53 protein-coding genes and 2 pseudogenes (2 of these 55 cut by a window edge) are annotated in these 56,291 nt (G+C 60.2%); 23 read left to right on the top strand and 32 right to left on the bottom strand.

What is annotated here, in order from left to right; all coding sequences use genetic code 11:
* Positions 1-141, bottom strand: the beginning of a protein-coding gene (locus tag AACW30_RS28370) for an MFS transporter (protein WP_119741382.1). It extends 1,062 nt beyond the left edge of the window; the window shows 141 of its 1,203 coding nt (coding positions 1-141); its start codon is at positions 139-141; its stop codon lies off the left edge, out of view.
* Positions 142-318: 177 nt separating this feature from the next.
* Here AACW30_RS28370 and AACW30_RS28365 point away from each other — a divergent pair, with 177 nt between their 5' ends.
* Positions 319-2,448, top strand: coding sequence for a mechanosensitive ion channel family protein (locus tag AACW30_RS28365; protein ID WP_200623963.1), 2,130 nt, complete (start codon positions 319-321; stop codon positions 2,446-2,448).
* A gap of 113 nt (positions 2,449-2,561) precedes the next feature.
* Here the strand turns inward: AACW30_RS28365 and AACW30_RS28360 are convergent, their stop codons facing one another.
* Complete coding sequence (locus AACW30_RS28360) at positions 2,562-6,809, bottom strand: DEAD/DEAH box helicase (RefSeq protein WP_200623962.1); 4,248 nt, start codon at positions 6,807-6,809, stop codon at positions 2,562-2,564.
* Between the two features lie 166 nt (positions 6,810-6,975).
* Between AACW30_RS28360 and AACW30_RS28355 the strand changes: the two genes are divergently transcribed.
* Positions 6,976-7,860 carry a sugar nucleotide-binding protein gene (locus tag AACW30_RS28355; protein ID WP_119741388.1) on the top strand — a complete coding sequence of 295 codons (885 nt, stop codon included), beginning with the start codon at positions 6,976-6,978 and terminating at the stop codon, positions 7,858-7,860.
* A 212-nt stretch (positions 7,861-8,072) separates the two neighbouring features.
* On the opposite strand, the gene AACW30_RS28350 is transcribed toward AACW30_RS28355, so the two are convergent.
* From AACW30_RS28350 to AACW30_RS28330, 5 genes are all read right to left on the bottom strand, one after another.
* Complete coding sequence (locus AACW30_RS28350) at positions 8,073-8,771, bottom strand: OmpW/AlkL family protein (protein WP_200623961.1); 699 nt, start codon at positions 8,769-8,771, stop codon at positions 8,073-8,075.
* 95 nt (positions 8,772-8,866) lie between these two features.
* Positions 8,867-9,388: a DUF3299 domain-containing protein gene (locus tag AACW30_RS28345; RefSeq protein WP_200623960.1), complete on the bottom strand. Its 522-nt coding sequence runs from the start codon at positions 9,386-9,388 to the stop codon at positions 8,867-8,869.
* Between the two features lie 11 nt (positions 9,389-9,399).
* Positions 9,400-10,665: an ABC transporter permease gene (locus tag AACW30_RS28340; RefSeq protein ID WP_106580233.1), complete on the bottom strand. Its 1,266-nt coding sequence runs from the start codon at positions 10,663-10,665 to the stop codon at positions 9,400-9,402.
* 1 nt (position 10,666) lies between these two features.
* A complete protein-coding gene (locus AACW30_RS28335) occupies positions 10,667-11,377 on the bottom strand; it encodes an ABC transporter ATP-binding protein (RefSeq protein ID WP_200623959.1) in 711 nt (236 codons plus the stop codon).
* 148 nt (positions 11,378-11,525) lie between these two features.
* Positions 11,526-12,143, bottom strand: coding sequence for a DUF2796 domain-containing protein (locus AACW30_RS28330; RefSeq protein ID WP_200623958.1), 618 nt, complete (start codon positions 12,141-12,143; stop codon positions 11,526-11,528).
* Positions 12,144-12,273: 130 nt separating this feature from the next.
* Here AACW30_RS28330 and AACW30_RS28325 point away from each other — a divergent pair, with 130 nt between their 5' ends.
* Positions 12,274-12,615, top strand: a complete 342-nt coding sequence (locus AACW30_RS28325; RefSeq protein ID WP_200623957.1) for a hypothetical protein — start codon at positions 12,274-12,276, stop codon at positions 12,613-12,615.
* Here AACW30_RS28325 and trxA read toward each other — a convergent pair.
* The 3 genes from trxA to AACW30_RS28310 form a co-directional block, all read right to left on the bottom strand.
* Positions 12,612-13,484 carry a thioredoxin gene (gene trxA / locus AACW30_RS28320; RefSeq protein WP_169367699.1) on the bottom strand — a complete coding sequence of 291 codons (873 nt, stop codon included), beginning with the start codon at positions 13,482-13,484 and terminating at the stop codon, positions 12,612-12,614. The genes AACW30_RS28325 and trxA overlap by 4 nt on opposite strands.
* 127 nt (positions 13,485-13,611) lie before the next feature.
* Positions 13,612-14,268 carry a class I SAM-dependent methyltransferase gene (locus AACW30_RS28315; RefSeq protein ID WP_200623956.1) on the bottom strand — a complete coding sequence of 219 codons (657 nt, stop codon included), beginning with the start codon at positions 14,266-14,268 and terminating at the stop codon, positions 13,612-13,614.
* Positions 14,265-14,720 (bottom strand): YbaY family lipoprotein, encoded by a 456-nt coding sequence (locus AACW30_RS28310; protein ID WP_106580239.1) that lies wholly within the window; start codon positions 14,718-14,720, stop codon positions 14,265-14,267. Before AACW30_RS28310 ends, AACW30_RS28315 begins: the two co-directional genes overlap by 4 nt.
* Before the next feature lie 139 nt (positions 14,721-14,859).
* On the opposite strand from AACW30_RS28310, the gene nrdR reads away from it, so the two are divergent.
* From nrdR to AACW30_RS28250, 12 genes are all read left to right on the top strand, one after another.
* Positions 14,860-15,330 (top strand): transcriptional regulator NrdR, encoded by a 471-nt coding sequence (nrdR, locus tag AACW30_RS28305; protein WP_164487963.1) that lies wholly within the window; start codon positions 14,860-14,862, stop codon positions 15,328-15,330.
* On the top strand, positions 15,327-16,463 hold the full coding sequence (gene ribD, locus AACW30_RS28300; RefSeq protein WP_106580240.1) for a bifunctional diaminohydroxyphosphoribosylaminopyrimidine deaminase/5-amino-6-(5-phosphoribosylamino)uracil reductase RibD: 1,137 nt from the start codon (positions 15,327-15,329) through the stop codon (positions 16,461-16,463). The genes nrdR and ribD overlap by 4 nt, the downstream gene beginning before the upstream one ends.
* 48 nt (positions 16,464-16,511) lie before the next feature.
* Positions 16,512-17,174: a riboflavin synthase gene (locus AACW30_RS28295; protein WP_119741399.1), complete on the top strand. Its 663-nt coding sequence runs from the start codon at positions 16,512-16,514 to the stop codon at positions 17,172-17,174.
* 15 nt (positions 17,175-17,189) lie between these two features.
* Positions 17,190-18,281 (top strand): bifunctional 3,4-dihydroxy-2-butanone-4-phosphate synthase/GTP cyclohydrolase II, encoded by a 1,092-nt coding sequence (gene ribBA / locus AACW30_RS28290; RefSeq protein WP_119741401.1) that lies wholly within the window; start codon positions 17,190-17,192, stop codon positions 18,279-18,281.
* Positions 18,282-18,369: 88 nt separating this feature from the next.
* Positions 18,370-18,846 carry a 6,7-dimethyl-8-ribityllumazine synthase gene (ribH, locus tag AACW30_RS28285; RefSeq protein WP_003194576.1) on the top strand — a complete coding sequence of 159 codons (477 nt, stop codon included), beginning with the start codon at positions 18,370-18,372 and terminating at the stop codon, positions 18,844-18,846.
* A complete protein-coding gene (nusB, locus tag AACW30_RS28280; protein ID WP_017135996.1) occupies positions 18,843-19,343 on the top strand; it encodes a transcription antitermination factor NusB in 501 nt (166 codons plus the stop codon). Before ribH ends, nusB begins: the two co-directional genes overlap by 4 nt.
* Before the next feature lie 18 nt (positions 19,344-19,361).
* Positions 19,362-20,327, top strand: coding sequence for a thiamine-phosphate kinase (thiL, locus tag AACW30_RS28275; protein ID WP_200623955.1), 966 nt, complete (start codon positions 19,362-19,364; stop codon positions 20,325-20,327).
* A 55-nt stretch (positions 20,328-20,382) separates the two neighbouring features.
* Positions 20,383-21,108 carry a substrate-binding periplasmic protein gene (locus AACW30_RS28270; RefSeq protein WP_200623954.1) on the top strand — a complete coding sequence of 242 codons (726 nt, stop codon included), beginning with the start codon at positions 20,383-20,385 and terminating at the stop codon, positions 21,106-21,108.
* Between the two features lie 129 nt (positions 21,109-21,237).
* The gene (ribA, locus tag AACW30_RS28265; protein WP_106580245.1) at positions 21,238-21,855 is read left to right on the top strand and encodes a GTP cyclohydrolase II; all 618 of its coding nucleotides are present in this window, start codon (positions 21,238-21,240) and stop codon (positions 21,853-21,855) included.
* Entirely contained in the window at positions 21,852-22,271 is a 420-nt protein-coding gene (locus AACW30_RS28260; protein ID WP_106580246.1) for a nuclear FMR1 interacting 1 family protein, read from the top strand. The genes ribA and AACW30_RS28260 overlap by 4 nt, the downstream gene beginning before the upstream one ends.
* Positions 22,268-23,068, top strand: a complete 801-nt coding sequence (locus tag AACW30_RS28255; protein ID WP_200623953.1) for a cobalamin-binding protein — start codon at positions 22,268-22,270, stop codon at positions 23,066-23,068. Before AACW30_RS28260 ends, AACW30_RS28255 begins: the two co-directional genes overlap by 4 nt.
* 125 nt (positions 23,069-23,193) lie before the next feature.
* Complete coding sequence (locus tag AACW30_RS28250) at positions 23,194-23,553, top strand: transcriptional regulator (RefSeq protein WP_106580248.1); 360 nt, start codon at positions 23,194-23,196, stop codon at positions 23,551-23,553.
* A 106-nt stretch (positions 23,554-23,659) separates the two neighbouring features.
* On the opposite strand, the gene AACW30_RS28245 is transcribed toward AACW30_RS28250, so the two are convergent.
* The 12 genes and pseudogenes from AACW30_RS28245 to AACW30_RS28195 all read right to left on the bottom strand — a co-directional run bounded on the left by AACW30_RS28245 (position 23,660) and on the right by AACW30_RS28195 (position 40,729).
* Positions 23,660-25,561 (bottom strand): TonB-dependent receptor domain-containing protein, encoded by a 1,902-nt coding sequence (locus AACW30_RS28245; RefSeq protein ID WP_200623952.1) that lies wholly within the window; start codon positions 25,559-25,561, stop codon positions 23,660-23,662.
* Between the two features lie 139 nt (positions 25,562-25,700).
* Positions 25,701-27,599, bottom strand: coding sequence for a 1-deoxy-D-xylulose-5-phosphate synthase (gene dxs / locus AACW30_RS28240; RefSeq protein WP_200623951.1), 1,899 nt, complete (start codon positions 27,597-27,599; stop codon positions 25,701-25,703).
* 110 nt (positions 27,600-27,709) lie between these two features.
* Positions 27,710-28,597, bottom strand: coding sequence for a (2E,6E)-farnesyl diphosphate synthase (ispA, locus tag AACW30_RS28235; RefSeq protein ID WP_106580251.1), 888 nt, complete (start codon positions 28,595-28,597; stop codon positions 27,710-27,712).
* Complete coding sequence (locus tag AACW30_RS28230) at positions 28,594-28,836, bottom strand: exodeoxyribonuclease VII small subunit (RefSeq protein ID WP_003176346.1); 243 nt, start codon at positions 28,834-28,836, stop codon at positions 28,594-28,596. Before AACW30_RS28230 ends, ispA begins: the two co-directional genes overlap by 4 nt.
* Positions 28,837-28,921: 85 nt before the next feature.
* Positions 28,922-29,301, bottom strand: a pseudogene (locus AACW30_RS28225) (DUF4172 domain-containing protein); the annotation flags it as partial.
* An 889-nt stretch (positions 29,302-30,190) separates the two neighbouring features.
* Complete coding sequence (locus AACW30_RS28220; RefSeq protein WP_200623950.1) at positions 30,191-30,586, bottom strand: hypothetical protein; 396 nt, start codon at positions 30,584-30,586, stop codon at positions 30,191-30,193.
* A 4-nt stretch (positions 30,587-30,590) separates the two neighbouring features.
* Positions 30,591-30,923: pseudogene (locus AACW30_RS28215) on the bottom strand (RHS repeat domain-containing protein); the annotation flags it as partial.
* 235 nt (positions 30,924-31,158) lie between these two features.
* Positions 31,159-31,569, bottom strand: coding sequence for a DUF6896 domain-containing protein (locus tag AACW30_RS31665; RefSeq protein ID WP_106580255.1), 411 nt, complete (start codon positions 31,567-31,569; stop codon positions 31,159-31,161).
* Positions 31,566-36,185 (bottom strand): RHS repeat-associated core domain-containing protein, encoded by a 4,620-nt coding sequence (locus AACW30_RS28210; protein WP_234452540.1) that lies wholly within the window; start codon positions 36,183-36,185, stop codon positions 31,566-31,568. The genes AACW30_RS31665 and AACW30_RS28210 overlap by 4 nt, the downstream gene beginning before the upstream one ends.
* A 136-nt stretch (positions 36,186-36,321) precedes the next feature.
* Positions 36,322-36,702, bottom strand: a complete 381-nt coding sequence (locus tag AACW30_RS28205; protein WP_124418550.1) for a MerR family transcriptional regulator — start codon at positions 36,700-36,702, stop codon at positions 36,322-36,324.
* On the bottom strand, positions 36,641-37,285 hold the full coding sequence (locus AACW30_RS28200) for an NAD(P)H-dependent oxidoreductase (protein ID WP_200623949.1): 645 nt from the start codon (positions 37,283-37,285) through the stop codon (positions 36,641-36,643). The genes AACW30_RS28205 and AACW30_RS28200 overlap by 62 nt, the downstream gene beginning before the upstream one ends.
* Before the next feature lie 276 nt (positions 37,286-37,561).
* Positions 37,562-40,729: a hypothetical protein gene (locus tag AACW30_RS28195; RefSeq protein ID WP_200623948.1), complete on the bottom strand. Its 3,168-nt coding sequence runs from the start codon at positions 40,727-40,729 to the stop codon at positions 37,562-37,564.
* A gap of 606 nt (positions 40,730-41,335) precedes the next feature.
* Here AACW30_RS28195 and AACW30_RS28190 point away from each other — a divergent pair.
* The 7 genes from AACW30_RS28190 to AACW30_RS28160 all read left to right on the top strand — a co-directional run bounded on the left by AACW30_RS28190 (position 41,336) and on the right by AACW30_RS28160 (position 46,432).
* Entirely contained in the window at positions 41,336-41,917 is a 582-nt protein-coding gene (locus tag AACW30_RS28190) for a YjfI family protein (RefSeq protein WP_119741422.1), read from the top strand.
* Positions 41,918-41,934: 17 nt separating this feature from the next.
* On the top strand, positions 41,935-42,633 hold the full coding sequence (locus AACW30_RS28185; protein ID WP_106580262.1) for a PspA/IM30 family protein: 699 nt from the start codon (positions 41,935-41,937) through the stop codon (positions 42,631-42,633).
* Between the two features lie 57 nt (positions 42,634-42,690).
* On the top strand, positions 42,691-43,251 hold the full coding sequence (locus tag AACW30_RS28180; protein ID WP_169367692.1) for a rhomboid family intramembrane serine protease: 561 nt from the start codon (positions 42,691-42,693) through the stop codon (positions 43,249-43,251).
* 160 nt (positions 43,252-43,411) lie between these two features.
* Positions 43,412-44,086, top strand: a complete 675-nt coding sequence (locus AACW30_RS28175; RefSeq protein WP_169367691.1) for a DUF2491 family protein — start codon at positions 43,412-43,414, stop codon at positions 44,084-44,086.
* Positions 44,087-44,101: 15 nt separating this feature from the next.
* Positions 44,102-44,530, top strand: coding sequence for a DUF350 domain-containing protein (locus AACW30_RS28170; RefSeq protein ID WP_200623947.1), 429 nt, complete (start codon positions 44,102-44,104; stop codon positions 44,528-44,530).
* Positions 44,531-44,548: 18 nt separating this feature from the next.
* Positions 44,549-45,262, top strand: coding sequence for a DUF1190 domain-containing protein (locus AACW30_RS28165; RefSeq protein ID WP_119741429.1), 714 nt, complete (start codon positions 44,549-44,551; stop codon positions 45,260-45,262).
* Positions 45,263-45,274: 12 nt separating this feature from the next.
* Positions 45,275-46,432 (top strand): glutathionylspermidine synthase family protein, encoded by a 1,158-nt coding sequence (locus AACW30_RS28160; RefSeq protein WP_200623946.1) that lies wholly within the window; start codon positions 45,275-45,277, stop codon positions 46,430-46,432.
* A 181-nt stretch (positions 46,433-46,613) separates the two neighbouring features.
* On the opposite strand, the gene ycaC is transcribed toward AACW30_RS28160, so the two are convergent.
* Positions 46,614-47,246 (bottom strand): isochorismate family cysteine hydrolase YcaC, encoded by a 633-nt coding sequence (gene ycaC / locus AACW30_RS28155; protein WP_064454308.1) that lies wholly within the window; start codon positions 47,244-47,246, stop codon positions 46,614-46,616.
* A 450-nt stretch (positions 47,247-47,696) separates the two neighbouring features.
* On the opposite strand from ycaC, the gene AACW30_RS28150 reads away from it, so the two are divergent.
* Positions 47,697-47,933, top strand: a complete 237-nt coding sequence (locus AACW30_RS28150; RefSeq protein WP_200623945.1) for a DUF6124 family protein — start codon at positions 47,697-47,699, stop codon at positions 47,931-47,933.
* A gap of 46 nt (positions 47,934-47,979) precedes the next feature.
* Here AACW30_RS28150 and AACW30_RS28145 read toward each other — a convergent pair whose 3' ends face one another.
* From AACW30_RS28145 to AACW30_RS28105, 9 genes are all read right to left on the bottom strand, one after another.
* Entirely contained in the window at positions 47,980-49,851 is a 1,872-nt protein-coding gene (locus tag AACW30_RS28145; protein WP_124418543.1) for a DUF2075 domain-containing protein, read from the bottom strand.
* 24 nt (positions 49,852-49,875) lie between these two features.
* Positions 49,876-50,259, bottom strand: coding sequence for a nucleotide pyrophosphohydrolase (locus tag AACW30_RS28140; protein WP_200623944.1), 384 nt, complete (start codon positions 50,257-50,259; stop codon positions 49,876-49,878).
* Between the two features lie 415 nt (positions 50,260-50,674).
* The gene (locus AACW30_RS28135) at positions 50,675-51,445 is read right to left on the bottom strand and encodes a LexA family transcriptional regulator (RefSeq protein ID WP_119741448.1); all 771 of its coding nucleotides are present in this window, start codon (positions 51,443-51,445) and stop codon (positions 50,675-50,677) included.
* Positions 51,446-51,659: 214 nt separating this feature from the next.
* A complete protein-coding gene (gene ppa / locus AACW30_RS28130) occupies positions 51,660-52,187 on the bottom strand; it encodes an inorganic diphosphatase (RefSeq protein ID WP_003176323.1) in 528 nt (175 codons plus the stop codon).
* 93 nt (positions 52,188-52,280) lie between these two features.
* Positions 52,281-53,111, bottom strand: a complete 831-nt coding sequence (locus AACW30_RS28125; protein WP_119741450.1) for a M90 family metallopeptidase — start codon at positions 53,109-53,111, stop codon at positions 52,281-52,283.
* Between the two features lie 6 nt (positions 53,112-53,117).
* Positions 53,118-53,774: a DedA family protein gene (locus AACW30_RS28120; RefSeq protein WP_106579396.1), complete on the bottom strand. Its 657-nt coding sequence runs from the start codon at positions 53,772-53,774 to the stop codon at positions 53,118-53,120.
* 401 nt (positions 53,775-54,175) lie between these two features.
* The gene (locus AACW30_RS28115) at positions 54,176-54,634 is read right to left on the bottom strand and encodes a GNAT family N-acetyltransferase (protein WP_017136027.1); all 459 of its coding nucleotides are present in this window, start codon (positions 54,632-54,634) and stop codon (positions 54,176-54,178) included.
* Positions 54,635-54,730: 96 nt separating this feature from the next.
* The gene (gene eutC, locus AACW30_RS28110; RefSeq protein WP_106579395.1) at positions 54,731-55,561 is read right to left on the bottom strand and encodes an ethanolamine ammonia-lyase subunit EutC; all 831 of its coding nucleotides are present in this window, start codon (positions 55,559-55,561) and stop codon (positions 54,731-54,733) included.
* A protein-coding gene (locus tag AACW30_RS28105) for an ethanolamine ammonia-lyase subunit EutB (RefSeq protein WP_124418537.1) crosses the window boundary here: on the bottom strand, positions 55,558-56,291 show its 3' portion. Its footprint extends 661 nt past the window's final position; the window shows 734 of its 1,395 coding nt (coding positions 662-1,395); its start codon lies off the right edge, out of view; the stop codon is at positions 55,558-55,560. Before AACW30_RS28105 ends, eutC begins: the two co-directional genes overlap by 4 nt.

The following is a 56,291-nucleotide window of genomic DNA, read 5'->3' as shown; positions in this document are numbered from 1 at the left end:
GTACAGGCTGACCAGCAAGCCGGCGGACGGCAGGTCGACGCCCAGGTCGGCGCCGATGGTGGGTAACAGGCCAACGATGACGAATTCGGTCGTCCCGATGGCAAAAGCGCTGAGGGTCAGCGCGAGCAGGGCAATGGGCATGGCTGCAACTCCGATGGGTGTGATTCAGGAGCGCAGTGTCGGGATTTTGCTTGTGCGGAAAAAGACAGTGATCGGCATTTGATATTTGACCGGGAGGCAAAGATGCCCAATGGCGGGGAACGATCAAGGCTCAAACCCGTCAGTTCCTTACAGACCCTGCTGATGGAGCCCGGTGTTTTGCTGAATTTAAAGACTGCATTACTGCTTGGTGCGCTGCTGTTGTGTGGCAATGGCGCATTGCAAGCTGCTACGCCGGCGGCCGCCGCAGCGCCTGCCGCGCCTGCCGCAGCGGCGGCGCCCGCTAAGCCGGAGTTGCTGGTCGAGGGCGGCCTGCTGGGCGCCATCAGTTCCAGCATTGACGATGTACAAGACAAGCTCGACCTTAACCAGAACCTCATCGACGCCTGGCGCTTGCGTGCCGATCGCGCGGCGGACGAAGTGGGGCGCCTGGTCGACCAGACGGCCGAACGGTCGCCGTGGAGCGTGGCCGGCGACTTCCTGTTGCTGTCCGGCGTCTGGGTTGGCGCCTTTGTGGTGTTGACCCTGCTGGGGCGCTTTGTTGTGCAGCGCTTGAGTCGTCGGCCGTTCGTCGAACGGCGCGAACGCTTGCTGGCAGTCTTGGGGTACGTGGTGCCCTACACAATCCCCGCGCTCATCTGTCTGCCGCTGACCCTCTACGTCAGCCACTTCCTGGCCTCGTCGGTAGGCCGCGCGCTGGCGCTGTGTTTTGCCTACGCCACCAGCAGCGGCATCTTTTCTACGTCGATGTTGTTGTGCGTGATCGTCATGTTCAATCTGGGCCACAAGCGTCCGGCGGTGCAGATCATTCGCGACTACTGCCCCAAGCCGCTGTTCCTGATCGGCTTCCTGGCCGCCCTCAGCGACGCGCTGACCAGTCCGCAGATCGCCCGACAGTTGGGTGGCAATATCACCAGCAGCATTGCGGTTTTCACCGGCCTGTTCGCGGCGGTGATTTTCGGTGTATTGGTGGTGCGCCTGCGCCGGCCGGTGGCGCATTTGATCCGCAATCGGCCACTGGCCCAGCGCCTCAAACACCCTGCGCTGCAGCAATCGCTGCGGGTGTTTTCCGGGCTGTGGTACTGGCCCATTCTGTTGATGGTGCTGGTCTCGGCGATCAACCTGATCGGCGCGGGCGACGATAACCAGAAGGCGCTGCGCTGCGCGCTGTTCACCACGATTTTGCTGATCGGCACGGTGTTTCTCAGCACCGTGCTGCAACACCTGTTCAAGTCCCGCAGCCAGGTGGCGATCCAGCGCAGCAGCGCCTACAAGGAGCGCTTCCTCAGCCTGTTGCACGCGATCTTGCGCATCGCCATGGCCATCGCGTTTATCGAAATCCTGGGGCGTATCTGGGGCGTCTCGCTGTTCGAATTTGCCCAGCGCAACTCGGTGGGCCGCGCGATCAGCGACTCCCTGAGCAGCATCGGCCTGATCCTGCTGGTGACCTGGCTGTTCTGGGTGGTGCTCGACACCGCGATTCAGGAAGCGCTGAAACCACCGGTCAATAAGCGCTCCAGCCGTCAGCCGAGTACGCGGGTCAAAACCATTCTGCCGCTGCTGCGTAACGCGGTGAAAATCATCCTAGTGGTGATCTGCGCGATCACCACCATGGCCAACCTTGGCATCAATGTCGCGCCGCTGCTGGCCGGTGCCGGTGTGGTCGGTTTGGCCATCGGTTTTGGCTCGCAGCAATTGGTGCAGGACGTGATCACTGGCCTGTTCATCATCATCGAGGACACGCTGTCCATCGGCGATTGGGTCGTGCTCGACTCTGGCCACGCCGGTACCGTAGAGGGCCTGACCATCCGGACGTTGCGCCTGCGCGACGGCAAGGGTTTTGTGCACTCGGTGCCGTTCGGGCAGATCAAGGCGGTCACCAACCAGTCGCGGCAATTTGCCTATGCGTTCTTCTCGGTGCAGTTCACCTACGACACCGATGTGGACAAGGCCGTGGACCTGATCCGCGAGGCCGGGCAATCGATTCGCGACGATGTGTTCCTCAAGTACAACCTGCAAGGGCCGCTGGAGGTGTTTGGCGTCGACAAGATGGACCTCAACGGCGTGGTGCTGACCGCGCAATTCCGCACGGTGTCAGGCGGGCAGTACGCGGTGAGCCGCGCGTTCAACCAGCGCTTGAAAAAGCTTGTGGATAACTGTGATGAGGTGCACTTCGCGCAAACTTATCCACAGCAGATCTGGCTGCCCAAACGCACGGCGCATGTGGATGAGCCGGATGAGGAAGTGCCGGCGTCGGTGGTGTTGACGGAACAGCCCAGGCCTCAATAATTTGCGTGGCTGTGTGGGCCTCATCGTAGGCAAGCCCGCTCCCACGGTGGGAGTGCGTTCCCATGTGGGAGCCGGGCTTGCCCGCGATGAGGCCGGTGAGGTCAATCCAGGCGTCAATGCCTGATCAACTTCTCCTGCACCGCCAACTGATCCACCTCCAGCAATACCTGTTGCTTGCCAGCGACCCTCACCGCCGCCGGCAACCCATCGCGGTACACAACCCGATTGCCACTCACCGCCGGCACTTTGCTGCCCGGCAGCAGCGTGCCCACCAGGTTCAGCGGATCAGCCCCGCACACCGCAATCAAACTGCCGTCATGCGGCCGGCGGCGGACTTCGCGCAATAACCCGATTGCCTCCGGCAACGCAAACTGCTCGCCCGCCAGCCCACTGACGAACCGCCCGCCGCGGATCTCCCCGCGCGCTTCGAGCCGATGGAAAGTGCGCAGCAATTCGCGCCAGCTCGGCAACCAATCCGCCTCACGCTCCAGCAACCGCCAGAACACCACGCCATAGCGGCGCAGCAAGGTCATCGCCACATGCTCCAGCGTCTCGGCCGAATGTGGCCCGGCGGCGCTCGGTGAACGGCGCAGCAAAGCCCAGCGCCCGGCGTCGTCCATGCCGCCGACAAACGCCCCGCGTCCGCGTCGGCTGCTGCGCGCCTGGCGTTTGCTGGCGGGTGTGGTCAGCGCGCGCAGGCCGGCGAAGCTGTCGGCATTCACCAGCCCTGCGCCCACCAGTTCCTGCAGCGCCGTCTCCAGTTCGCTGCGCAGCAGGTGGGCTTCGTGCACCAGTTCGTCGAAAAACAGCGCGCCATGTTCACGCAGCGCCACGTGGACTTTCTGCGCCTTGGGCGACAGCGTGGTGCTGTCGGTCATCTCGGTCAGCCCGCTCCACAGCGGCACTTGGCTGCGCGGCAGCAACACCACCGGTGTGCTGCGCAGGGCCATCGCGCCGGCCTTGTTGCTCAGCCGCGTCCATACCAGCTTGCCGCTGCGGCACAGGTCGTCGAGCCAGGTGGATGAGTAATCCTTCAGGCGCGCGCTGAGCAAGTCACTGTCCCAGGCCGAGGTGGCGGCGGCGTAGCCCTCAAACTGCGCGACAATCTGCGGCAACATGGCGCTGCCCTGGCCGCGTGTGCCGTCGGACAGGTGCTGCCAATCGAACAGGAAGCGCATGAAATCCTGCAGCGCCACGGGCTCGATTTCGCGGCGCAGGCGCTTGACCGTGTAGCGATGAATGCGCGCGAGCAAATGCCGTTCGCACCACTGTTCTTCGCTGGCGCCAGGGCTGAAACGGCCGCGCAGCACGTAGCCTTCCTGCTCCAGGCGAGCGAGTGCCTGGGTTACGTCTGCCACCGGCAGGGCCAACGGCGCGGCGATCTCGATCAGGCTCAGCGGGCCGAACCCGCCGAGGCGGGCGCGCAGCACTTCCACCAGCGCATCATCAACGGTCCAGGGTTCATCGAAGCCCGGCAGCAACGGCAAGTCGTTGGGATAGATAGCCTGCAAACAGCTCAAGCGTTCCACCGCCACCCACAGGCCATTGCTCAATGCATAGGCGCGCCCGCCCTTGGCCAAGGCCTGCAGCCACTCGGCCCATTGCGGCGTGAGCTCATGAGTGGCAATGCAGGCCAGGCTCATCAGCGCTTCGTGCATTTCGTCCAGGCCATTGGGCGCCGGCCAGGCTTCCTCGCGCACGCCGGCGATGGCCTCGGCATCCAGTGCGCCGAGGTCGTCGGTGCTGTGCGGGTCGCTCCAGCGCCGGTTGAGCACGGCTTGGGTACGGCGTTCTTCCAAGGGTGCGTCGTCGAGAAAGGTGTAGGGGCGCGCGCTGAGAATTTCCGCGGCCATGGGCGAGGGCGCCGGCAGGTCGCGGCTGATCAGCCGCACTTCGCCGCTTTCCATGCGCCGCAGCAGCGCCAGCCAGGCGTTGCTGTCCATGGCGTCGTGCAGGCAGTCGTCGAGGGTCTGCTCCACCAAGGGGTGCTCGGGCACTTCGCGCTCGCCGGTGAGGTTTTCCAGGCAGGCGATCTGGTCGGGAAACACATTGGCGATCAGGTCTTCGCTTTTCATCCGCTGGATCTGCGGCGCCACTTTGCGCCCGCCGGTATAACGCGGCAACGCCAGTGCCACACCGGCGTTCCAGCGCCAGCGCACGCCGAACAGCGGCGCGTCCAGCACGGCCTGGATCAGGACGTGCTCGGCACTGTTGCTGTTCAGATACCGCCACACATCATCCAGCTCGAAACTGTGGCTGGTCGACAGCGACAGCACGATTGCATTTTCACTGGCCGCCGCCTGCAATTCGACATTGAACGTGCGGCAAAAACGCTTGCGCAACGCCAGGCCCCAGGCGCGATTGATACGGCTGCCGAACGGCGTGTGAATGATCAGTTGAGTGCCGCCGGACTCGTCGAAAAACCGCTCCATGATCAACGTGTCCTGGGACGGCAGCGCGCTCAAGGCCAGGCGTGCGCGGGCCAGGTAATCGAGGATCTGCTCGGCGCTGGCGTGGTTCAGGCCAAGGGTGCCGGTGAGCCAGTCGAGGGCCGCTTGCAAGTCGCCGGGCGTGGCGCTGAGCAGCGCGTCGAGCTGGCCTTGAAACCGCGCCACCGCCGCCGACAATTCGTTGCTGCGCCCTGGCGCTTCGCCCAGCCAGAACGGAATGGTCGGCGGCTGGCCATGGGCGTCCTCAACCCGCACCTTGCCGGCTTCGACCCGCAAGATTCTGTAGGAGGTATTACCGAGCTGGAAGATATCCCCGGCGATGCTTTCCACCGCGAAGTCTTCGTTGACGCTGCCGATGTTCAGGCTCTGGGGCTCGAGCAGCACGCTGTAGTCGGCGTTGTCGGGGATGGTGCCGCCGCTGGTCACGGCCGTCAGCTTGGCGCCACGACGCCCGCGCAGGGTGTGGGTCACGGCGTCGCGGTGCAGGTAGGCGCTACGGATGCCCTGGCGGCCGTTATAGCCCTCGGCGAGCATCTGCAACAGCGCCTGGTAATGGCGCACATCCAGCGCGGCGTAGGGCGAGGCGCGGCGAATGAGATCGAGCAATGCGGGTTCCGACCATTCCTGGGCGCTGACCTCGGCGATGATCTGCTGGGCCAGTACATCCAGCGGCGCGACCGGGATCTGCAAGGTGTCCAGCTCACCCCGGCGCACGCAGTCGAGCAGGGCGGCGCACTCGATCAGGTCATCGCGGGTGGTGGCGAACAAGCGCCCCTTGGGCGTGCCGCCGACCTGGTGCCCGGAACGGCCGACGCGTTGCAGAAAACCATTGATGGAGCCGGGTGAGCCGATCTGACACACCAGGTCGACGTCACCGATATCAATCCCCAGCTCCAGGGACGCAGTGGCGATCAGCACTTGCAGCTCGCCGGCCTTGAGCCGTTGTTCGGCGTCCAGGCGCAGCTCTTTGGCCAGGCTGCCGTGGTGCGCGGCCACGGCGGTTTTGCCCAGGCGCTCGCTCAAGTGCCGCGCCAGGCGTTCGGCCAGGCGCCGGGTGTTGACGAAAATCAGCGTGGTGCGGTGTTCGCGCGCCAGGTCGGCGAGGCGGTTGTAGACCAGTTCCCACACATCGTTGGCCATGACCGCCGAGAGCGGCACCGGCGGCACTTCGATATCCAGGTCACGCGGGCGGGCGTGGCCGATATCGACAATTGCGCAGGGGCGGTCGGTGCCGACCAAAAAGCGCGACACCGCCTCGATGGGCTTTTGCGTGGCAGACAGGCCAATGCGGGTCAGCGGTTCGGCGCACAGGCCTTGCAGGCGTTCCAGGCTCAGGGCCATATGGCTGCCGCGCTTGCTGGCGGCGATGGCATGGATTTCGTCGACGATCACCGTGCGCGTGCTGGCGAGCATGTGCCGACCGGAGTCGGATCCCAGCAGCACGTAGAGCGATTCCGGAGTGGTCACCAGGATATGCGGCGGGCGCTTGCGCATCTGCGCACGGTCTTTTTGCGGGGTGTCGCCGGTGCGCACGGCGGTGCGGATCACCAAGGGCGGCAAGCCCATCGCCTGCAGCTGCTCGGTGATGCCGGTGAGCGGGTTTTGCAGGTTGATCTGGATGTCGTTGGACAGTGCCTTGAGCGGCGAGACATACACCACCAGCGTCTCGTCCGGCAGTTGCCCGCCATTCGCCAGGCCCTGGTGCACCAGGTCATCCAACACGGCGAGGAACGCCGTCAGGGTCTTGCCCGAACCGGTGGGCGCGGCGATCAGGGTGGAGCGGCGCTGGCGAATCAGCGGCCACGCCTGGGCCTGGGCGCTGGTGACCGAAGGGAAAGAGCTGCGGAACCAGGCGCTGACAGCGGGGTGAAAGCCGTTCAAGACCGTGTCCGTGGTTTCAGGAAGGTTCATACCCCTTATATGCAACCGGCGGTGCCAAGTTGCAACCCCGCACTTTATCCGTGACGGTTGCGCTACAAACCCGCAAAATGCAACGATTCTGGAATAAACCTACGGCCGGCTTCATCCGCCTGCCGACAATAACCATCGTTCCAAACAGACCGGGCCTGCACACTCTATGCGAATGCGCCTTATGTTACTGGGCGGCGGGAATGCCCTCGGGCAAGCGCTGATTCGCCTCGGTGCAGAGGAAGACATCGGTTTCCTCGCACCCAAACCGCCCCAAGACGGCTGGGATGCCGCGAGCCTGACCCAATTGCTCGACGACACCCGTCCCGATGCGTTGATCAACCTCGCCTACTATTTCGACTGGTTTCAGGCCGAAGCGGTCAGCGAAAGCCGTTTGGCCGCTCAGGAATTCGCCATCGAGCGCCTGGCCGAGCTGTGCCAGCACCACAACATCACCTTGCTGCAACCGTCCAGCTACCGCGTGTTCGATGGCTCCCGCGCCACCGCCTACAGCGAGAAAGACGAGCCGGTGCCCCTGGGCCTGCGCGGCCAGGCGTTGTGGCGCATCGAACAAAGCGTGCGCGCCACCTGCCCGCAACATGTGCTGCTGCGTTTTGGTTGGCTGCTGGATGACAGCGTCGACGGCACGCTCGGGCGCTTTTTGGCGCGGGCCGAGAAACCGGACGAGTTGCTGATGGCCGATGATCGCCGGGGCAACCCGACGCCCGTGGACGATGCCGCGCGGGTGATCATCTCGGTGCTCAAGCAACTTGATTGCGCGGCGCCGCTGTGGGGCACGTATCACTACGCCGGGCACGAGGCGACCACACCGTTGGCGCTGGGCCAGGCGATCCTTACCGAAGCGCGTAATTTCCACCCGCTGGCGATCGAGTCGCCTACCGCCCAGGCTCACGCGGCACGCCCGGATGCGGCAGATGAACCGCAACACGCGGTGCTGGCCTGCAAGAAAATCCTGCACACCTTTGGCATCAAGCCTCGGGCGTGGCGGGCCGGGTTACCGGCGTTGCTGGACCGGTTCTACCGCCACAGCTGACACCACACAAAACCGGAATGTGGGAGCCGGTTTTGTGTGGGAGCTGGCTTGCCTGCGATGCCCGACAGGTTCTATCGCCACAGCTGACACGCTATAAAACCAAACGTGGGAGCGGGCTTGCTCGCGAATGTGCAAGGTCAGTCAATACATCAGTCGACTGACCCTGCACTTTCGCGAGCAAGCCCGCTCCCACATGGGTTATGCCGTGTGACTTAGAACTTGTAGCCGATACCCACCATGTAAACCATCGGGTCGACGTCCACATTGACCTTGGCGCGTGTGCCTTGGCCCAGCGCGTTGTTATCGACGGTGGCCTTGGTGCTGATGTCGATGTAGCGCGCCTGGGCGTTGATCATCCACTTGTCATTGATCATGTAGTCGGCGCCGATCTGTGCGGCCCAGCCCCAGGAGTTTTCGGCCTTGAAGTTGCTGAAACCGGCTTGTTCGGCGCGGCTGCCGACGTGCTCGTCGTAGATCCAGGTGTAGTTGATGCCGGCGCCCACGTACGGCTGAAAGGCGGATTTGCTATCCAGCGGGTAGTACACGACGCTCAAGGTTGGCGGCAAGTGCTTGAGGGTGCCGAGCTTGCCATTGGCGGCGCCGAGGGCGGTGTTCTTGATCTTCACATCGTGCTCGAACGGCGTGGCCGCCAGCAGCTCGATACCGACGTGGTTGGTCAGCATGTAGGCGAAGTTCAAACCCAGTTGGGTGTCGCTGCTCATGGTCGCCTTGCCGCCCAGGTTGGTGCCCGCCAATGGGCCGTGATCAACCTTCACATGGCCGCTGTCAGCTTTCGGATTCACGGTAATTGCACCGGCGCGAATCAGAATGTCGCCCGCTTCGTGAGCGTGGACGGCAGGGGCGGCGAGGGCGAGCGCGAAGAGGGACGCGCCGAGCAGAGACTTGTTCATGGGAGCTCCAAAAGGACGTTAAAAGTTGTACGTCCAATGGTAAAGATCGTTCCGTTCGATCCTTTGACTCAGCTCAATGAAAGGGCGATAAGCCCCTATTCCTGCAGCTCGTAGACATAAATCTTGTCGGCATCCATTTGATAACCGGCGTCGGCCAGTTCGCTGGATGACGGCTTGACCTGCATCGCGCCTTCGATCCAGTACGGCTGATACAACTCATCGAGTTTCACCCCGACTTCGCTTTTCACATGCACGATCTGGTTCGAGGGCGGCGGCGGTACGTGGATGCACGCGCCGAAATACGGCACCAGCAAAAACTCGGTGGTGCGGCCTTCTTCGCTGACTTCCAGCGGCACGATGTAACCCGGCAAACGGATGTGCTTGCCGTCCAGGCTTTGCACCACCGGCGCATTGGGCAAATCCTGCTTGGCGGCCGGCGCCGACTCGACCGACAACGCATCGGCCATGTTCGACAGGTCGTGCAGCGGTTTCATGTTGGGGATTTCCGGCGGCGCGTCCGGTGGGATCATCTCCTGCCATGACAGATCCTTGGGCTGGTCTGCGGCCCAGACGGGCACTGCCACCAACAGCAACATTGCAAACAGGGCGCGACGCATCGAAGCCTTCCTCATAAACGTATGGACAGGCCATCGGCCAGTGATTGTCGATAGGCGCGCCACGCGGGCACGCTGCCCATTAACAGCGCCGCCGCGAGGATGCCGGCGAGCAAGGTCCATTCATATTCGCTCGGCCATGACATCGGCAGGTCCAGGCCGTAATTGGCCTGCAAATACCCGCGCGAGGCGGCGATGCACACGTACAACAAGCCGACGCCAGCGACCACGCCGGACAAGGCCAGGGCGAAGGCTTCAAAGATCAGCAGCGTTGCGATGTGCCACGGCCGCGCGCCCACCGAGCGCAAAATTGCCATTTCACGGCGGCGCTCGTTGAGGCTGGTGAGGATCGCTGTGAGCATGCCGATCAAACCGGTCAGCACCACGAACAGGGAGATCACGAACAGCGCTTTTTCGGCGGTGCCCATCATGCTCCACAACTCTTGCAGGGCCACGCCCGGCAATATCGCCAGCATCGGCTCGCCACGGAATTCATTGATTTCGCGTTGCAGGGCGAAGGTGGAAATCTTGTTGTTCAGGCCGAGCATAAACGCGGTGATGGCCTGTGGCGTGAGGTCCATGTTGCGCGCCTGATCGGCACTGATGCGGCCTTTGCCCTGGGCCGGCACGCCGTTGTGCCAGTCGATGTGAATGGCTTCCATGCCGCCCAGGCTGATGTGCAGCGTGCGGTCCACCGGCGTGCCGGTGCGTTTCAAAATACCGACCACGGTGAACGGTTTGTCATCGTGTTTGACCAGGCTGACCACCGCGACACCGTGGGCCAGCACCAGCTTGTCGCCCAGCGTGTAATGCAGCGCCTCGGCGACTTCGGCACCGAGCACCACTTCAAACGGGTCGGTGGCAAAGGCGCGGCCGCTGGCCAGTTCGAGGTTCTGTTTGCGACCGTATTGGTAATGCTCGAAGTAGGATTGGTTGGTGCCCATCACCCGATAGCCGCGGTGCGAGTCGCCGAGGGAAATCGGGATCGCCCATTTCACCTGCGGGCTGGCGGCGAAGTGCTCGTAGCTGTCCCAACGGATGTTGTTGGTGGCATTGCCGATACGGAACACCGAGTACAGCAGCAAGTTGACCGAGCCCGAACGCGCGCCGACGATCAGGTCGGTGCCGCTGATGGTGCTGGCAAAACTGTTGCGCGCCTCAACCCGCACGCGCTCCACCGCGAGCAACAAACAGACTGACAGCGCGATGGCAAAGGCGGTGAGGATCGCGGTAAAGCGGCGGTTAGCCAGGCTGGCCATGGCTAGACGAAACAAATACATCTCAAACCTCTGCGGGCGTGGCGGCGCGATTGAGTTCGGCCAGCGACAGGTGGTGGTCGAACAGCGGCGCGAGGCTCTGGTCATGGCTGACAAACAGCAGGCTGGCGCCAGCGTCGCGGCATTCGGCGAACAGCAATTGAATGAAAGCCTCGCGGGCGTCGTAGTCCAGCGCCGAGGTGGGTTCGTCGGCGATCACCAGTTCCGGTTGGCCGATCAGCGCGCGGGCGGCGGCGACGCGTTGTTGTTGGCCGATGGACAGTGAGTCGGCGCGGCGTTCCAGCAGGTCTTTGTCCTTCAAGCCCAAATGCGCGAGCAAGGTCGCGGCGGCTTGGTCGACGCTGCCGTGGCGCTGAACCGCGCGTTGCGCGCGCAGCTTGGAAAAGTGGCAAGGCAACTCGACGTTCTCGCGCACCGACAGAAACGGCAGCAGGTTGAACTGCTGGAAGATGTAGCCGGTGTGGTCCACGCGAAAGCGGTCGCGGGCGCCTGCCGAGAGTTCGGTCAGCTCCTGGCCGAGCAGGCGGATGCTGCCACGGCTGGGTTTCTGCACGCCGCCAAGCAGGCCGAGCAACGTGGTTTTGCCGCTGCCGCTCGGGCCTTTGAGAAACAGGGTTTCGCCTGCTTGCAGGCTAAACGCGGGGATGTCCAATAACTGTGGGTGACCGGGCCAGTTGAAGCCCAGGTCAGACAGTTCGATCAGTGCTTGGGTCATGTGAAATCAATATCGCCTGGTTGTGGAGCGTGGCGCCGATCCAATGTGGGAGCTGGCTTGCCTGCGATGGCATCAACGCGGTGCATCTGACTGACCGAGTCGTCTGCATCGCAGGCAAGCCAGCTCCCACAGTGATTGGGTTTTCAAATCAGAATGTCAGGGTAGCTGCCTGCGCCGTGGCTTCCACACCTTGCTGGCCGCTTGGGCCGATCAGTTGTACCTGAATCTTCTGAGTGGCGGGGAAGGTCTTGAACACCTGGGTCAGGTCGAGGTTGCTCAAGGCCGTCGGCGTGGCGCAGGTGAATTGGTAGTGGGCGTGGATTTCGCTGTGGTCATGATGATGTTCGTGGGCGGCTGCGCCTTTGCCGTCGGTGGCATGGTCATCGTCGTCGTCGTCGTCGTCGTCGTCATGGTCGGCTTCCGGCTTGTCGCCGAACAGCGGGCTGTTGAGTTCCTGGGTGCTGATCACGCAACCGGCGGCCTTGGGCACATTGAACAGGGCCAGTGGGTTCTCCAGTGACTTGCGGGCTGCGGCAACCTTGGCTTTGTCGGCGGGCGTGCTGGCCTGGTGTTCAAAACCCACGAGGTTCATGGCCGGGCTGTCAAATTCCAGCTCAAGTGCCTGACCGTCGAGTACCGCATTGAGACGCCCAACGCCATGCTCGTGGGCGCCGAGGCTGCCGTGCTCATGTTCGTGATCATCGTGAGCATGGGCAACTGCCAGTGGCAGCAGGGCAAACGGCAAAGCAAGCAGCAGACGGCGCATGAGAAGGCTCCAGAACATGAAAGTTTTGTTATGTGATCTTATAACAATAGCGCCAGAGTTTGACCGCCCGCTTGGCGTTGCGCAAGCCGCGTGGGAGCATGCCCGTCAGAAAAGTGCAGGAGTAAGGACGATGTTGCGAATTCGTGGAACTGTCGGCGACATGCCGGTGGACTTGACCCTGGAGCTGGACGACGGCGATTGGGCGCGATTGGGCGCCCAGTTGCAGGCCGCGCCCACGCCGAGCGCGCCCGCTGCCGCGCCGGTCAAACACACTGATGATCTGTGGCAGAACGCCCAGGACCTGTTGCGCAAGGCCGGGCAACTCAACGGGCTGGAATTGCTCGATCAGCTGGAAGGCTTGGCCGGTGACGCCGCATCAGGCAAGCGCCTGCTGGTGCGTTTGCGCCATAGCGCCCGCGTGAAAGTGACCAGCGGCGGGGACACGCCGCTGTACAGCTGGATCGGCGATTAGTACAGCGCAGCAAACAATTTGCGGCGGTACGCGGTGACCAGCGGGTGGTCATTGCCGAGCAGTTCAAACACCTGCAGCAAAGTCTTGTGCGGCAAGCCTTCGCTGTAGCTGCGGTTGCGGATAAACAGCTTGAGCAGGCCTTCCAGCGCCGCGTCGTATTGCTGGCGTGCCAGCTGCTGAATCGCCAGCTGATAGGCCGCCTCATCATCCTGCGGGTTTTGCGCCAGGCGGCTTTTCAAGTCGGCGGCGTCCGGCAGCTCGGCGGCCTGGCGCAGGAACGTGATTTGCGCCTTGGCGCCGGCGAGGGCGGCCTTGTGGTCGTCGCTTTTCACGGCGTCGAGCACGGCCTGGGCTTCGCTCAGTTCACCGCGCTCGGCCAGGCAGCGCGCGTACAGGATCAGCGCGCCGGCGTTGGTGTTGTCTTCACCCAGCAGCGTCACCAGCACGGCTTCGGCATCGCTGATGCGGCCTTCGGCAAACAGCGCCTGGGCCTGCTCCAGCGGATCAGCCGCCGCCGGTGGTGGCATCTGCACGTGCGGCTCCAGCATTGCGCGCACCGCCGACTCCGGCTGCGCGCCGGCAAACCCGTCCACCGGTTGGCCGTCCTTGAACAGCACCACGGTGGGCAGGCTCTGAATGCCAAAGCGCGCGACGATATCCTGCTCAGCCTCGCAATCGACCTTGGCCAGCAGCAACTCACCCTGATAACTCTCGGCAATTTTCGCCAACATTGGCATCAGCGCCTTGCACGGCGCGCACCACTCCGCCCAGAAATCCACCAGCACGGGTTTCTCGAAGGAGTTCTGGATCACTGCCTGGTCGAAGTTGGCGGTGGTGACGTCGAAGATGTACGGCGTGGGCTCACTCATGGGGCGTCTCGAATAAAGCGGGAATGGGGCAACTATAAGGTGATGGAGTCCAGATCGCTATCGCGGGCAAGCCCGCTTCCACACTTGATCGCATTCCCTTGTGGGCGCGGGCTTGCCCGCGATGGCCTCAAGCGCGCCGCGAATGGTACAGGCTCACCTTGCGAAACTCCCAAGGCTCGGCCAGGTCTGGCAGGGTCAGCGCATCAAGGACTTCCAGGCGCTGATAAGCCGGGTGCTGGAAGTCGCGCACGCGCGAGTCTGCTACCAGTGCTTCACGGCCGCGCGTCAGGAATTGATCAAGCAGCGGCAGGTTGGCGCGGTCGTAAAGCACGTCGGCCACCAGGATCAGGTCAAAGCGATCGGCTTCGGCGAAAAAGTCGGCTGAATAACGCAGTTCCACGCCGTTGAGTTCGGCATTCGCCCTGCAGGATGCCAACGCCAGCGGGTCTAAATCACACGCGACCACTTCCAGCGCACCCGCCTTGACGGCGGCAATTGCGGCCACGCCAGAGCCTGCGCCAAAATCCAGCACGCGCTTGCCGGCGACCCACTCGGGGTTCGCCGCCAGGTAACGCGCCAGCGCCAGGCCGCTGGCCCAGCAGAAACTCCAGTAGGGCGGTTCATGCAGGATGCGCCGGGTTTCTTCCTGGCTGAAGGCGCGGTCCATATTGTCCGCGTCCAGCAGCCACAACGACAGCTCGGTGCCCGGCAGCGGGCAGGGCACCAGTTGCGCGTCGCCGATCAGCGCGCTCAGGGCGCGTTGCAGGTCCAGCGGTGGTGTCATGGCGCCGGGACGAGCTGCAGCGGGCCCGTGGCCTGGGTAATCGCCTGGGTGATACGCACGGCGGGCAGGTGCAGGATCAACTGGCCGGACTGGCTGGCGCGACCGCGCAATTCAACCCGCGCACCGGCCGGGAACGCTTCCGGGTTAAAGCGCAGGCGGAAGGCCAGGGGCTTGCCGTTACCGGTCAATACGCTGCTGGCGAGCAGTTGTTGCGGGCGGTTGCGCTCGTCAATCACCAGCAGGGCCAGTTCGACTTCGGCGTTGGCCGGCACGCCGTTGAGGGTGCCGTTGATTTCGCGCTGGTAAGCCGGCAGCGGGCCGAGGTCTTCAATGCCGGGCACTTTTTTCTCTTGGGCGGGCGTCGGTTGAGGCACCGAAGGCTTGGGGGCTTCGCTGCTGCAGGCGACCAGAAAACTGAACAGGGTGAGTAAAACAAGTGGTCGTAACTGCATGTACGGCTCCAGAAAGGGCAAAATCCGTGGCTTTAAAATAAAGAAACATATAAGCCTGCCTATATACCGTAAAGGCTATGGCTTGTCTTGCCACAGGGATGCGCTACCATGGCCCTCCCTTTTTTTGTTGCCTGCCACCATGCACTGTCCCTTCTGCGGTGCCAACGACACCAAGGTCATTGACTCGCGTCTGGTCGCCGAGGGCGATCAAGTACGTCGCCGGCGCGAATGCCTGGCCTCTGGCTGCGGTGAACGTTTCACCACCTTCGAAACCGCCGAACTGGTATTGCCACGTCTGATCAAGTCCGACGGCAGTCGCCAGCCTTTTGACGAAGACAAATTGCGCGCCGGTATGCAGCGCGCGCTGGAAAAACGCCCGGTGAGTGTCGAGCGGCTGGAGGCGGCGCTGGTGCACATCAAGCACAAGCTGCGTGCGACCGGCGAGCGCGAGGTCAAGAGCCTGGTGGTTGGAGAGCTGGTGATGGGCGAGCTGCAAAAGCTCGACGAAGTCGCCTATATCCGTTTCGCCTCGGTGTATCGACGCTTCCAGGACCTCAATGAGTTCCGCGAAGAAATCGACCGCCTGGCCCGTGAGCCTGCCAAAAAATGAACCCTCCGTCTGCCGAACAAGCTGTCCTCGACGCCCATTACATGGCCCGCGCCCTCGAATTGGCGCGCAAGGGCGTGTACACCACCCACCCCAACCCGCGTGTGGGCTGCGTGATTGTGCGTGACGGGCAGATTGTCGGCGAAGGCTGGCACGAGCGCACCGGCGAACCGCATGCCGAGCCGAATGCCCTGCGCGCCGCCGGTGCCAAGGCGCGTGGCGCCACGGTGTATGTCACGCTGGAGCCGTGCAGCCACCACGGGCGCACGCCGCCGTGTGCCGATGCACTGGTAACGGCCGGTGTTGCGCGCGTGGTGGCCGGGATGCAGGACCCGAACCCGGAAGTGGCCGGGCGTGGCATGCAGCGCTTGGCGCAAGCCGGTATCCAAACCCGCAGCGGCGTGCTGGAAAGCGAAGCGCGCGCGCTGAACCCGGGCTTTCTCAAGCGCATGGAGCACGGTCTGCCGTTTGTGCGGGTCAAGCTGGCGATGAGCCTGGACGGCCGTACCGCGATGGCCAGTGGCGAAAGCCAATGGATCACCGGCCCGGCCGCCCGCGCCGCCGTACAGCGCCTGCGTGCCGAGGCCAGTGTGGTGCTGACCGGCGCCGACACGGTGCTGGCCGATGGCGCGCGTCTGACTGTACGCGCCGCCGAGTTGGGCCTGGACGATGAAACCACCGCACTTGCCATGTCCCGCCCGCCCTTGCGCGTGCTGATCGACGGGCGCCTGCGGGTGCCGCTCAACGCGCCGTTCTTCAAGGCCGGCCCGGCGTTGGTCATCACCTGCGTGACGGCGGAAAACCAATTCCCCCGTGGCCCCGAATGCCTGGTGGTGCCGGGCGTTGATGGTCAGGTCGACCTGCGCTCGGCCCTGGTGGCCCTGGCCGCCCGTGGCGTCAACGAAGTGCTGGTGGAAGCCGGCCCGAGCCTAGCCGGTGCGTTTGCCCAGCAAGGGCTGGTGGACGAGTACGTGATATTCGTCGCCGGCAAGTTCCTTGGCTCCGCCGCCCGGCCTCTGCTGGACTGGCCGCTTGAGAAACTGGCCGACGCCCCCCAACTCAAGATCACTGACATGCGCGCTGTAGGCGACGACTGGCGAGTCACTGCCATCCCTATGCCAGCAGCGAGCGTATAATTCCCGGCCCGCGCTTGAGCGACAGCCCCTCGTTTTCAGGAGAACGAAATGTTCACCGGCATTATCGAATCCATCGGCAGCATCCGTGCAATGACTCCCAAAGGCGGCGACGTACGCCTGCTGGTTGAAACCGGCAAGCTGGACCTGGGCGACGTCAAGCTGGGCGACAGCATCGCCGTCAGCGGCGTGTGCCTGACCGTCATCGAGCTGCCTGGCAACGGCTTTGCTGCCGATGTCAGCCGGGAAACCCTGGACTGCACCGCGATGAACGACCTCAAGGCCGGCAGTCCGGTCAACCTGGAAAAAGCCCTGACCCCGACCACGCGCCTGGGCGGCCACCTGGTCAGCGGCCATGTTGATGGCGTCGGCGAAGTGGTGTCCCGCAGCGAAAACGCACGGGCCGTGGAATTTCGCATCCGCGCACCCAAAGAGCTGGCCAAGTACATTGCCCACAAAGGCTCGATCACCGTCGATGGCACCAGCCTGACCGTGAACGCCGTCAATGGCGCCGAATTCGAACTGACCATCATTCCCCACACCCTGAGCGAAACCATCATGGCCTCGTACCAGCCAGGTCGCCGGGTGAATCTGGAAGTCGACTTGCTTGCCCGTTACCTGGAGCGCCTGCTGTTGGGCGATAAGGCCGCAGAGCCTACTGCCGGGAACATCACTGAAAGTTTTTTAGCCGCTAACGGCTACCTTAAATCCTGACCAAGGGGGTGCCACGTGGCGCTCAATAGCATCGAAGAACTGGTTGAAGACATCCGCCAAGGCAAGATGGTCATCCTGATGGATGACGAAGACCGCGAGAACGAAGGCGACATCATCATGGCCGCCGAGGCCTGCAAGGCTGAGCACATCAACTTCATGGCCAAGCACGCTCGCGGGCTGATCTGCATGCCCATGAGCCGCGAACGCTGCGAGCTGCTCAAGCTGCCCTTGATGGCGCCGCGCAATGGGTCGGGTTTCGGCACCAAGTTCACCGTATCGATTGAAGCGACCACCGGCGTGACCACCGGTATTTCTGCGGCCGACCGCGCGCGCACCGTGCAAGCCGCCGCCGCCAAAGACGCCAAGGCCGAAGACATCGTCAGCCCCGGCCATATCTTCCCGCTGATGGCCCAGCCGGGCGGCACCCTCGCGCGTGCCGGCCACACCGAAGCCGCCTGCGACCTGGCGCGCATGGCCGGTTTCGAGCCGAGCGGGGTGATCTGCGAAGTGATGAACGACGACGGCACCATGGCCCGTCGCACTGAACTTGAAGCGTTTGCCGCCGAACACGGCATCAAGATCGGCACCATTGCCGACCTGATTCATTACCGCATGATCCACGAACGTACCGTTCAGCGGATTGCCGAGCAGCCGCTGGACAGCGAACTGGGCCAATTCAATTTGGTGACCTACCGTGATTCAGTGGAGGGCGACGTGCACATGGCCCTGACCCTGGGCAAAATCTGTGCTGAAGAACCGACCCTGGTGCGTGTGCACAACATGGACCCGTTGCGTGACCTGTTGATGGTCAAGCAGCCGGGCCGCTGGAGCCTGCGCGCCGCCATGGCTGCGGTCTCCGAGGCAGGCAGCGGTGTGGTGCTGTTGCTCGGTCACCCGTTGGACGGCGATGTATTGCTGGCGCATATCCGCGAAACCGCCGACCACGTGCCGGTGAAAAAACCGACCACCTACAGCATCGTCGGTGCCGGTTCGCAGATCCTGCGTGACTTGGGCGTACGCAAAATGCGCCTGATGAGCGCGCCAATGAAATTTAATGCGATATCCGGTTTCGATCTGGAAGTTGTAGAATACGTGCCCTCCGAATAAAGGCTGGCGATTTTTGCCCCTTGTTCGCGGTTAAATCATCACTGAGGGACGCACTTTTCGCGTCCCGGCTCTTTAAGAGATTTGTCGAATGACCCTGAAGACCATCGAAGGTACCTTCATCGCCCCCAAAGGCCGCTATGCCCTGGTGGTTGGCCGCTTCAACAGCTTCGTGGTTGAAAGCCTGGTAAGCGGTGCCGTTGACGCCCTGGTTCGCCACGGTGTGAGCGAGAGCGACATCACTCTCATCCGTGCCCCTGGCGCCTTCGAAATTCCACTGGTTGCGCAAAAAGTTGCTCAGCAGGGTGAATACGCGGCGATCATCGCCCTGGGCGCGGTCATTCGTGGCGGCACTCCGCACTTCGAATACGTGGCCGGCGAATGCACCAAGGGCCTGGCCCAAGTGTCCATGGAGTTCGGCGTGCCCGTCGCTTTCGGCGTGCTGACCGTAGATTCCATCGAGCAAGCCATCGAGCGTTCCGGCACCAAGGCCGGTAACAAAGGCGCTGAAGCTGCCCTGTCCGCGCTGGAAATGGTCAGCCTGCTGTCGCAGTTGGAGGCCAAGTGATTTCCGACGAGAGCGATCAGTTCAACCCTCAAGACCCGCGCCCTGCGGATGCCGGCAAGCCGTCCAAAAGCGAGAAGCGCCGTAAAGCGCGTCAACTCGCGACCCAGGCGCTGTACCAGCGTTTGATGGCCGGCGCTTCGTTGAACGAAATCGAAGCGCAGTTCCGCGTCGACAACGACTTCACGTTTGCCGACCAGAGCTACTTCCACGACATCCTGCACGGTGTGCATGCCAACCTGACCGAGATCGACACGGCGCTGGCGCCTTGCCTGGACCTGACGATCGAAGAGCTGGACCCGGTTGAACTGTGCGTTATGCGCCTGTCCACCTGGGAACTGCTCAAGCGCGTTGACGTGCCGTACCGCGTGGTGATCAACGAAGGGATCGAGCTGGCCAAAGTCTACGGTTCGACCGACGGCCACAAGTTCGTCAACGGCGTGCTCGACAAGCTGGCCCCGCGCCTGCGTGAAGCCGAAGTGAAGGAACACAAGCGCTAAGTCGCGCTTACCTTCCCAATGGGTGAGTTCGAGCTGATCCGCAACTACTTCGCCGCCGCGCCCTGTGCGCAGGGCGGCGAAGGCATTGCTCTTGGGATCGGCGACGACTGCGCCTTGCTGGCGCTCCCCGCCGGGGAGCAGTTGGCAATCTCCACCGATACCTTGGTGGCCGGCGTGCATTTTGCCGACCCGTGTGACCCGTTCCTGCTCGGCCAGCGCTCGCTGGCCGTGGCAGTGAGCGACTTGGCCGCCATGGGCGCCCATCCCCTTGCCTTTACCCTTGCCCTGACAACGCCGACGGTCGATGCCGATTGGCTGCAACGCTATGCCCAGGGTTTGAACGCCATGGCGCAAAGCTGCGGCGTGGGCCTGGTGGGCGGCGATACCACGCGCGGGCCGCTGAGCCTGACCCTGACCGTGTTTGGCCGTGTGCCGGCCGGGCAGGCGTTGACGCGCAGCGGTGCGCAACCGGGCGATTTGCTGTGTGTAGGCGGTGAGCTGGGCAATGCTGCAGGTGCCTTGCCGCTGGTGCTGGGCCAACGCACGGCCGACGCTGCTATCGCCGAGCCGCTGCTGGCGCACTACTGGTCGCCACAACCGCAACTGGCGTTAGGCCTGGCGCTGCGGGCAAAGGCTACATCGGCCATGGATATCTCCGACGGGCTGTTGGCTGATTGCGGGCATATCGCCAAGGCGTCGGCTGTCAGCCTGGTGATTGAGCGTCAGCACTTGCCGTTGTCCGCGGCCTTGCTGGCGTTTCTGGGTGATGACCAGGCGCGCGTGGCGGCCCTGAGCGGTGGCGACGACTACGTATTGGCGTTCACCTTGCCGCCGGCCGAGCTGGCGCCGTTGCAGGCTGCTGGTTGGCCGATCCACGTGATCGGTCGGGTCGAGGCGGGGCATGGCGTCACCTTGCTCGACGCCACTGGGCAAGACATCACCCCGGCCGTGCGCGGCTATCAGCATTTTCGCGAGACGCCGTAAGGCGGCCACCTACGCTACCCTCTATACGGTTCTCACCGTGTAGGAAGCTGCCACCATGGATGTGCGCCTAGGGTTGCTGGGTATGCTGTGCGCCGTTGCATTGCTGGTGCAAGCGGATCAAGCCCCGGTGCCTGGCAAAATCACGCTGGCCAGTGAGGAATGGAACGACTACACCAACAAAGATGGCAGCGGTCTGGCCTGGGACGTATTGCGCCAAGTCTTCGAACCCGCCGGCATCACGCTGCAAACCCGCAGCGAGCCCTATACCCGCTCGGTCGGCCTGGCCCAGCGCGGCGAGGTGGATGGCTGGGTCGGTTCCTATCGCGATGAAGCCAGCGGCGTGTTGTACCCGTACTGGCATTTCGATTCAGACCACATCTACGCCCTCGGGCTGGCAACGACGCCGACGCCAAGCCTTGCCACGCTGGGCAATTACCGCCTGGCCTGGGTACGCGGCTACAAGTACGAGGAGTACTTGCCCAACCTTCACCACTTCAACCATATCGAACGCCGAGATGGCATCCTGCCGATGCTGCAGCACGCCCGCGCCGACTTCTACATCGACTCCCTCACCGAAGCCAGGTACGTGCTGGGCCAGGCGCACGATCCTTCGCAGTTCAGGCTCACGCCTATCGCCGAGCTGCCGCTTTACATAGGCTTTGCCGACACTGAGCGCGGCCGGGCCTTGATGGCGGTGTATGACCAGCGCATGGCGGCTTTGGTCAAGAGTGGCGAACTGAAGCCGATTTTCGAACACTGGAAACAGCCTTATCCGTTCTGACCTGCATAGAACCGGGACGAAGGCCAATCGAACCTATTGATCTTTATCAGCGATAATTCAGCTTAAGCGTCTGTAGGAACGTGCTGTTACAATGGCGCCCTCTGTGAAATCTGAAATCAGGAGCATACGGTGCCCGTCGTTTTCGTCGCTGCTTCCAAGCTGCCTACCCCTTTTGCCACGTTCACCATGAACGGCTTTCTTGAAGAGGCCACCGGCCGCGAGCACGTAGTGCTCAGCCTGGGTGACATCGCCGACGGCGCGCCGGTGCTTGGCCGCGTGCACTCCGAGTGCCTGACCGGCGATGCATTGTTCAGCCAACGCTGTGACTGCGGTTCGCAACTGGAAGCCGCCATGCGCGCCATCGCCCGCGAAGGCCGTGGCGTGCTGCTGTACCTGCGCCAGGAAGGCCGTGGCATCGGCCTGATGAACAAGATCCGCGCCTACGAGCTGCAAGACGGCGGCGCCGATACCGTCGAGGCCAACGAGCGCCTGGGCTTTGCCGCCGACCAGCGTGACTATGCGATCTGCCTGCCAATGCTGCAGCACCTGGGCGTGAAATCCCTGCGCCTGATGACCAACAACCCGCGCAAGGTCAAAGCCTTGACCGAGATGGGCATCACCGTGGCCGAGCGCGTGCCGCTGCACACCGGGCAAAACCCGCACAACAAGCTCTACCTGGCCACCAAAGCCAGCAAGCTCGACCACATGATGGGCAACGAGCATCAGGGCGAGGTCGACCGCGCGTGACCCGTGGCCAGGTGAAACGGCGACTGTCTTTTAACTGGTGGCAGTACCTGGCCCTGGCATTGCTGCCGCTATTTGTGATCAACCTGGTGTTCGGCCAGGCCCAATCCCTGCTTCCCGTCTTGGCCATGCCGCTGTTTATCGCCGGCGTGGCCTCGATGTTTCTGAGCCTGCGTTATTTTCACGGCTATAAACACGCACTGATCGCCACCGCCAAAGCCCTTGATACGCCCGAAGAACCGGCGGCTTGGATCACCCTCGCGGCACGTCGGCGTACGGCGCTGCTGGTGGCGGCCCTGCCAGCCTGGATCGGCGCGCTGGCGGTGTTTGTCGGCCTGGAAGCGGTGCCGCTGTTTCTGCTGGCATTGTCGACGTTGGTGCTGTTTTACCTCTATCGCATCCCGCGTCAGTTGGGATGATAAGTCGCTGGCTGACGCTTCTGCTGCTGGTATTGAGTGCCCAGGCGATGGCGGTCGAGCGCGTGGTCAGTCTGGCGCCTTCACTCTCTGAGATCGTGGTGGAACTGGGCGCCACCGACCTGCTGGTGGGTGTGCTCGACGGTGGTGAGCGGCCAGCTGCATTGGCGAACGTGCCGTCAGTGGGGCATTACGGCCAATTGAACATGGAGCGTCTGCTCAGCCTCAAGCCCGACCTCATTCTGCTGTGGCCCGGCAGTGTCGGCCCTGCCCAGCGCGAGCAGTTACAGCGCCTGAATATCCCCGTCTACGTCGCTGAACCTCATAGCCTTGAACAGTTGGCGGCCCAGGTCCAAGCCATTGCTCAACAAGTGGGGCGCGAAGACGCCGGTCGACACTTAGCCGCGCAGTTACGTCAGCGCCTGGCCGAACTGCGCCAGCGCTATCAGCGCGCCGAGCCGCTGCGGGTGTTTTACCAGGTATGGAACCAGCCGCTGTACACCGTAGGCGGCGGGCAGATCATCAGCGATGCGCTGAGCGTGTGCGGCGCACGCAATGTGTTCGCTGATTTGAAGCTGCCTGCGCCGCAGGTGAGCATCGAGTCCGTGTTGCAGCGCAATCCCGAAGTGATTCTGGCCGGGGATCAGCCGCAGTTGGAGGCCTGGAAAGCCTGGCCGCAGATCGCCGCCGTGGCGCAGGGACGCTTGCTGTTGGTGCCGGACAAAGGCCTGGAGCGGCCCAGCGGCCAGATGGTCGAGGCGGTGGCCAAGCTCTGCGCGTTGATTGCCCCGCAACGCTAGCGTGCGAGAGGCGTGTTGTCCTACCGATTAATAAGATTCTTCCGTTGAGTGGCTCGGCCAGCAGCGGATTACTCTATGGCCCGCGATGCGTGCCGCATGGCGATATTCCACTACAGGAGGTGGCCATGCGTCGTTTGATCATCGGTGTTTCTACTGCCCTTTTGCTGACCGGCTGCACGACGCTGGAAGGTGTCTCAACGTTGATGAATTTCTGGGCTGATCCGCTGGTAGAGAAGGCTGGCCGAGGCGAAAGGACCTCCAAGCAGGACATTCTCGCTATCCAGCAGCCCAAGCGCATCACCCCGATTCGTAGTGGCAGCTCACAGTGTTTTGATTTTGAACTGGAAAACCAAGGCAAAAAAAAGGACTTCTACGTCGGCTTTACCGAGGCCGGCCGTGTTAACGCCTATGGGTTTATAGACTGCGCCGAGGCCATCAAGGCCGGGTATCTGAGTACGAATGAGCCCATGCGCGAGCGTCGTTGAGGCGCCAAGGGGTGCGGCGCACATGACCCTGCCACTGCAATGCTCGTTCCGGCAGCGAGCCATTGCCTGAAAGGTCAATCGATAGGTCGAGGCGCCGGGGCGTTGGTTACAGCGTCGGGGTCCAGGTCAGCCCGAGCATCCAGGTCTGTCCCGCTTCGCGGTAGTCCTGATTGTTGGAAAAGTCCGACGCGTTATAGCTGTAGCGGGCGCGGGCGTATTGGCGGTCCAGCAGGTTGTCGACCTTTAGTGAAATTTGGATTTCACGGCTCACCGCCCAACTGCTGCGCAACCCCAGCAGTGCGTATCCACCCAGGCGGTTGCGGTTTTTTTCGTCGTCGTAGCTGCTGCTGATGACCTGCCAACTGGTCCCCAGTCCCAACTTGTCAAATTGTCGATCCAGGTCCAGGTTCAACGTGCGGCGTGCACGACGGGCCAGGGTGTGGCCCGTGTCACGGTCGCGCGGGTTGATGAAGGCGGCGCCCAGGTTACTCTGCCAACCAAACAGCTCCTGCTTGAGCGCCGCTTCAAACCCATCGACACGCGCCGACGCCACGTTTTGCGGCTTGCTGGTGCTGTCGAGGATGATCGCGTTGCTTAACTGGGTGCGATACAGCGAGGCTTCCAGGCGCGTGCTGTCACTCAGTTGGCTGCGCCATTGCAGCTCGTAGCTCTTTGACGTTTCGGGCTGCAAGTTGGGGTTGCTGTACTTCGTGTCAGGGTAATAGAGGTCGTTGAAAGTCGGCGCGCGGAAGCCTTCGCTGTAGCTGAGCAGCACGTCATTGTCAGGGTTGATCGGCACGGTGAGGGTACCGCTCCAGCTGTTTTGCCCACCAAATTGCTGGTTCTGGTCGCGGCGTAGGCCCAGTTCTGTGGAGAACCACTCGCCATGGAAGCGATGCTGCACAAAGGCGGCGCGGTTCCAGCGGCTGTTTTCGGTAAAAGTAGTGCTGCCGTGGAAGCGGTCTTCGTACCAGTCGCCGCCCAGAATCAGGCTGTTCTGGGCGTTGAGCGTCAGGTCGTTCTGCCAGTTGATCGAGTCGCGGTAGGTGTTGAACACGCTGAAATCATCACTGAGCTTATCGCGCTTGGTGTCGAGATTCTCGCTGTGGCCCACTTCCAGGCGCGATTGCCAGCGCTCATTGAGTTGGGCGTCGACATAACCGCTGGCGCTGCTCACGGTGTAATCGGTGTAGGGTTTCTGCCCGACCGTTTGCCCGGAAGCGGCGTCGTAGCGGCCAAAGCTGTTGTCGTACGCTGACTTGCCTCGGTTATCCAACAGATTGAAACCAACCTCCAGTTCATCGCTGAACGCATGACTGAGGTTGAGGCTGATGGACTGATTGCGGTAGGCATCATGGTCGCTATCGCTTGGAAACGACTCATGCGTGGCGTTGATCCCCGCCGTGTCATCCAGGCTCGCCCCAAGGTTGAAGCGCGTGTGCTCATCGCCGCCGGAAAGACCGATGCTGCGCTCCCAGGTCTGGTGGCTGCCAAACCCCAGTTTCAAGCGTGGCTGCAGGCCTTGCTCGGCATTACGCCGAGTGAATATCTGGATCACGCCGCCAATCGCATCACTGCCGTAGATCACCGAGCGCGAGCCGCGCAGTACTTCCACACGTTCAATCTGGTCGATGTTCAGGTATTGCAGCCCGCTGTCGCCAGAGGTGGTATTGGCGATGCGCTGGCCGTCGACCAGCACCAGGCTTTGCGCGGATTTGGTGCCACGAATATAGATGCCCGGCAAACTGCCACGGCCGCCGGTGGGTGCCACTTGTACGCCGGGTACGCGGCTGAGCAGGTCCGTCACGCTGGTGGGCTGCAGACGGTCGATGTCGTCGCGGGTGAATACGGTATTGGCGGCGCTGCTGTCGTTGCGCGCCTGGACCTGGCGGTTGGCGCTGATCACCACGTCGGGAAGTTTCAGTGCGTCGTCGCGCTCGAAGCTGTCGGCCAGCAGGTCAGTGGCGGGGAGCAGCAGCAAGGGCAGGGCAAAGCGAAGGCGGTTCATGGGCTGTCCATAGCATTTATCAGCAATACAAAACCAATGTGGGAGCTGGCTTGCCTGCGATGCAGGCACCTCGGTTTGTCAGTAAGACCGAGGTGATGCTATCGCAGGCAAGCCAGCTCCCACATTTTTGAGCCGGTTTCTACAGGCCGAGCAGCGCCATGCGCGCGCGCACCGACGCTTCGATACCCGCCTCGTCCAGCCCACACTCTGCCAGCATCTGCGCCGGCTTGGCGTGTTCGACGTACACATCCGGCAAGCCCAGGTGCAGCACCGACTTGAGGATGTTCTCCCGCGCCAGGAACTCGCTGACCGCCGCACCGGCACCGCCCATGATGGCGTTTTCTTCGACGGTCACCAGCAGCTCATGGCTGCCAGCGACGTCGCGTACGAGGGCTTCGTCCAGCGGTTTGACGAACCGCATGTCGACCACGGTGGCGTCGATCTTCTCAGCGACTTTCAGCGCTTCGGCCAATTGCACGCCGAACACCAGGAACGCGGTTTTGCTGCCCTGGCGTCGCACGATCCCTTTACCGATCTCGATCGGCTCCAGGTCTTTCTCGATCACAGCGTTCGGGCCGTTACCACGCGGGTAACGCACGGCCGCCGGGCCGTTGTACAGGTGGCCAGTGCTGAGCATCTTGCGCAGTTCGTTCTCATCGCTCGGCGTCATCACCAGCATGCCGGGGATGCAGCGCAAGTAGGACAAATCGAAACTGCCGGCGTGGGTCGGGCCGTCTTCGCCAACCAGGCCGGCGCGGTCGATGGCAAACAGCACGTCGAGGTTCTGCACCGCCACGTCGTGAACCAGTTGGTCATAACCGCGCTGCAGGAAGGTGGAGTAGATCGCGACCACCGGCTTGGCGCCTTCACAGGCCATGCCGGCCGCGAACGTCACCGCGTGCTGCTCGGCAATCGCCACGTCGAAATAGCGCAGCGGGAAACGCTCGCTGAACGCCACCAGGTCGGAGCCTTCCTTCATCGCCGGGGTAATACCCACCAGGCGCGAGTCGGCGGCAGCCATGTCGCACAGCCATTCGCCAAACACACCGGAATACTTCGGCCCGCTGGCCTTTTTCGGCGCGGCGGCGGGGGCGTTGAGCGGTTCGAGTTTGGTGATCGCGTGATAGCCGATCGGGTCAACTTCGGCCGGGGCGAAGCCTTTGCCTTTTTTGGTGACGATGTGCAGGAACTGCGGGCCCTTGAGGTCACGCATGTTGCGCAGCGTGGCGATCAGGGTTGGCAGGTCATGGCCGTCGATCGGGCCGATATAGTTCCAGCCCAGTTCTTCGAACAGGGTGCCGGGTACCAGCATGCCCTTGGCGTATTCTTCGGTGCGGCGGGCAATTTCCCACGCGCCGGGCAGACGCGAGAGCACCTTTTTGCTGCCTTCGCGCATGCTGGCATAGGTGCGGCTGGAAAGAATTTTTGCCAGGTAATTCGACAGGCCACCGACATTGCGCGAAATCGACATGTCGTTGTCGTTGAGGATCACCAACATGTTGGCGTTCACTTCTGGCGCGTGGTTCAGGGCTTCGAAAGCCATGCCGGCGGTCAACGCGCCATCACCAATCACTGCGATCGCCTTGCGATCACTGCCTTGCAGGCGGGCGGCAATCGCCATGCCCAGCGCTGCGCTGATAGAGGTGCTGGAGTGGCCGACGCCAAAGGTGTCGTACTCGCTTTCGGCGCGACGCGGGAAGGCGGCCAGGCCGTCCTTCTGGCGCAGGGTGCCCATGCGCTCGCGACGGCCGGTAAGGATTTTATGCGGATACGCCTGGTGGCCCACGTCCCACACCAACCGGTCATCCGGGGTATCGAACACGTAATGCAGGGCGATGGTCAGCTCGATGACACCCAGGCCGGCACCAAAATGCCCACCGGTCTGACCGACCGTGTAGAGCAATTCCAGGCGCAACTCATCGGCCAGGGTTTCCAGCTCGGCTTCACCCAGTCGACGCAGGCCGTCCGGCGTGGCAGCACGGTCGAGCAGTGGCGTGGACGGGCGTTTGCGGGGAATCTCTTGAAACGTCGTGGGCATCAGGCGAATCGTTATAGGTATAGAAGAGGCGGCAGTTTACCTCAAGCGGTGCAAACTGCCCACGCAGAGCGCCGAACTTGGCCGATATGCGGCTGCAATGGCCGCCATTATCAGTGGCGGCGTTCGACGATATACCGCGCCAGGTCGCGCAGAGGCTCGGCCGCTGCGTCGAAAGGTCGCAGGGCATCCAGGGCTTGGTCGCGCAGTTCCAGGGCATACGCCTTGGCCGCTTCAAGGCCAAGCAGGGCCGGATAGGTCGGTTTATCGCGTGCGGCATCCGCGCCTTGGCGTTTGCCCAGGGTCGCGGTGTCACTTTCGACGTCGAGAATGTCGTCCTGCACCTGAAACGCCAGGCCGACAGCCCGGGAATAGGTCTGCAGGGCGGCCAATTGCGCAGCTTCGGCACGGCCACTGGCCAACGCACCCAGGTGCACGGCGGCTTCGATCAGCGCGCCGGTCTTGTGGCGATGCATATGTTCCAGGGCCTGTTGATCCAGCTTGAGGCTGACCGAACCCATGTCGATCGCTTGCCCGCCGACCATACCGGCCGGGCCTGCGGCCAGGGCGAGGGCGGTCACCATGCGCAGGCTGTTTTCTGCGTTCACGCTATTTAAACGTGGGTCCAGCAGGGCGCTGAACGCCAGGCTCTGCAGGCCATCGCCGGCCAAAATGGCGTAGGCTTCATCAAAGGCTTTATGAGTAGTCGGCTGGCCGCGACGCAAATCGTCGTCGTCCATCGCCGGCAAATCGTCATGCACCAGGGAATAGGCGTGAATCAGCTCCACCGCACACGCCGCACCATTGGCCTGCTCGGCCGGCGCGCCCAGCGCTTCACACGCCGCATACGCCAGCAACGGGCGCACACGCTTGCCGCCATTCATCACGCTGTAGCGCATGGCTTCGTAGAGACGCTTCATTTCCGGGCTTGGCGCAACAAACAAGGGCTCGAGCGCCGCGTTGACCCGGGCTTGGCTACTGGCCTGATACGCGTCGATCATTCCGGCTGTTCCGCATCGAAAGGTTCTTCGGCCAACTCCCCGTCCCGTTCCAGCAGCACTTGCACTTTCTGCTCAGCCTGCGCCAACGCGCTCTGGCAGTCGCGCGTCAGGCCGATGCCTTGCTCGAACGCCGTCAACGAGTCTTCCAGCGACAACTCGCCGTTCTCCAGACGCTCGACCAGAGTTTGCAGGTCGGCGAGGGATTGTTCGAAATCGAGTGCAACTTTTTTGCGGGCCATGGCGGCTATTCCGGTAGACGGTAAACCGGCGCGACACTAGCAGACATGGGGATTGTGGGCAAATGAGCGGGTGGCCTCAGTCGCTTCAGCCTTTGATTTGATAGCGGGTACTACGGCCTCCGCCAGGGAAACGGACCAGGCAGTTTTTTCCAGCAGATCAGTAAGATGCCGAGTTGTGGTCGCCTTGGACACCTTCGCCTCTGCCTGGTACTGCGCGGCGTTGATGCCGTGTTCGAAGCCTTTTTCACCGCCGTCGGGCAGGCCGGTGAGTACCTTGATCTGTTCGACAGATAACGAGAGGTCGCGGTGCTGCTGCCAAAACCGGGTCTTGGCCAGAACTCAGTCAATTCGCGCCATCGCCTGCTCCAGGCTGAGCAGCAAGGTTTTCAGGAACCATTCCAGCCAATCGGTGATACCCAGTGTGGCCTTCTGGCTGGATTCCAATGCGTTGCAGTAACCGGCGCGCGCTGATCGCCTACCCGAGTCCTTTTCACCGCCGGTGACTCCGGCATGCACCGACGTTGGCCGGCGCTGACCGATTATGCTGTTTTCAAACTATTCGAGAGAGTCATCGACCGCTTGCTCCAAGCCTCGGCGTGGATATGCTTCAAAATCTAGAGCTTTGCGCTGGACGCTTTTTTATGAATACAAAAAGGCGATGGGGGCTGATCTTACTGTCAGGCTCAGCGAAAGCTAGCGTCAATTCTTTGAACTTTTAATTTAATAAAGTGCTCGTTACATTCGGGGTGTTCGTAGTGTATATCTTCATCGCTCAGAGAAGTGAAAGTAAGAAAAGTCTCATTGAGTAGCTCTCCGTAGAGGAAGTAGCAATAACCATAATTCGCCTTTTCAATCAGTATTTTCCTCGGTTCAACCCGTTCAATCTCGTAGTCGTCGGAAAGGTTTAGGGTGAGTTCTATGTCGTAGGTTTCTCCAATTTCGATAGTGTAGGGGCAGTAGCTGACAAACAGTTTACAGCTGTTCCCTCAATGAGCAATATCACATCATCATTTGCATGCTTGTTGAGTGCTATTACTTTTCCTTTTTTATAGTGGTTTGTTATAGGGTCTGATGACTTTTTCAGTAGAGTAATCATTTGTCGTCCTTCAGAAGTCTTTTAGGCATACGGAGGGGGATACGGGCGGTTTTATTTCTCGCCGGTTCTCATATGAACCCTGCGCTGGCGGGCCGCGCGATAGGAGTGCTGATGTTTGCCTGAGCGAACAGCGATTCGGTGCTGGTGAGGTGTTTAAAAAACTGGGCGGGTGGAGGTTGGTGCGGTTGGATACGTGTTTTCATTAGCCGTTTTGCTCGTTGTCGGGTTTGTTGATGGCCGCGTGAGGGAAGTTTTTTTTCAGGGATAAGCCCAGCTAACGCAATTATGGTCGTCCATATAGATCAAAAATCTAAAGCTCATGTCCGTCACCCAGAATGGGTATCCAGTGGTATCAGATAAAATACGCTCGAGGTGTTGGGGAGAGGCGATTTCCCATGCTCTATAGGACGTGTCGAACACAACGAAAATCAACTGATCACTTTCAATGTGTTTTGATACCTCTTGCCAGAAATCAGGGTTGTACTCCGTGCGGTTAACCCGTGATTGAATTGGATCAAGAGGGTTGGCACTCTCGCAGAAAAACACGTTGCCAAGAGATGCGATTAATATATCTAGGTCTTCGGGGGCAAGTTTTCTACTCTGAATACCCAGGTTTTCTAAGCTTTCGTCGATCTCTGCTTCTAGGTAACTCATTGTGCAATACCAATCCTGGAGCGGTTGACGGGGGCTGTGGCGTGCCCAAGTGGTCGAGTTGGTAGTGGAACGGCTGAATGTCTTTTGGACCAAAGCCATCCAGCAGTGCTAACGGACGAAATCTGTCCGGTTCGTAGAGGTAACTGCGATGCCGATCCGCGTGATGCTCCGCAACCAGCTTGTCGCCTTGCCAGAAAAACTCCGTCGTTATGTCGTCGACGGTTTTACTGATGCGCCGACCAAATGGGTCATAGCGGTAGCTGGCTGTTTGCCCGTTGGGTTGGGTGATGCTAATTAGCCGGTGCTGACAGTCGTAGCGATATTCGGTGACGAGTTGATTGGGGCGCCGGGTTCACTCATTTTTTGAGGTTGAATCTTGGTATCTAGTGAGTAGGTTTATTGTGATTAGCAGGCTTGCCCTGGGTTCGGCTGCGCAGCAGCCTCGAAACTGGCGGCGCGGTTTTGGCTTTCAAAGCGCGTTGCCCTTATTGGGTTTCTGCGCAGCGCGAGCAAGCTCGCTCGCCACAGGTAAAGATCGAATGATCTATTTAGAGGTAGTCTTTCAACACCTTTCAAGGCTGTATAAAGTATAAATTAGATGTGGAACCTTCGATTTTCTTGGCTTTTCCCTTTTTTAGGTACTCGTTGAATTCGCGTTCCAAAGATTCTTTGTTGGTGTATTTTTTGTATTTGCATGGTAACTCACATGCGTACATGTACAGCCGCCATGCGTCGAAGCCGTCGACTCTTCCGTCAGGGCCATAATCAAAGTCGATACATATTTCGGATAGGTAAACACAGCAACCAATTCCGTGCAGTTCGTAGGTTACATCACCATTAACCTTCCCGCACCGCGGGATTTTGTTGGTTCGCCACAGTCGGAGAATATTTTTAGTGCCGAATGAGCACTCAAGCAAATCAGTTGCCTTCTTTACGTGCTCTAAATACTCTGCGATCAAATTTTCAAGCGTATGAGCTTTCATCGTCTTGGCCTATTTAACCTATCCAGCCCAGCTGTATTTGACGCATCCACCACTTCCTTGGTGTTATTAAACACGCTTTCGTGGTTTTCTATATTTTCAATCAGTTTTATGGTGACCATCGTATGTGTTCGTCTGGCGGCTGCAGCTCGATGGTGGCCGTCTATAATGTAGCGCCGTTCGTTATGCTCAAGCACTTCAATGGGTTGGTTAATATCGTATCCATTGCTTCGCATATTGCCAGAAATCTCCTCAACCTTTTTGGTTGAACGCTTCCCTTCAATGCTGTGTGTCCGACTCAACGTTTCTGCATCAACTCCATGGATAAGAGGAGCGGGGGGGAGCCCTTCATCTACCCGGTTAATTTGGGCTGTATCGTCCGCACCTGTTTGGGGCTTGCAACCGTTCTCACCCGGGCAGCTATGCAAGCCCTGAGGGTCCACCCACCCCGTAGGGTTGGGCACGTACTGGTATGTGTTGATCCCACCGGCCAGCTTCACCGGGTCGGGTGTCAGGTAACGACCAATATCTGGATTGTAGTAGCGATGGCGGTTGTAGTGCAGGCCGCTTTCCTCGTCGAAGTATTGGCCTTGGAAGCGCAGCGGGTTGTCGACTTTGTTTATGTCGAGGCGGCTGATCTGGCCATAGGCACGGTAGTGCGCGGACCAGACGATTTCGCCGTCGGGGGCGGTGAGTTCTTGCGGGGTGCCGAGGTGGTCGAGTTGGTAGTGGAACGGCTGGGTATTTTTTGGACCAAAGCCCTCCAGCAGGACCAGCGGGCGGAAACTGTCCGGCTCGTAGATATAACTGCGATGCCGATCCGCGTGATGTTCCGCAACCAGCTTGTCGCCTTGCCAGAAAAACTCAGTGGTTATCCCATCGACGGTTTTACTGATCCGCCGACCAAACGGGTCATAGCGATAACTAGCGATTTGCCCGTTGGGCTGGGTGATGCCGATCAACCGATGCTGGCAGTCGTAGCGGTACTTGGTAACGAGTTGATGACCCTTACCGCGTCTTTGGCGGATCAGATTGCCGAACGCGTCATAGTCATAATGATGATCGCCCTGAATCACCAACCGATTCCCCGCCACGATGTCCGGACCGGGTCGGTCTTGCATCAGCAGGTTGCTGGCCGGGTCGTGGCCGAAGCGCTCTTGCACGTCTTGCGAATGGTCCGCGCGGGTCAGGCGGGCGAGGGGATCGTAGTGGTAGTGGTGTTCACCTTTGCGGGTATCGAGCAGGCGGGTGAGGTTGCCGGATTTGTCGTAGTCGTAGTGACGGCGGTAGAGCTTGTGTTCCTCTTGCGTCACCGCGTGGGCGTGGAGGCGGTTTTGGTCGTCGTAGTGGTAGTGGCTGAGCAGTTGGCCTTGTTGGCGTTGGCTTTCGCGGCCGGTGTTGAACAGGTGTGAGGTGAGGGTTTTGCCGTTCAGCTCGACGGTGGCGAGGTGGCCGCCTTTGTCGTGGTTGAAGGTGAGACGGTTGTTGTCCGGCAGGCGCAGGTTTTTCAGTTGGCCGCAGGCATCGTAGCCGTAGCGCAGGGTGCCCCAGCCTTGGTGGTCGGCGATGAGGCGGTTTTGGCTGTCGTATTCGTAGGCTAACGCCCAGTGGCCGTCGTCGACGCTGAGGAGGTTGCCTTGGCGGTCGTAGGCATAGTCAACAACGTTGCCATCGGGAAGGGTTTTTCGTACGAGCCGCCCGGACGGGGCTCGCTGATAGCGGGTAACGAGCTGACTGCCATCGTCGCCGTGTTCGGTCTTTTCCAGCAGGTTGCCGTTGAGGTCGTAGGCGTAGGCTGTACGCTGGCCGTCAAAGCCGATTTCTTGCTGGATCAGTCCGTTGGGGTGGTAATCAAGTCGGTAGGTTTCGCCGACTTCGTTTTCGATCTCGGTCAGCAATAACCGCACGTTGTCGTAGCGGTAGTTGACCTGGGTGCCATCAGCATTTATGCGACGGCTGATCAGGTGCAGGCCGTCGGCGTATTCGTAGCGGGTGACGTGGCCCAGTTCATTACGTTCAGAGGTGATTTTTCCGTACGGGTTGTAGCTGAATTCCCGCGTGGCACCGCCTGGAAGTACGACACGAACCAACCGACCCACACCGTCCCACTGATACTGCGTCAGCGCGCCATGCTCATCCTCACGCGCAACTTGCCGCCCTAAGTCGTCATAGCGATAACGCTTAACCCCGCCATTCGGCAGTTGCTCTTCGACAAGCTGCCCACGCTCATTCCAAACCAGCCGATGACAACCGTTATCCGGATACCAAACCCCAATCAACTGCCCGTGCTTGTTGTAGGTGTAGTCCGTAACGTGGCCGTCAGGATCTGTCTGACGCGTAACGTCGCCTTGGTCATTGCGCTCGTATTTCCAAACCGCATCACCCCGCCGTACAACCCGTACGAACCCGTTGTCATGCTCGTAGGATGTCGGCTCATCTTCTCCCGGAAACAACGCCACCAAGCGTCCCGCGTCGTCGTACTGATACGCCGTCACCGCCCCCAGCGGATCCTGCTCAACCGTCAGCCGGCCCTTGTCATCGTAGGATTTGAAATGCTCCGCACCGTCCGGATCAATCCGCTGCACCAGCCGCGCGCGCTGATCGTGGACATACACTTCCTGACTGCCATCAGCGTTGTGAACCGTGACCCTGCCGCCGTCCTCCCACACATACCGCGTGTCCATCTGCGAAAAACTGGCCCAGTGCCGAACACAGCGCGCGGCCTTGCCAGACCGTTCCCACGCCCAAAAGAAACTCGCCCCACCGGCCAACTGCCGCTCAAGAATGACGTGCTGATCGTCGTACCGATAAACCTCGCTTTCACCTACGGCATTGGTTGCCGAAGCCAGTCGCCCAGCGTCGTCATAGGCGTAGGAAACGACGTTCTGCTCCGTTACCCAGACGTAGGGCTCACGGCTTTTGGCGCGATGAACCTGATAGTCAACCGCCACAATGCGACCGAGTTCATAGCGCAAAAACAGCGACCGACCCGCGCCGTTATCCAGCCGCTCAATCCGCCCCAAACGATCACGAATAACCCGCAGCCGGTTGTCATACGCATCGCTGATCGCCGTCAGCACACCGTCGCGGAAATGGTAGAAACGCGACGCCTGCGCCAGCACCAACTCATCGGGCAGAGCCCCCAAATAGATTGCCGCTTCGGCCAAGCTGTTGGTGATCGCCGGTCGAGCGGCGGTAGGCAAGGGCAGGGCAGTCGATCGATTTTCATGATCCGTCCAAACCACCACATCACCCGTCACCACCAACCGCTGCGCCAGCGCATGACTCCAGCCAAACCCCAACCCACAATCCACTTCCACCGCACTGGTGCGATACAACCGCGTCCACTCAAACGGCAATATCCCGTCCAGCGCGCCATCAGTGAGGGTGAGCAATTCTTCCCCGGTAACCATCGACACCGGGCAGCCATGGGTGGCTGTTTTATCCGCAGGCGCCGCCGCGTCTCCACGAGGGTTCTTCGCAGAGGCCGGCACATCATCCATATGCTCTTTCTGCTTCAACACCGCGTTCTGCCGCGCCCGCCAGCGCATCTGCATCGTGCCTTGCTTCAGCCCACCGACGACGCCGCGAACCGCCACGGCCTTGTAGCGATCCACCGCCTGCATGAACTTGGTCAGAATCCCGAGCAGGCCACGCACAAAGCCAACCGCGGCATTCAGTATCCGCGCGCCATACTTGACCAACCGCAAGCTCAGATACGCCACACCCGCCGCCGGCAGCGCGATCATCAACACCGCGCCAATCACCAGGTCGATCAGCAGCGACACCATAAGCCCCGCCGCCGCCTCGGCAATATCGCCGGGCGGCAGTGCGTCGAGCCATAGCATCGCCGTGCGCACCATCAGGTACAGCGCCGCCTCGTCACTGGCCAGCAACATGGCCTTTTCCATGACCTGCGGCGCATCGGTGGCCAACTGCGCCAACTTGGCGGCCTCGGCACCCAGTTGCTCGCCGAACTTCATGGGGTCTGCAAGAATCGCCTGGACCAGCTTGATGCTGTCCCAGACCTCCTTGATTGCCGCCCAACTGCCCGCGAGCACGCCGCTGCCAATCGCGCTGGCGGTGGATTGCTGCCAGGACGGTTTGAAGCCGTTCCATTGCTCGCGCAGCCATTGCTCCAAGTCCGCCGTCAACCCGGCGTAGGAGGCAAACGACGCGTCTACCTGCTGTGCGGAAACGCCGCCCTGTACCCGCACCTGATAGCGCCCACCGGCCACGCAGGTGTGGGAAGCCTTGCCATGTTCATCCAGCATGACCCGCGTAGAACTGCCGTCTTCCAGGCGAATCACCTCAACCGGGATTTCGCCGATCGGCACGTCGTACACCGACTCGAACTTGCTCTCGATCTTCAGCTCGCCACCCGCCTGGCAGCGCGCAACGGTGGAAAAATCCGCATCGGAAATGCTGAAGGAACGTTGCGAATCCCCCACCCGCAGCACCCGATCCATCCCCAGCAACGACGGCATGTCCGCCGCATGGCTGACCGCATCCAGCGCCCGCGCATACCAGGCGCCCATCTGCTGGCGATACTCCGCCAGGCTCTGATGGAAGCCATTGAGCTCATGTTCGATAAAGGCAATGTGAGCGGCGTGGGTCATCCGTGACGTCTCGGCAAAAGGGCAAGGCGTCGGAGCATGCCGCAGGAAAAAGCCCCTGGATGAACGGCTGGAAAAATCAGAAAGGGACGGCGTAGAGAACGAAAAAATCGGTGTCAATTTGAGGCTAAAGGCTACCTTAACTGGCGAAAATGCTTATTGACGGGCACTGCCCCTGCGCGTCCTTGAGCTGCGCTTCAAACACCATCAACTCCGCCTGCATCTGCTGCAACCCGGCGATTTTGCCGGCCAGTTCGCGCTTCTTGCTGGCGATGGCCTGGTCTGCACGCTCCCAAGGCAAGGCATCGCCCTCGTGCCCGTGCAGAATTCCCTGCAACTCCTTGAGCTTGAACCCCAACTGCTGGGCGCACTTGATCAATGCCAGCAGCTCGACACTTTGCGCCGAATAGACCCGGTAACGCCCTTCCCGCTGCGGCGCAGGCAACAGGCCTATCGCCTCATAGTGACGAATCGCCTTGATGGTCGTGCCCGACAGTTGCGCGGCTTTGCCGATGTACATGAAAACTCCCTTTTCCCATTAGTCCGCCAGCCTGAGTCAGCCACTTTGCCCGCTGCGCTGGCGTAGAGGCCAACACCGGCCCGAACATCAACGTCTTGGTCGGCTTGATGCCGCAAAACGCCAGTGTGGTGCTGCGCAACTGATGAATGCCGGGCATGCGGTAGAACCAGCGGTAATACCACGGCGGCGTGTCCAGGGTCACCAACACGTGCGCGGTTCGGCCGAGCAGCAGCTTGTCAGGAAACGACTTGCCTTCGCGGTATTTAAAGGCAAAGCCGGGTAGGAAAATACGGTCGATGAACCCTTTCAATAACGCCGGGACGCCACCCCACCAGATCGGGAAAACCAATGCCAGATGGGTGGCCCAGAGGATGTCGGACTGGGCGCTGAGCAAGTCAGGTTCCAATGCTTGGATCTGTGTATAGCCGTGGTGAAGCACGGGGTCGAAAGAGAGGTCGCCCAAGGGTAGGACGCGTACCTGGTGGCCGGCGACTTTTGCACTGTGGATGTAGGCATCGGCCAAGGCTGAGCAGAAGCTCGTGCCGCAAGGGTGGCCGAGGATGACCAGGATGCGCTGGGGCATGGGATGAGGTCCTGAAAAGGGGGCTTTCAGGGTAGGGTGTGCCGTATAGGGGAGAGTCAAGCGCCGGACCATGCCGCGCCTCAAGGCCGCGCAGTTAAGCGAACGCAATACGCCACGCAGCGAAGATCAACTGTGGGAGCGAGCTTGTCCGCGAAGACGTCAGCCCAGCAAACATTGATGTTGACTGAACCACCGCTTTCGCGGGCAAGCCCGCTTCCACAGGGATTTACGCTTGACTGAACAGCATGGGCTCGTCTGATAAATGCCTACGCAACATCAAGCCGTGTGCTTGCTCCCCGTCTCCATGTCCGTGCTGCCCCAAGGCCGCCAATCGTCGGTGTGCCGTTCACTGCCATGCGGCCCGCTGGAGCTGGTGCCGCCCGCGAGGAATTTTTCCCACAGGTTTTTGCTGTCCGGGTCGCTGTCTTTGTGCAGATAGGGCGCCAGTCGCGCGAGCGAGCTGCCTTTTTTGTCTGCGGTTTCCTGGAAGTGTTTCCACTCATCCGACTGATACTCGAACATCGACTTGTCGTCCGGCGTGTCGCGGCCGCCGTACATGTAAGTGGCATAACGCGCGTATTCGAGCTTGTCGCCCCAGTCGTCCTTGGTCACGCCGGCGTCGGCGAGGTCTTTGAAGAACTTGCCTTGGGAATCGGTGAGTTTTTGCATTTTGGCATGCTCGACCGCCTCGGCAATCAGGGTGCCTGCGACCCCGAAGATCACACCCGCCACGGCGAAAATCGGACCCGCCACACGCGCGCCGATGGCGAGCCCGCGTATGACCGTCGCGGCAACATCACCGGCCAGTTTGCCTGCCAGGTGAGCACCTTTGGGGGCGAACATCGAGATGGTATTGGCGATCGCCATGCCGGTACCGGACGCACCCCCGCCCAGCGTGAAGGCAGCGTCAGTTTTTTCCAGTGCGGTCTTGGCGTTTTTCAGTTTGCGCGCGCCGGAAACGATGTCCATCACGCCGCCGGTCAAGTCCAGGCCGGAGCCGCCCATAAACCGCAGGAACGAACGCCCCGAGGCGATCGCAATTTCGGATTTGGACGCTGGCGTACCTTTGCCGGGAAGGTCCTTGACGCCCATGTGCTCGCCCAGGGTTTTTGCGGCGCTGTCGTACTCCTTGACCTCATCGGCCGACAGGTTGCCCACGTCGAGTTTCTTGAGGGTGTCGGAAGCTTCCTTGACGCGGGTGCTGATGGATGCGGCCAGCGCGTCAGATTTTTCTGTGGTTTTCTTGCCCCAGATGTCCGGGAGGTTCTCATCGATCAAGCCGAGCCATTCAGTGGCTTTGATTTTTGCCGGGCCTTTACCGTCTTTGTCCACGTCAGGTTCATAGGGCTTAGTGCCACCCAGGGTTTCCACAATGTTCGAACCAAACTTGAGGAAATCGTTGGTGAAGCTCAAGCCGGCGACCAAGTCTTTCGCGGCGGCGATCTTCTGGTCGTCGGTCATGTTGCCGCCGCCATTGGCGAGCTGCAGCGCGCCGCTGACCAGGTTCATGGTGCCCGCCATGGCACTGAGCCCGCCGGTGGAGCTGGCGGTGTGCAGCACTGTCTTCAAGGAACCGGCGGCCGCTTCGCGATTGGCGCCCAGGCCCTTCAATTGGGTGTCGACCACCTTGTCGATGGCTTTCGGGTCGCCGCTGGCAGCCGCGAGACGAATGGCCGCTGCGATCTGTTTGTTCTCTGCCGGTGTCAGCCCTTTGATATGGCCGTCGAGGATGTCGATCTCATCCTTCATCTTTTTGTACATGTCGTAGGCTTTGTCGCCCTTGTCCAGGCCACCCAGGGCGGCGTTGATACCGCCCTTGATCATCGTGAACGAGGCCTTCAGCCCACTTTCGGTATTTTCCGGCGAGACCTTGTCGGGGTTTTCCATGTACGTGTTGAGCTGGTGCGTCATCATGTTCTGGTCGAACGTCTGTTTGCGCGCGGTGTAGCTGTCCGGTTCAAGAATGCGCAGCGACTCGAAATAGCGGTCGACGTCCAACTCGGCCATTTCCGATTTCTTCGGATCACCCGAGTCATTCATCGCGATCACATATTCTTCGAAGTTCAAGTTGGCATCACGGGTGCCGTCTTTGAAGAGGGCCGGGAATACTTGTTCGCGAACTTCATTCAACCGATCTTGCGACAAACTACCGACACTTTTCTTTAGTTCTGCATCGTAGCGGTCCTTAATCCCTTCCTTGCCCATCAACGTGGAAATTTCTTTGGCAAGTTTGTCCTCGTCGACCATCTCTTTGACGTCTTTGCCGTTCAACTGGGTCGGGGTCTTATCCGTCTCACGGTATGTGCCGCTGCCCAGGTTGATGCTCTCCGCGTAGCCGTACAGGTCGTAGCCGTTGTCCAGCGCGGCCTGGGCGTCCATCAGCTTGACGATCTTGGCTTCATCCGAGTCTTCGGCCAGCTTGCCGCTCTTGATGTCATCGCGAATGCCCTGCACAAAGTTCTCGGCCGTCTGGCCGCCCACGGTCTTGTCGTCGGGCAACTCCATGTCCATCAGCCCTTCGGCACCGAAGGTCGGGATGTTGTATTTGTCGCGCAGGGCCTGCACGTCTTCGGGCTCATCGGGCGGCGCGGCCTTGTCGGTGTGCGTCGCGTCTTTGACGTGCATCAGGTCGCCTTTGAGGCTCGAATAGCCGTACTTGCCGAAATCCTGCAAGCGCCCGGCCTCGGTGCCATGGCGGGCTTCCTTGTCTTTGGTGAAACCGTCGATGCTGTCGTTGTCTTTATTCCTGGCGTCGATGCCAGTGAGCAAATTGCCGTTTTCATCGATGCTCACCACATGTTCCAGCACCTGGGTGGCGCGGTACGCGGCGTCGGCGTCGTTCTCGAAATCGCCCACTTGCTTTTTGAGGTTGTCCTTCACGTCGCTCTGGTTGCCGAGGTTTTTCAGCAGCGGTGTGGCGTCGATAATCTCCTTGGCCGAGCGCGTGTCACCGTCGGGGCGCTTCTGCTGGTCACCCAAGTCCGACTTCACCACCTCGCCGCGCAGGCTGGAATAGCCATACTTGCCAAAATCCTGCAGCCGGCCCGCCTCAGTGCCATGCCGCGCCTCGCCATCCTTGGTGAAGCCGTCGATGCTGCTATTGCCCACATCTTTGCCATCGGTCAGCTTGCCGTTTTCGTCGATGTATTCGACATGCTCCAGCACTTTCGAGGCGCGATAGGCTGCGTCCGCGTCTTTCTCAAAATCGCCGACCTGCTTTTTAAGGTTGTCTTTCACGCCACTTTGATTGCCGAGCTGGGCGAGCAGCGGGGTGTCATCAATAATTTGCTGGGCTGAGCGGGTATCACCTTCGGGGCGTTTCTGCCCTTTACCCAACTCGTCTTTGGGTGCAGACGCTTTTTCGACGGATTTTTCCCAGGCAGCGACGGAGCTTTTTTGAGTGACCGCTGCGTCCTTTGGGGTCGTTTCTACCTTCGCTACCATGGTACTTCTCCTGATCTAATTATTACGCCTGCCCCTTTTAAAACGCGCAGGGCCGCACAACTTCCTAGGTAACTTACCCGAGGCGGTTTATTGAATAACGAGAGGGCGGCCTTAGTTGGTTGGCCGCTGGGCGTTGCTGCTGTGAAAGATGACGTGACGGAACTTAGCACGGACTTTTAGCCAATTCGCAAAGCCTTCACAACAATTCACAACGGAGAGGTTATTTCGGAACATTTATGGAGTAGGGCGGGTATTGGCAAGAGAGCCCGACGTTCAACGCGGGCTTATCGTAGAGCGCGGCAAGCTGGGTGGTGGTGCGCCGCTCCCGCCCAACAACCGTTCATCAGATTTCAATGCTGGCAGAGGCATTCTTGAGCGGAGGGTGCTTTTTGACCGGCGCGACGAACCAGGAAAAATCTCACGCGTGAGCTATTGAGCATCGCCAACATTGCCTGTAGATTTTCTCACGCGTGAGTTTTTCACAACGAGGTCAGCACCATGAAGAGCAGCTCTCCATCGAGCCCGCCAGCAGGGCCCGATCCTGATTCAGCAAGCCGCAAGGGAGAGCGCTTGAAGTCGCCCGCGAAAAAACCATCGAGCTTTTACATGAAGCAGATGCGCGCGGGCCTGGCGGCCGCCGGTTATGTGAAACACGAGACTTGGGTGCTTCCCGAAAACCGAAGCCTGCTCAAGCAAATGGAGAAACAGCTTCGCCAACCGATTCTGGCTGGCTCATTCATGTCGGAGAATTTCATGAGCGCAGGTACTAACTGGAATATCGATCGCCTCTTCACAGCGCTTCAGGCTCTTGATGAAGTGGTTTCCAACGACATTACGCTTTCTCTCGTTCAAGGCGCCGAGTCCAGCATCAAGCTGGAAATGAACGACTTCGGGGGCTTGCCGATTTACATCGCTGTGGTCGGCGAACAGATCATCGTGGACACCGTGCTGGTCGACGTCGAGTCCATCAATGACGTAACGGCTTTCAATGATGCGGTGCTGCGCAGCCGGGAGATGTTCCCGCTTTCTTCGATCGGCATCGAGTCCATGCCTAACGGCCAAGTTGTTTACAACATGTTCGGTGCGTTGAGCTCCGACTCCAGCCTGACCAACATCGTGACTGAGGTGAAAACCCTGGTCGACAACGTGCAGCGCGCCAGCGAAGCCTTCGAACGTTTCTTCAATTAAGTATCCGGGAGTATCCAATGACTCAGTCCATCTGGAGCAAATTGTTCACCGCGCTGCGTGGCGGTGCCAGCGAAGTCGGCGAATCGATCGTAGACCAACAAGCCCTGCGCATCCTCGACCAGGAAATTCGCGACGCCGACACGGCGCTGGCCAACGCCAAGCGTGAGCTGGTGAGCATCATGGCCAAGCACAAACTGGCGGCTGATCGCGTCGGTGAGTACGACGCCAAGATCAAGGACCTGGAGTCCAAGGCCATGGCCGCTATCCAGGCCAATCGTGAAGACCTGGCCATGGAAGTGGCCGAAGCCATTTCGACCCTGACCAACGAACGTGACGTCGAGCAAAAGCAGGCCACGGAGTTTGGCGGGTACGCCGACGGCATGCGCAAGGACATCACCAAAGCCGAAAGCCGGATCAAAAGCCTGCGCCAGCAAGTGGACATGGCCAAGGCGCGCGAAAGCGTACAGAAGGCCCAGGTCAGCGCGTCCATCGCCAGTGGTGGCGCCAACGGCAAGCTTGAAACCGCCGTCGGTACCCTGAATCGCTTGCAGGCCAAACAGCAGCAACGTGCCGCTGAGCTGCAAGCCCAGGATGAACTGGCTGAGGCATCCACGGGCACCGACCTGGAGCGCAAGCTACGCGACGCCGGCATCACGCCGGACACAGGCAGCGCCAATGCGATTCTGGAACGCCTGAAGCAAAAGTCGGCCGAGTAAGCCGCGCCGAAGCAAGAAGGGCAGGCTCTGCCCTTCTTTTTTTACATCGAGGTCAGGATGGATGCCCTGAAGGGTTTCAAGACAATCGCAGGCCTTGCCCTGTTGATGGTTGCGCTGCAACTGGTCAATGTGGCGACCGGTTACAGCCTCATGGCATTCGGCCTGATCCCGAGAACGGTGCAGGGGCTGCTCGGCATCCTCACCTCACCGTTTTTGCACGCGTCGTTTGCTCATCTGAGCGCAAACCTGATCGCCTTTTTGGTCCTGGGCACCTTGGTCATTGTCGAAGGAGTCCATCGGTTCATTGCCGTCAGTGCAATCATTATTTTGCTGGGCGGTTCGCTGGTCTGGCTGTTCGGTTTCAGCGGCGTACACATCGGTGCCAGCGGCTGGGTATTCGGGCTCTGGGCCTACCTGCTGTCTCGCGCCTGGTTTCATAGAAGCTGGAGCAACCTGATAACGGCCGGTGTTGTAGCGGTGCTGTATGGTGGCCTGGTCGTGGGTTTCCTGCCTCGTCAGGGGATCTCGTTCGAGGGGCACTTCTTTGGCGCGTTCGCCGGGTTTATTGCAGCCAAGGTACTTCTATCCTCGCCGCGCAGCAGGTTTAATGCCGGGTGAACGCGCTTGAGCCTCCGCACGCCGAGGCGATCTTGTCATTCGCAATCAAATACCCAGGGAGTCAGGGGCCAAATGTCGATGTTTCTTTTGTTGCGCCTGCGCGCCGCCTCCCTCTTTCCCCGCTTCTGCATCGCCTCCGCTCGCCTCAAGGAAATCTCCAATGGGATGGTTTAAACAATTGATGGGGCTTGAGGCCCCGAAAGCGAATACTGCGCCGCAATGGACAGCCGGCAACACCCAGCCGGCCACCGGGCCACTAGGCCTGGCACCCGGCAAAGGCGTGATGTTCGACGCGAGCCTGAAATTGTTGCTCGATGAAAAAACCACGGTGGTGATCCCCGGCTCCCAGGAAATCTGGGCCAACGGCACCGTAGACCTCGGCCAGTCGACCTGGCTGTCGCGCTATTACATGAACGACGAAGATTACTGGCTGCAGGTGCACACCACCGGCGAGATCGCCGGGCAGGTCGAGTCGGTGATCCTGTTCAACTACCTCAGTGTCGTCACCATCAGCAGTGAAGCGGAACTGCGTCGACTGGCCGGGCCACAGAGTCTGATCGGGCTGCCGACCTACACCCACAACGGCGTCGAATACGCCCGTGTGTGGGGCAGCGAGGCTGGCCAGACAGAGCTGGTGGCAATGACCGAACAGGTTGTAAACCCCGAGGACGCCTACAGCGTCGAGCACCGTTCGATGCTGTACGCCCGCGACACCGGTCTGACTGATCGTCGCGAGTTTCTGCTGTTTTCCGTCGAAGAAGACGCAGAGGGCACCGTCAGCCTGAGTACGTCGCTGGGCATTTCGCTGTACACAACTGACCTGACTACGCTTTAAAAAAAGGAAAACCCCATGCTGGAAGCGCTCTCTATCTCTCTGAACAAAGCCGCTGTGTTTGGCTTTGTCACCTACATCCTCGGTGCGGCTGTGCTGTTCGCACTGTTCCAGTTCATCTACACCCGCATCACGCCGCACAAGGAGTTCGAACTGATCCGCGCGGGCAACATGTCGGCTGCGGTCGCGCTGGGCGGTGCCATCATCGGCTTCGCCATTCCGGCCAGCAACGTGATTGCCTACTCGATCAGCCTCCTCGACTTCGTCGTTTGGGCGGTGATCGCCGCCGTCGTCCAACTGTTGGCGTTTCTGCTGACCAGCCTGGTGCTCAAAGGCACGTCCGAGCGCATCAAGAATGGCGAACTCGCCGCCGGTATCTACGTGGCCGCCGTGTCCATCAGCGTCGGCATGTTGAATGCCGCGTGCATGACGCCTACCCAGAACTGATCGCGCACGGAGCTCCCGATGAAACGAAGCAAGTACGTCCAGTTGTCGCTGGCAGCGTCGGTCGCGATGGCGATATCCGGCTGCGGGCCGACCGAAAAAACCTACGATTTGCAGAAGAAGTACAACTTCCAGTCGGTTCAGCAATGCGCCGATGAAAAACTGCCGGTGGATGTGTGCTCGGACGCCTACATGACGGCCATGGCCGAGCATCGGCGCATTGCCCCGGTGTACGACAGCCAAGCCGATTGCGATGCCGACTTTGTCGCCAACTGGTGTCAGCAGGATTCCAACGGCAAGTTCATCCCCAAACTGGGCGGTTTCGAACTGACCGCCGCCGGCCAGGTGACGCAATCCCAGGTCGATGCGGCCAACGCTCAAGCCGGCGGCGCCCAAGCGAACAGTGGCGGCTCAGGCTTCTCCACCAGCAGCCTGCTCACCGGCCTGCTGATCGGCAACATGCTCAGCAACAATCGCAACAGCTACCGCTCCGAGCCGGTCTACCGCTACCGCGATGATCGCGGCGATTACGGCTCTTCGACGCTCAACCAGCGGGTCTCGAATGGGGCGACGTTTGGCCGGTCCAACCAGGCCAGGTACGGCAGCAGCAACTACACCAACACGCTGCGCTCCTCCAGCAAGCCGGTGTCCGTGGCGTCCTCGACCTCCCGTGGCGGCTTTGGCAGCAAAGCCAGCGCCCGCAGCGGCTGGGGCGGCGGCGGGTCGAGCAGTTAAGGAAACCGGGCCATGAAAAAGATCCACTGCGCAGAGCGTCATGACTGGAAACAGACCGCCGACAGCCTCGGCTTTCTGTTCCACACCATCGACGACGAACCCTACTGGGACGAGAGCGCCTACTACCAGTTCACGCTCAAGCAAATCGAGCGCGACCTCGAAGACCCGACCACCGAGATCCATGACATGTGCATGGACCTCGTGGCCCGTGTAGTGCAGAGCGAAGAGCTGCTGGAACGGCTGAGCATTCCCGCGTCGTTCTTCGACATGATCCGAACCTCATGGCTCGAAGGCCACCCGCACCTGTACGGGCGCATGGACTTCTCCTACAACGGCACCGGGCCCGCCAAGCTGCTGGAACTCAACTACGACACACCGACCAGCCTCTACGAGGCGGCGGCGTTTCAATGGGGCTGGCTGGAACAATGCATCGAACGCGGCCTGCTGCCCAAGCATGCCGACCAGTTCAACAGCATCGACACCAAACTGCACCAGGCCTTCGCCCAATTGCAGGTCAACCAGCCGTTCTACTTCGCCTCGATGAAAGACTCGGTCGAAGACAAGGGCACCACGGACTACCTGCGCCTGGTCGCGGAAAAAGTCTGCATCGAATCGCGCCACATCGACATCGAAGACATCGGCCTGACCAGTGATGGCCGTTTCGTCGACCTCGAAGATCGCTGGATCCCGCACCTGTTCAAACTGCACGCCTGGGAATTCATCTTCCACGAGCCCTTCGGCGCCGCGATTGCCGAGTGCGATACACAGTTCTTCGAGCCCGCCTGGAAATCCATCCTCTCCAACAAAGGCGTCCTGCCGCTGCTGTGGGAATTCAACAAAGGCCACCCCAACCTGCTCGCGTCCCACCTGGATACCGACCCCGGCAAAGCCGTGCCAAAGGGCTGGGTGCGCAAACCGTTCTTCTCCCGCGAAGGCGCCAACATCGAACTGCAAACCGCCGACGGCCTGATCGTAAAAGAAGACGGCCCCTACACCGACGCGCCGTTCATCCTCCAGGAATTCGCGCCGCTGCCGCGCTTTGGCGACAGCTACACGCTGATCGGGTCCTGGGTGATTGGCGATCAAGCGGCGGGGATTGGCGTGCGAGAAGACAATAGCTTGATCACCAAAGACTCAAGCCGGTTCTTGCCGCACCTGATCCTCGACTGAGTAAGGGCAAACAGCGCCTCTGTGGTGAGCGGGTCTGCACCAATACTCAAGGCAGCGAAGATCAAATGTGGGAGCGGGCTTGCCCGCGAAGACGGTGTATCAGTCACCGAATATATCGACTGATTCACCATCATCGCGGGCAAGCCCGCTCCCACAGGTTTTTGGGGAAATCCCCTCAACCTCAGCCCTGGCGCGCCGTCACCGCCGCATACCCATTCATCAAATTCCGGTAGTTAGGAATCCGCTGGGACAACAAATTCCCCAACCCTTCCATGTCATTGCGCCAGTCGCCCTGCAACTCACACGCCACCGAAAACCAATTCATCAACTGCGCACCGGCCTGCGTCATCCGGCTCCACGCCGCCTGCTGCACCGTGGTATTGAACGTGCCCGACGCATCCGTCACCACAAACACCTCAAACCCCTCCGCCAGCGCCGACAACGTCGGGAACGCCACACACACATCCGTCACCACACCCGCAATGATGATCTGCTTGCGCCCAGTCGCCTTGACCGCCTTAACGAAATCCTCGTTATCCCACGCATTAATCTGACCCGGGCGAGCGATATAGGGCGCCTCCGGGAACATCTCCTTCAGCTCCGGCACCAACGGGCCGTTAGGGCCTTGCTCGAAACTGGTGGTAAGGATCGTCGGCAGGTTGAAGAACTTCGCCAGGTCGGCCAGGGCCAGCACGTTGTTCTTGAACTCGTTGGGGGAGAAGTCCTGCACCAGCGAGATCAGGCCGGTTTGGTGGTCGACCAGCAGAACTACGGCGTCGTCTTTGTTCAAGCGGCTGAGGGTTGGAGTGCTCATGGTTGAAATCCTTTTTTTAGTTGGGTTGGTTTGGCGTTGCGTTCAACATGGGCACAGATTAATGGGTGGGGCGTGGGGGATAAATCAGGTGGGAGGGGTAATACTGTCAACTCAAAGGTGACAATGGTTTAAGGGCCAGCAGTACCGGTCCCTTTCATTTGCAGGACGTTTCCTAGAGAATCCCAGCGGCTTGCGCCAGCAAAATCCCGCGACTAGGCTGCGGACCGTCACGGCATTTTCAGTGATCGGGTTTAGTCGCCCGGATTCGATTGGCGCATAAGCAATTCATGAGTCAGGCCTCCCTCCGCCTGCATCTTATGGTGGCTGTGCGCAGGGCACCTTCGGGTGCGCCGGGTTCCCAATCGACCGGTCGACTAACCTGCGTACAGCTGCCGCCTTTCGTTTAGTCGCGGGTAGTGGCAGCTCCAAATTATCGATTGGAGTTTTGCTATGGATAACGTTTTTTCGGATTTGCCATCATCGGCTGCGACTAAGCCATTTACTGTTAACGAAGAGCTGAGCTTTGAAGATGCCTGGGTGCGTGTTGCGGAGTTGCTGCAGTGTGCGGTGGCCACGTCGCAGGCGCTGGGTGAACCGCTGGGCGCGCCGCATCGGGCGGTGATGCATTTGGTGGAGATGGCGAAGATGGTGGCGGATCGGGCTGTGGAGTGTTTGCAACCGAGGTGATACGAGGCGCTTGCTTCATGTAACTGAAGCAAGCGCAAACGAGCTATCAATCTTGGCTTTGATTTGTAAGTCGGCCCGCAAAGTACTGAGCAGTTTCAGGATCTGTGCAGTAGAGATAGCAGCCCTTCATTCCTCGAGTCATCAAGGTCCGGTACGTGTTCTTGATGATCAAGTCCGTTTCCCGTTTGGCCAGTTCGGGTTGCTCCTTCATCATCTTTTTCCAGCCTCGAATGGATTTGTCGTTCTTATCTCTTGCAAGGGCAGAGGTGAGAACGCGTCCATCACGTACGATGAGATCCGGCCCGATAATCACACCGATGTAATCGACTTCCAGACCTTGGCAAGTATGGATACAGCCGACCTGATCAACCGAATTCTCCGCGATGATCCACAAGCTGCCATCCTGATCCAGATTCCATTGGCGTTTGTAGTCGCTGCCTATAACAATGTCGAACTCTCGAGCATCTTTCTTGCTGCGCCACGGCCAGCAATAACCGGCTACCACTCGGGCTTTGTTGCCGTGGTTTTTTTGCTCGATGGCCGCATGCATGGCTTGAGGTGTGTCGAATATTTTGAATTCATACTCGCTGTTATCGAGCAGTGGGTTGGCGGTTGCACGGATATCAAGCACGTCATCCAGCCACGCCAGATAGCAGTCAGAGCCACTGCAACGGAACTGTGATGACAGCGTGTATTCTTCGACATCCGCCCCTTTGGCTTTTGCAAAGGCGCGGATGGCTTGTTTGCTGCCAATGTCATTCAGGGTGACTCGTTGATCTTCATCGATGAAAAAGACTGAGCACTTGGCCGACTCGATTAATTCCTTGATTTGGTTTTCACCCAAATTTGCGTAAAGCCCGCTTTTTTCGTTCAGCCGGTGGGCCTCGTCGACGATGAGCGAATCAAAGGTGTTGGGGACAGTATCGATGAAGGCGCCTGAGCCTGAGAATAGATTCGAGAAGTGACTACGTTTGACCGTACCCACCAATTTGCTTTCATAAACTTTTCTCGGCGCAGCGTTCTTTGATACGTACTTGCTGAGTAATCCAAGGCTTGTAAGCCTCACGAGCAAGTTGATTGCCAGGACTGTTTTTCCTGTCCCTGGGCCGCCCTCGATGATAATCACCTTCGGCGCAGCCTCAGAAGCGGTGCTGGCCGCTGCAAGTGCGGATTCAAACGTCGCTTTTTGATCGTCGATCAATATAAATTCTGGCTGGCCTTTCAGAAGTCCTTTAAGTGCGTCAGCCAAAGCCTTCGACGGGCGAATTTTTCCGTTGGAAAGCTCATAGAGTATTTCCTTGTTGTCGCCGTGAAGGATGTGTGTCTTGAGAAAGGCGCGCAGCTTTTCCAGCTCATCCGGTCCTTTGAGGAAGAGCGGAGCTTTGCTTATGTACGCCTCGTAATGCGCCGAATTTATGACCCCATCACTGACATAGTTGTGAAGATAAGCGCAGGGGCGGACCTCAATGCTTTTGTCATAGACCGCCTCGTTGAAGCCTTCCAGCAATGCGGCGTACGACCAGACTTGGTAAGAAGGATGGATGGTTTCCACTATTCCGCCACCCAAGGCGGTTTTGACGATTGCGTCCTTAGTGGTCGCTGTCGATTTACTCCACTGCTTTAACTCAATCAGGACGGCGTTCTTACCTTGATTTGCATCCCTGCCAGTCATCAAAAAATCGATACGCTTAGAGGATTGGGGAATGTGCAGTTCAATAGCCAATCCGGCGTCATTCGGCAGTTCCTCATCTCGGAGCACCTTCGCCATGTACGTCAGCGAGCCCTGCCAGGATTTTATCTCCGATGCCCCAACGCGCTTGCCCGTGGCTTCTTTGTAGTGCCTGAGAATGACCTCTTCGATGTCGTCGTTATCGTTGTCTTTGAGGAATTGCTGTTTGGTCGCAGCGTAAACGATCACGAGAAATCCTTAGCGCGTGGTATGTCAGAGTTGGTCGTATTTTTTGCTGGAGCTCTTGGCTTTATCGACTGGGTACTTCAATCCGTTAATCGCGAGTTTGCTTTTGGTGGCTTCGTTCAGATCGACACCCAACACACTGGCCAGGCGGACCAAGTACATAAGGACGTCTGCGAGTTCGTCTTTTACGGCTTGTGCCGTTTCAGGACGCTTTGCCGCTTGCACGGAGTCGGCCTCACTCATCCATTGGAAAATCTCGCAGAGTTCGCCCACTTCACCCGTCAGCGCCAGTAGAAGGTTCTTTGGAGAGTGGAATTGTCGCCAGTCACGATCATCAGCAAAGCGCTGCAATGAAGCAGAAAGATTTTCAACGTTTACCAGGTGCTCGGATGTGCTACCTACTTTGCTCACAGGCTGGCCTCTTGATCGCCGATGGTTATCGCATCCGTAAATGGATTTGGAAAACTAGACGGGGATTGTAAGAGAATTCTTTCTTGCTGTGAGTTTTTTGCGATCTGGCCTTGAGGTCAGTTTTTCGGAGAGCCATTCAGGCTTTTGAGAATGAGGTTACGCGTAAGCCAATCTGATTTAGCTGCGTGTGCTGATCGAGAATTCCAGGCAATAAAAAGCCGGCTTGTGGCCGGCTTCTCGGGGACTGCCTCAGCTTGTTTTTGACAAACCTCACCAGCCTTCAAATCGCTCAGCCCACATCACGTCGGGCTGAATAGTAGGGGCATCAGCGGGAACTCCTCCGCATCGCCAGGCAGGATAGATAGCGCAAAGCCATCCCCTGCCAAATGTGCGGCGGATGATACCCACATTCACCTCAAATGCCTACCTCCGGGTCCGATTTAGAGCCTTCCCAGCCCAGCAGGTGTTCGTCCAGCGGCACCGGTCGGCGGTTGTTGAGGGTGGACCACCAGAATACCCAGCCCACGATCTGAAAGTTCTGTTCGAAGCGTTGCTCGTGGGTGAGGTATTCGTCGGGGTGTTCGCTGGCGTTGTGGCTGCGCATGCGCAGGCCGCCGCCGGGGCGGTTGTAGAGGTATTTGATGCGCAGCATGCCGTCGTGTTCGACGGCGTAGATTTCGCCGTCGGTGATTTGGCTGCGGCCGCGGTCGATGGCGAGGGTGGCGCCTTGCTGGATGATGTCGATCATGCTGTTGTCGACCATGTAGGCGCCTATGGCGCGGTCGGGGTTTACGTTGAGGGTTTCCAGAGTGTGCAGGGAGACGCGGATGCGCTCGGTGGAGGTGAAGGTGGGGTGGAGGGCAATCTCCACGTCGATTTTTTCCGGGAGGCGGGTGGGGCCGGTGAGGTACTTGCCGCTGTCTTCGCGGGTAGGCAGTCCTTTGGTGGTACCGGGGCCTTCCAGCAGGAAGTTGGCCGGTGGGTGTTTGAGGCCTTCGCCGGTGCGCAGCCAACGGCTGGAGACGCAGAGCAGTTCTGCGATCTCGTTGAGTCGGCCCATGGGCACGCCGCGTTTGAACCAGTTGTTCACGTGTTGAGGCGTGACGCCGCGGTTTTTGGCGAAGTCGGAGGCGGAAAGATGAACTTCCCGTAATAACGCTTTTAGTCGATCACCTGATGTATTCATAAACGCAGAGTTTACTGGCCGAAAAAAGACATCAAATAAACTATGCGTTGAATTGCGCGTGTAGGGATTTACTTAGTTGTAGGTCGATATGTCAGTGTCTTAATGCTGTTAAACATGGCGCATTAAACATTGCACTTGGAGTTTAATTTTTCCCACAAAAAAAGCCCCGAATAGTCGGGGCTTTTTTGATTGCCGGGGCAATGAGGAGCGGGTGTCAGCCTTTGTAGGCAGCCACCGACTTCATGATCTCGGCGCGGGCGGCGTCTGCGTTGCCCCAACCGTCGATCTTCACCCATTTGCCTTTTTCGAGGTCTTTGTAGTTCTCGAAGAAGTGCTTGATCTGTTCCAGCAGCAGTGGCGGCAGGTCGGTGTATTCCTTCACGTCCACGTACAGCTGGGACAGCTTGTCGTGGGGTACCGCGATAACTTTGGCATCGCCGCCGCCGTCGTCGGTCATGTTCAGGATGCCGACTGGGCGCGCGCGGATAACCGAGCCTGGGGTAACCGGGTAAGGGGTTACGACCAGCACGTCGAGGGGGTCACCATCGTCAGCCAGGGTGTTGGGGATGAAACCGTAGTTGGCCGGGTAGAACATTGGGGTGGCCATGAAACGGTCAACGAACAGGCAGTCGCTGTCTTTGTCGATTTCGTATTTGATCGGCGCGTGGTTGGCCGGAATTTCGATGGCGACGTAGATGTCGTTCGGCAGGTCTTTGCCAGCCGGAATCTTGCTGTAGCTCATTGGGCGTTGCCCCCGTAGTTGGCCATGGAACATGGCCGGATTGGCCTAAAAGTGGCGGCGATTATAGGCATATTCTGACGCCGATGCCATGCGTCAGACGTCGTACGGCGCGTGGCGTTCCGTCTGATAGCGCGCGTCGCTGGCTTGCAGTTGGTGCAGGCGGGCCAGGGGATCCTGGCGATAGAAGCGGCTCAGTTGCGCGTACACCTGTGGATAAGTGCTGACCAGTAAATCCGGGGCGCTGAAAAAATATTCGCTGGTGACGGCAAAGAACTCCGCCGGGTTTTCGGCGGCGTAGGGGTCGATCTCGGTGTCGGCGTCCGGGTGGGCGTCCAGCTGGCGATTGAGGTCATCAAAGGCGCTTTGCATCACGCTGGCCCATTCCTGCACGCGCATGTCATGGTGCAGCGGCGGCAGGCCGTTGGCGTCGCCGTTGAGCATGTCGAGTTTGTGCGCCAGCTCGTGGATCACCAGGTTGTAGCCTTCCCACTGGCCGCTGGCCAGGACGCCAGGCCAGGCGAGAATCACCGGGCCTTGCTGCCAGGCTTCGCCGCTGTGTTCGCCGTCCCACTCATGCTCCACGCCGCTGGCGTCGCGATGGCGTTGCGGGCTGACGAAGTCGTCGGGGTACAGCACGATTTCGTGGAAGCCCTGGTACCAGTCGAGGTCGCCCAGGTTCATCAACGGCAATTGCGCCTGGGCGGCAAGCAGCAGGCGCTGTTCCTGGTGCAGCTCGACGCCGGGCAGGGCGGTGAGGTGTTTTTCGGCGAGAAAGACTACGCAGGCTTCGCGCAGCCACTGGTCTTGCTCGGCGCTGATACCGTCGAGAAAGCTCAGGTGGTGGCGCACCCGTTGCCAGGTGTCATCGGCAATCGGGTGCTTGGCCAGCAGGCGCCGGCGACGCCAGGCGCTGAGGGACCACATCGCAGGTTACTGCGGTTTGGCTTCGGAGGACGAGCGGCCAAAGCGACTGCGGAACACACCGATGATCATCGGGATCAGCGACAGCAGGATGATAAAGACCACCAGCAGCGACAGGTTCTTCTTGATGAACGGCACATTGCCGAAGAAGTAACCCAGGGTCACCAGGCCGCCGACCCACAGCACGGTGCCGAACACGCTGAACCCGAAGAAGCGCGGGTAAGGCATTTTGGCGATGCCGGCGACAAAGGGCGCGAAGGTACGCAGAATCGGCAGGAAGCGCGCCAGGGTCACGGTTTTACCGCCGTGCTTGTCGTAGAACTCGTGGGTTTTTTGCAGGTAGTCGCGGCGGAAGATTTTCGAGTTCGGGTTGCTGAACAAGCGTTCTCCCACTGTTCGCCCGATTACGTAGTTGGTGCTGTCACCCAGGATGGCCGCCAGCATCAGCAAGCCGCCCAACAGGATCGGGTCCATGCCGCCACCTGCCGCGATAGCGCCAGCGATGAACAGCAAGGAATCGCCGGGCAGGAATGGCATGACCACCAAGCCGGTTTCGCAAAAGATAACCAGGAACAGAATGGCGTAGATCCACACTCCGTAGTTTCTCACCAGCATGTCGAGGTAAACGTCGAGATGCAGGATAAGGTCGAGCGGGTTGAAATCCATGGATGGCACCTGTGTGAATGGCCCGGCTCAGCAGGCCAGTGCGGGGTCTACGGGTAAGTAAGGCTACAAGTGTATGCCGTATTTCTTACAACCCTGAAAGGTCCGCATTATACGTATTGAGAGGTGAAAAGCGTGTGGGTTTTGTAGCGGGGCATGTCGCAGGTACTTCCGATCTAGATTGATCCAAATGTGGGAGCGGGTCGTCTGTGGCGAGCGGGCTTACCGTGGCGAGCGGGCTTGCCCCGCGTTGGGCTGCGAAGCGGCCCCCGAGAAGTTCTGCATTCCTTCAGGTATAACTCGGCGCCTGGTTTTGGGGCTGCTGCGCAGCCCAACGCGGGGCAAGCCCGCTCGCCACAGGAAGCTCACTTGCCGCATTAGGAGGCCAAAGCCATTCGGCGTTATCAGTCTTCGCTGATCGGTAACACGTAGTTCTTGAACTCCGTATCTTCGCGAAAGCCAATCGACTCGTAGGTCTTCTGCGCCACTTCATTGTCACTGCTGGTCGACACCCGCAGCCGCACCGCCTGGGTTTCCTTGGCCATTTTCTTGGCCGTGCGCATCAGGTTGTCCGCCACCAATTGCCGGCGCGCATCTTCGGCCACGTAGATGTCATTGAGGATCCACACGCGTTTAAGCGACAGCGACGAAAAGCTCGGGTACAGCTGACAAAAACCCAGCAGTCGCTTGTCATCATCGTCGGCCAGGGCCAGGTAGATCACCGACTCCTTGCGGCGCAGGCGTTTTTCCAGAAACGCCCGCGATGAGTCGGGGAACGGCAGCGCGCCATAGAACTCGCGGTATTTGACGAACAACGGGGTCAACAGGTCCAAGTGTTCCAGGGTCGCTTGAGTAATCCGCATGCCAGGCCTCAACTTCCAAATGGGGGATGACCACACAAGCGGCCGTGACCGGATGCTGCCTAATGGCGCAAAAAAGCGCAATCGTGCGGCTATCGGTCATTCCGGCGGGCTGAGCAGGAAATTGCCTTTCATCAGGTCAGGATCATCCGACTCGATGGTCTGTACCTGTGCCTCGTCCTTGAGGTTGACACCCGACAGCTGCCGGCGACACGCCTCTTTCATCAAGTAAAGCAGGCGATGCGCGGCCATGCCGTAGCTCAGGCCTTCCAGGCGCACGTTGGAAATGCAGTTGCGATAAGCATCGGTGAGCCCGACCTTGGGGTTGTAGGTGAAATACAACCCCAGGCTGTCCGGCGAGCTGAGCCCCGGCCGCTCGCCGATCAGAATCACCACCATCTTGGCGCCCAGCAACTGGCCGATTTCATCGGCCACCGCCACGCGCCCCTGTTCCACCAGGATGACTGGCGACAAGGACCACCCTTCGGCGTGAGTCTGTTCTTCCATGCGTGTCAGAAACGGCAACGTGTGTTTATGCACGGCCAGCGCCGACAGCCCATCGGCCACCACCACGGCCAGGTCCACACCGCCAGGGTTCGCGGCGGCGTAGTCGCGCAAGCTCTGCGCCGACTCATCACTGAGGCGTCGCCCCAGGTCCGGGCGTTGCAAATACATATGTCGGTCAACGGCGGCACTGTGCAGCAGCAAGCTCTCACGGCCGCGCTCGGCCATTTGGCTGCTCAGGCCTTCATGGTCAAAAGGCAGGTGCACCGCATCGCGCGCCTGGGCGTGGGCGAATTGGAAGTCCAGCTGCGCACTGGTGGGAATGCTGGTGCCGGTGCGGCCCAGGGCGATGCGCGCCGGGGTCAGGCGGCGCAGTTCCAGCCACGGGTTGTCAGGCAGTTCTACTTGCACAGGCGGCTCCTTCATCCCAATTGCTTCAAGGCGTGGCGAAACGCCGGTGGCAGGCTGTTGCCGAAGTGCACCTTGCCGTCGGCTTGCGTGAAGATGCCCATCTTGGCCAACCACTGTTCAAACTCCGGCGCCGGTTTTAAACCCAATGTTTGTCGGGCGTACAACGCGTCGTGAAACGAGGTGGTCTGGTAGTTGAGCATGATGTCGTCGGAGCCGGGGATGCCCATGATGAAGTTGATCCCGGCCACGCCCAGCAGGGTCAGCAGGGTGTCCATGTCATCCTGGTCGGCCTCGGCGTGGTTGGTGTAGCAGATGTCGCAACCCATCGGCACGCCGAGCAGCTTGCCGCAGAAGTGGTCTTCCAGGCCGGCGCGAATGATCTGCTTGCCGTTGTACAGGTACTCCGGGCCGATAAAACCTACGACGGTGTTGACCAAAAACGGCTTGAAATGCCGCGCAACGGCGTAGGCGCGGGTCTCACAGGTTTGCTGGTCGACGCCAAAGTGCGCGTTGGCCGACAAGGCGCTGCCCTGGCCGGTTTCGAAGTACATCAGGTTCTGGCCCAAGGTGCCGCGGTTCAGGCTCAAACCTGCCTCGTAACCCTCCTGCAGCACGCTCAGGCTGATGCCGAAACTGGCGTTGGCCGCTTCGGTGCCGGCAATCGACTGGAACACCAGGTCCAGCGGCACGCCCCGGTTGATAGCCTCGATGGACGTGGTCACGTGAGTCAGCACGCAGGCCTGGG

The sequence above is a fragment of the Pseudomonas sp. MF6747 genome, from assembly GCF_963890955.1.
In the GTDB taxonomy this organism is placed as follows: domain Bacteria; phylum Pseudomonadota; class Gammaproteobacteria; order Pseudomonadales; family Pseudomonadaceae; genus Aquipseudomonas.
Note: the sequence above shows the minus strand (reverse complement) of the source record. Positions and strands in the feature narration are given on the sequence as shown.

Bases quoted from the DNA above. Each gene is read 5' to 3' on its own strand.
- AACW30_RS28360 (WP_200623962.1), bottom strand. From the start codon at position 6,809: ATGAACCTTCCTGAAACCACGGACACGGTCTTGAACGGCTTTCACCCC.
- AACW30_RS28355 (WP_119741388.1), top strand. From the start codon at position 6,976: ATGCGAATGCGCCTTATGTTACTGGGCGGCGGGAATGCCCTCGGGCAA.
- AACW30_RS28350 (WP_200623961.1), bottom strand. From the start codon at position 8,771: ATGAACAAGTCTCTGCTCGGCGCGTCCCTCTTCGCGCTCGCCCTCGCC.
- AACW30_RS28345 (WP_200623960.1), bottom strand. From the start codon at position 9,388: ATGCGTCGCGCCCTGTTTGCAATGTTGCTGTTGGTGGCAGTGCCCGTC.
- AACW30_RS28340 (WP_106580233.1), bottom strand. From the start codon at position 10,665: ATGTATTTGTTTCGTCTAGCCATGGCCAGCCTGGCTAACCGCCGCTTT.
- AACW30_RS28335 (WP_200623959.1), bottom strand. From the start codon at position 11,377: ATGACCCAAGCACTGATCGAACTGTCTGACCTGGGCTTCAACTGGCCC.
- AACW30_RS28330 (WP_200623958.1), bottom strand. From the start codon at position 12,143: ATGCGCCGTCTGCTGCTTGCTTTGCCGTTTGCCCTGCTGCCACTGGCA.
- AACW30_RS28325 (WP_200623957.1), top strand. From the start codon at position 12,274: ATGTTGCGAATTCGTGGAACTGTCGGCGACATGCCGGTGGACTTGACC.
- trxA (WP_169367699.1), bottom strand. From the start codon at position 13,484: ATGAGTGAGCCCACGCCGTACATCTTCGACGTCACCACCGCCAACTTC.
- AACW30_RS28315 (WP_200623956.1), bottom strand. From the start codon at position 14,268: ATGACACCACCGCTGGACCTGCAACGCGCCCTGAGCGCGCTGATCGGC.
- AACW30_RS28310 (WP_106580239.1), bottom strand. From the start codon at position 14,720: ATGCAGTTACGACCACTTGTTTTACTCACCCTGTTCAGTTTTCTGGTC.
- nrdR (WP_164487963.1), top strand. From the start codon at position 14,860: ATGCACTGTCCCTTCTGCGGTGCCAACGACACCAAGGTCATTGACTCG.
- ribD (WP_106580240.1), top strand. From the start codon at position 15,327: ATGAACCCTCCGTCTGCCGAACAAGCTGTCCTCGACGCCCATTACATG.
- AACW30_RS28295 (WP_119741399.1), top strand. From the start codon at position 16,512: ATGTTCACCGGCATTATCGAATCCATCGGCAGCATCCGTGCAATGACT.
- ribH (WP_003194576.1), top strand. From the start codon at position 18,370: ATGACCCTGAAGACCATCGAAGGTACCTTCATCGCCCCCAAAGGCCGC.
- thiL (WP_200623955.1), top strand. From the start codon at position 19,362: ATGGGTGAGTTCGAGCTGATCCGCAACTACTTCGCCGCCGCGCCCTGT.
- AACW30_RS28270 (WP_200623954.1), top strand. From the start codon at position 20,383: ATGGATGTGCGCCTAGGGTTGCTGGGTATGCTGTGCGCCGTTGCATTG.
- AACW30_RS28255 (WP_200623953.1), top strand. From the start codon at position 22,268: ATGATAAGTCGCTGGCTGACGCTTCTGCTGCTGGTATTGAGTGCCCAG.
- AACW30_RS28250 (WP_106580248.1), top strand. From the start codon at position 23,194: ATGCGTCGTTTGATCATCGGTGTTTCTACTGCCCTTTTGCTGACCGGC.
- AACW30_RS28245 (WP_200623952.1), bottom strand. From the start codon at position 25,561: ATGAACCGCCTTCGCTTTGCCCTGCCCTTGCTGCTGCTCCCCGCCACT.
- dxs (WP_200623951.1), bottom strand. From the start codon at position 27,599: ATGCCCACGACGTTTCAAGAGATTCCCCGCAAACGCCCGTCCACGCCA.
- ispA (WP_106580251.1), bottom strand. From the start codon at position 28,597: ATGATCGACGCGTATCAGGCCAGTAGCCAAGCCCGGGTCAACGCGGCG.
- AACW30_RS28230 (WP_003176346.1), bottom strand. From the start codon at position 28,836: ATGGCCCGCAAAAAAGTTGCACTCGATTTCGAACAATCCCTCGCCGAC.
- AACW30_RS28220 (WP_200623950.1), bottom strand. From the start codon at position 30,586: ATGAGTTACCTAGAAGCAGAGATCGACGAAAGCTTAGAAAACCTGGGT.
- AACW30_RS31665 (WP_106580255.1), bottom strand. From the start codon at position 31,569: ATGAAAGCTCATACGCTTGAAAATTTGATCGCAGAGTATTTAGAGCAC.
- AACW30_RS28210 (WP_234452540.1), bottom strand. From the start codon at position 36,185: ATGACCCACGCCGCTCACATTGCCTTTATCGAACATGAGCTCAATGGC.
- AACW30_RS28205 (WP_124418550.1), bottom strand. From the start codon at position 36,702: ATGTACATCGGCAAAGCCGCGCAACTGTCGGGCACGACCATCAAGGCG.
- AACW30_RS28200 (WP_200623949.1), bottom strand. From the start codon at position 37,285: ATGCCCCAGCGCATCCTGGTCATCCTCGGCCACCCTTGCGGCACGAGC.
- AACW30_RS28195 (WP_200623948.1), bottom strand. From the start codon at position 40,729: ATGGTAGCGAAGGTAGAAACGACCCCAAAGGACGCAGCGGTCACTCAA.
- AACW30_RS28190 (WP_119741422.1), top strand. From the start codon at position 41,336: ATGAAGCAGATGCGCGCGGGCCTGGCGGCCGCCGGTTATGTGAAACAC.
- AACW30_RS28185 (WP_106580262.1), top strand. From the start codon at position 41,935: ATGACTCAGTCCATCTGGAGCAAATTGTTCACCGCGCTGCGTGGCGGT.
- AACW30_RS28180 (WP_169367692.1), top strand. From the start codon at position 42,691: ATGGATGCCCTGAAGGGTTTCAAGACAATCGCAGGCCTTGCCCTGTTG.
- AACW30_RS28175 (WP_169367691.1), top strand. From the start codon at position 43,412: ATGGGATGGTTTAAACAATTGATGGGGCTTGAGGCCCCGAAAGCGAAT.
- AACW30_RS28170 (WP_200623947.1), top strand. From the start codon at position 44,102: ATGCTGGAAGCGCTCTCTATCTCTCTGAACAAAGCCGCTGTGTTTGGC.
- AACW30_RS28165 (WP_119741429.1), top strand. From the start codon at position 44,549: ATGAAACGAAGCAAGTACGTCCAGTTGTCGCTGGCAGCGTCGGTCGCG.
- AACW30_RS28160 (WP_200623946.1), top strand. From the start codon at position 45,275: ATGAAAAAGATCCACTGCGCAGAGCGTCATGACTGGAAACAGACCGCC.
- ycaC (WP_064454308.1), bottom strand. From the start codon at position 47,246: ATGAGCACTCCAACCCTCAGCCGCTTGAACAAAGACGACGCCGTAGTT.
- AACW30_RS28150 (WP_200623945.1), top strand. From the start codon at position 47,697: ATGGATAACGTTTTTTCGGATTTGCCATCATCGGCTGCGACTAAGCCA.
- AACW30_RS28135 (WP_119741448.1), bottom strand. From the start codon at position 51,445: ATGAATACATCAGGTGATCGACTAAAAGCGTTATTACGGGAAGTTCAT.
- ppa (WP_003176323.1), bottom strand. From the start codon at position 52,187: ATGAGCTACAGCAAGATTCCGGCTGGCAAAGACCTGCCGAACGACATC.
- AACW30_RS28125 (WP_119741450.1), bottom strand. From the start codon at position 53,111: ATGTGGTCCCTCAGCGCCTGGCGTCGCCGGCGCCTGCTGGCCAAGCAC.
- AACW30_RS28120 (WP_106579396.1), bottom strand. From the start codon at position 53,774: ATGGATTTCAACCCGCTCGACCTTATCCTGCATCTCGACGTTTACCTC.
- AACW30_RS28115 (WP_017136027.1), bottom strand. From the start codon at position 54,634: ATGCGGATTACTCAAGCGACCCTGGAACACTTGGACCTGTTGACCCCG.
- eutC (WP_106579395.1), bottom strand. From the start codon at position 55,561: ATGAAGGAGCCGCCTGTGCAAGTAGAACTGCCTGACAACCCGTGGCTG.